We start from the raw sequence: 56,655 nt of genomic DNA on the forward strand, positions 1-56,655 counted from the left end.
CCGCCGTCTCCCCCCGCATCGCGCCGTCGGCCGCCCCCGGGTGCTTCCCGGGGCGCTCCCCCCGCGCCGCCTCCGGCCCCGGCCCCGGCAGGCCCGCGGGCCCGGCCGTGGCGGCGGCCAGGGGCAGCACGACGGCCAGCGCCACGGCGCTCGCCAGCGCGACCATGCGGAGGTTGGCGCCCCGCGACTCCCCGGCCCGGTCATCGCTCCGACCGGGCTCCGCGGGCACACTCGACCCGCCGGACATACCTGATGTACCGGACACTTCGGGCACACCGGATGCAGACGCACGCTCCATGGGGACCACCTGAGACTCGCCGCGCGGACGCTGAATGGATCGCGGGGACGGCTGGGACGGGCTCGGGACACCCCGGCCTCGGTTCGACCGGGCCCGGCCGGCATCGCCCGGCACAGGCCCTCACCCCTGAACATAGCGGTCGGGACAGGGCTCGCCCCGGGGCCGCGCGGTGGAATCCCGCAGAACTCGGACGGGCTTACACCCGTACGAGTGAGAGCGCGTGCGTCTCCCGTCCGTACGCGCTCTCCGTGTGCTCGTACCAGCGCTTCCCAAGGCCTCTCACGGGCCCTCAGGAGCGCCCCGCCGCATCCCTGCGGTCAGGGTCAGTAGGCGAGCCGGCTGCCGCCGCCCGGCGTACCGGTACCCGCGCTCTCCTCGACGAGGACGTCGACCAGAGCGGACACGTCCGGCAGCCACGGAACGGTGGACCGGGTCGTACGTTCCCTACGCTCCGCGCGCTCCGCTCGATCCGCTCGGAACGTACGGATCCCGCCACCCGAGGCACCGTTGACAGATCCGGCCGGGCCGTCCTGTCCGGCGGGCTGCGGCGCCCGCTCCCAGCGCACCCGGCCCGCCCCCGTGGGCGAGGGCGGCAGGGCCACGAAACCGCCCTCCCCGTGGAAGAGCAGCGAACCGGGCACCCAGTCCTGACGGTGGAGCAGTTCGCCGAGGACCTCGAGCGAGTAGGGGGCCACGAGCAGGGCCCAGCGAGTGGGGGTGGCGACCACGGGGCCCAGGCGGATGCCCGCGCGGTCGAAGGCCGTCAGGGCGCGCGCGCCGGCGACGGCGGGCAGGCTCACCGCGCAGGGCGCACGCCCGCCCGTGGCGAGCACGACGGGTGCGTCGGGACGGTTGGTCCACCACCAGCGGACCATCCGGGCGTCCGTGGTGGCCGCCAGCAGCCCCGGGTCGAAGGGGTGGGCGCCGGGGGCCGCGCAGTCGGGCTGCGGGCAGCTGCACCGGCGCACGCGCCCGCCGTCGGGCCGCAGGCCCACGCCGGGCAGCACGGGCCACTGCCATTCGGTGGCATAGGCCAGGGCCGCGGTGAGGACCGCGGACCGGTCGCCTCGCCTGAGCGAGAGCTTGCGTCGCCTTCCGAGGATCTCGCGCATGAGCGCTCGTTCCTTTCCGTAAACGCCGAAGTCGGGACCCCTGCCGGTGGCAGGGGCCGGATCACGCTGATGAACTGCACGCATTACATGCACTGCTGAACCGCCTTGCGGCGGGCTTGCGGCCGCTCTGTGACCGCCTTACGGCTGTCTTGCGACTGCCCTACGGCTGCCCTGCGGCTTCTTGCGGATGCCTTGCGGCTGTCTTGCGGCTACTTGCGGCTGTCTTGCGGTTTTACGCGGCCGTACGGGTGGTACGGATGGAACTCGCTGCACTGCTGCGCCGAACGGCCCCACCGGCACGCCGGAGCAACGGGCCGGCGCACCGGCCGTGCCGCGAAGACCTCCGGGGCACTGCAAGGCTCTGCACGACCTTGCGCGGTCCTGCTGATCATTGCGCGGCACTGCGGACTGCGGCACTGCGGGACTGCCTACTGGAACTGCACCTGAACTGCACTCGGGCCGCGTCCGAACTCCATGGCACTACGGCCCGACATGGCGCGCCGCTCAACACGCCGGGGCTCTTTCCAAGCCGGCACACCACGTGGATCACTAGCCACTGCTTGTACAACGCAGCGCATCACGCCACGGGCCGAGCGTGAAACATGGCGGGGGGTGGCGCGCGTATGGCGCTTCGTGCTGAGCCTGTCGCCCCTCGCCTGCGGCATGGGTCTCCCCATCGCCCTCGGGTGCGGGCGCGGCCGTCGCCGGTTAAGACGCTCGGGCCCGCCGCCGGGTTCCGGGGCGGCCCCAACTGCCCCTGCCCTTCTTCGTGTACGTACCCACCGGTGTGGATATGACGCGCTGTCGAGCAACGTCAGTCGACCGCAAATCCATGGCCTCCGGACCATTTTCCGGCCAACTTTGAAACCCCATAGACACCACCAATCCCACCGGTTCAATGCTGGACATCTCCTTGCCCGGGCGTGTACATGTGGAGCACCGATAGCGCGCAACGCGACAGGGGGTTTGCGATGCTATTCATGAGAAAACACAGGTCAAGACGGTGGTCAAGAGGGAGCGGCAAAGTGCCGCGAGCCCTGGTGCCCACGAGTGCCCGGCCCCCCGCGCCGCGGCCCGGTCCGGGTAGCCGGCCATGACCACGCCCCACCTGCCGAAAGTGGCCGGAATCAATCCTCCGCTCTCCGCTCCCGCGCAGACTCCCGCCCCCGCATCCGCCGCCTCCTCAGCAGATTCCCTCTCCCCCGCTGCTTCCGAAGCCCTCGCAGCAGACGCCTCAGCAGGCGCAGGCGACTCCACGGACCCGTCCGCCGCTTCCGACTCCCCCGGTCCGTCCGGCTCCTCCGGCCCGGCGCTTCTCCCCGGCCCCTCCCTCCCCGCCCCCAACGCGCTCGTCCAGGACCGCCTCGCAGGCTGGATCTCCGACCTCACCACGCTCCAGGAGCTGACCGAGCGGCTCACCCGCACCACCACCCTCGACGCCGCCCTGCACGAGGCCCTGCGGGCGGGTGCGACGCTCGTGGGCGCCCGCCGCGGCCTGGTCACGCTGCACCCCGCCACGGGCCCCGGCCGCGACCACCCCGTCACCGTCGGCTTCGGCCTGGACCACGCGGACCTCGGCCACATCGAGACCATCCCGGCCTCGCCGGCTCCCGCCGTCCCGGCTGCCCCGGCCGCCCCGGCCGCCCCGACCACCGCGGTCACTCCGGCCGACCCGGCCGACCCGGCCGACCCGGCCGACCCGGTCACCCCAGCGGCCTCAGCTGCCCCGAAGACGGGCGGGAAGACCAGCGTCGAGGAGAGCGCCGAGAGGAGTGCCGAGGAGGCCGGGGAGAGAGGGGCGGCCGGCCCGGGCCCGTACGGCCGCCTGTTCGACGATCTTCCGCCGGCGGGCTCGCGCACGGGCACCGCCCACCCCGACGTCGCCTCCGACGAGGGGCTCGGCCCCCGTCACCGCGAGGTCGCCGCCCGCCTCGGCTACGGCGCGAGCTACGCCGTCCCCCTGGAGACCGAGCACGCGGGCCGGATCGGCGCGGCCGTCTGGCTGTACGACGAGCCGGCCGAGCCCACCGAGCGCCAGCGCCGCCTCGTCGGCCTCTACCGCGACCACGCCACCGAACACCTCGCCCGCCAGCTCGAACTGGCCGAGGCCCGGGAGGCCGTGGCGACGCTCCGCGAGGAGCTGCTGCCCAGCAGGCTGCCCCGGACGCCGGGCGTCCGGCTGGCCGTCCGGCACCGCACCGGTCCGCTCGGCGGCGGCGACTGGTACGACGCGCTGCCGCTGCCCGAGGGCGCGCTGGGCCTGGCCGTCGGCGGAGTCAGCGGCTCCGGTCCGGGTGCGGTGGCGGCCATGGGCCGGCTCCGGGCCTCCCTGCGGGCCTACGCCGTCATGGAAGGGGAGGATCCGGTCGCGGTCCTCTCCGACCTCGAACTCCTGCTGCGGCTCACCGAGCCGTCCCGCGCCGCGACGGCGCTCTTCGCGTACTGCGAGCCGTCCGAACGCAAGGTCCTCCTGGCGGGGGCGGGCCACTGCCCACCGCTGATCGTCGGCGACCACCGCGTCGAGTTCGTCGAGACGTCGCTGTCCGCACCGCTCGGGATGCTCGCCTGCTGGGAGGCGCCCAGCGTCGAGATCGAGCCCGCCCCCGGAGAAACGCTCCTCTTCTACAGCGACGGGCTGCTGCACCGCACCGGCCGGCCGATGGACCGGGCCTTCGCGCGCCTGCGCACCGCGGCGGCGGGCGCGCCCAAGGCGGCGCGCCGGGACCCGGAGGCCCTGGTGGAGCACGTGCTGCGCACGATGCTGCCGCAGGAGAACGGCGACGGCGCCCCGGCGCCGGGCACGTCCGGCGCCTCCAGGGCCTCCAGCGCCTCCAGCGCCTGGGACGGGAGCGAGGACGTCGTGCTGCTGGCCGCCCACTTCGAGTGACGGGGGCCCGCCTCGAGTGACGGGACCCCGCCCTTCCGGACCACGCCCCTCCGGTCCTGCCGCCTTCCCCTCCTGCCCCCTTTCCCGGTTTCCTCGGTTTTCCCTCGTAGTTTCCTCGTATTTCGGTCGCACATACGATGGAAAGCGCCCCGTCCGAGGAGGAGAGCAGTGACCGAGCAGCAGCCCGCGCCCGAGAACCCCGAAGGCGACGAGCCGATCAAGCAGCGGAAGAACGGCCTCTACCCCGCCGTCTCCGACGAGCTGGCCGCAAACATGAAGACCGGCTGGGCCGACACCGAGCTGCGCGATCTGCAGCCCGTCGAGCAGGCGCCGCACACGGCCCGCCGCCGCGCCGAGCTTTCCGCGCGCTTCCCCGGGGAGCGCCTGGTGATCCCGGCCGGGAACCTGAAGACCCGCTCGAACGACACGGAGTACAGCTTCCGCGCCTCGACGGAGTACGTGTACCTCACCGGTGACCAGACCCAGGACGGCGTGCTCGTCCTGGAGCCGACCGGCGCCGAGGGCCACCGGGCGACGATCTACCTGCTGCCCCGCTCCAACCGCGAGAACGGCGAGTTCTGGCTCGACGGCCAGGGCGAGCTGTGGGTCGGCCGCCGCCACAGCCTCTCCGAGGCGGAGCGGCTGCTGGGCCTGCCGGCCGCGGACGTCCGCGAGCTCGCCGACGCGCTGCGCGCGGCCACCGGCCCGGTCCGCGCCGTCCGCGGCCACGACGCCGGCATCGAGGAGGCCCTGAGCGACAAGGTCACCGCCGAGCGCGACGAGGAGCTGCGCGTCTTCATCAGCGAGCAGCGGCTCGTGAAGGACGCCTTCGAGGTCGGCGAGCTGCAGAAGGCCGTCGACTCCACCGTGCGCGGCTTCGAGGACGTCGTGAAGGTGCTCGACAAGGCCGAGGCCACCTCGGAGCGCTACATCGAGGGCACGTTCTTCCTGCGCGCCCGCGTCGAGGGCAACGACATCGGTTACGGCTCCATCTGCGCCGCCGGCCCGCACGCCACCACCCTGCACTGGGTGCGCAACGACGGCCCGGTCCGCTCCGGCGAGCTGCTCCTGCTGGACGCGGGCGTGGAGACGCACAGCCTCTACACCGCCGACGTCACCCGCACGCTGCCGATCAACGGCACGTACGACGACCTCCAGCGCAAGATCTACGACGCGGTGTACGAGGCGCAGGAGGCCGGCATCGCGGCGGTCAGGCCGGGCGCGAAGTACCGCGACTTCCACGACGCGGCGCAGCGCGTGCTGGCCGAGAAGCTGGTGGAGTGGGGTCTGGTCGAGGGCCCGGTGGAGCGCGTCCTGGAGCTCGGCCTGCAGCGCCGCTGGACCCTGCACGGCACCGGCCACATGCTCGGCCTGGACGTGCACGACTGCGCGGTCGCCCGTACCGAGACGTACGTGGACGGCGTCCTGGAGCCCGGCATGGTCCTGACCGTCGAGCCCGGCCTCTACTTCCAGGCGGACGACATCACGGTGCCCGAGGAGTACCGCGGCATCGGCGTCCGGATCGAGGACGACATCCTCGTGACCGAGGACGGCAACCGGAACCTGTCGGCGGCGCTGCCCCGGACGTCCGCGGACGTCGAGGCGTGGATGGCGTCCCTGAAGGGCTGATCGCTCCCGCTCCCGCTTCCGTGCGGTGCGGTGTGGCCTTTCCGCGGTCCCCCTGCAGTGGTCTGCAGGGGGACCGCGGCGCATCATGGCTCCATAGGGCGCACCCCAGGGAGGTGTGGGAGCCATGAGCAAGTTCATGGACGTCCATCACGGCATGAAGGGCATCACTGCCGATCAGCTTCAGGAAGCGCACCGCAGGGATCTGGCCATCGAGGCGGAGGAGGGCGTGCACTTCGAGCGGGCTTGGGCGGACCCGCAGTCGGGCACCGTCTACTGCCTGTCCGAGGCGCCCTCGGCGGACGCGGTCAAGCGCGTCCACGCCCAGGCCGGGCATCCGGTCACCGAGGTCCACCCGGTGCCGCTGACCGTCGAGTGACGGCCGCCGTCACGACGACCACTGGTACGGCTGCGGTAACGACCACCGTCACGATGCGCGCAGCAGGGCCGGGGCCCCGTCCTCTCTCCACTTGAGGATCTTGTCGAAGGTGACCACGGCCCCCTGGCGGCCCGGGCGGTTGCGCACGCGGACGTGGTCGGTGAGCGACTCGATAAGGAAGAGGCCCCTGCCGTGCTCGTCCTCGGCGGGGGCCAGGGGCCGCGGCGGCTGCGGGCGCTGCCGGCGGCGTTCGTGCGGGCGGGGCTGCTCCGGGAAGCCCGGGCCGGAATCGGTGACCTCGATCCGGCAGGTGTCGCCGTCGATGAAGGCCGTCACGAGATAGCCCGTGGAGGAGTCGCCTCCGTGCTCGACGGCGTTCGCACACGCCTCGCTCAGGGCGAGCGAAAGATCATAGGAGATATCGGGGTCGACGCCGGCCGTCTCCATCGCGCCGACCAGCAACCGCCGCGCGAGCGGAACGCTCGCGGCCTCCCGCCGCAGATGGAGTGACCACCAAATGCTCATGCTCAGCCTCCTGGCCGCGGCTCGACATACCGATACGTATAGCCAGCGCTGACACCCCGTAAGCCTCCGGAGCGTGTGAGACCGCTCATTCGGACGACGCGCCCGGTCGATGCATCGGTGTATGGCGGTGGACGGGAGTGCGCCGGTGCGCCCCCGCCGGGTGGAGAACGAGCGCCCCCTGCCGTAGGGGAGGAGTAAGCCCGGTGGGATGATGGCGCAGCCATGCCTCACCCCGTCGCGCGTGTCGGCGCCGATCTGCGACTGATCCGGGCCGCGGTGTTCACCGCGGTCTGTGTTCTGCTGTCCGCGGGCGGGCACGTGCTGGCGTCGTGCGCGAAGGTGCCGCTGTGGACCCTCGCGGCCGGCTTCCTGGCGGTGCTCGCCGTGACCGTTCCGCTGGCGGGACGGGAGCGTTCGCTGCCGTCGATCGCCGCGGGACTGGCGGCCGGGCAGCTCGCTCTGCACACGCTCTTCGGCATCGGCCAGCAGGGCGCCGGAGCGGCGCCGCGGCAGACGGTCACCGAAGGCCGGCTGATCAGCTTCGCCTCGAAGCTGGTCTGCAACCAGCCGCACCTCATGTCCCCGTCCGACGCCCGCCGCGTGATCACCGATGCGGGCCTCGATCCGGCCGTGCACCCGCTGCAGCAGTCGGAGGCGGCGGCGCTCGCCGGCGCGGGCTCCGGAACGCACTCGGGAATGTCCTCCGGGATGCCCTCCGGCTCGCTGCTCGACGCACTCCCCCTCTCGCTTCCGATGCTGCTCGGCCACCTGCTCGCGGCGCTCGCAGCGGGCTGGCTGCTGCGGCGCGGCGAGGTGGCGCTGTGGCGGGCGGTCGCGCTCTCGGAGCGGTCCGCGCGCGAGGTCGCGGAGACCTCTCTCGTACGGGCCCTGCGCACCGCCTTCGCGCTCGTGGGCACCCTGAGGGAGCCGGCTGCCGGCAATCCGGCGGTCGCCGGTTCGCGTCCGTCCGGGGACGAGGAGCGGCCCGCGACGGAACCGGCGCTCCAGCACTTCGTGATCAGGCGGGGCCCGCCGGCCCTCGCCCTCGCGGCCTGACGACGCGGCACTCTCTCCCCTCACCCCTTCGAGCAGCCGGGCACTTCCCGCTCCGCGCGCGCTCGCGCCCACCCGTACGCGGGGGCGCATCCCGGGCAGGAGGACGGGTCGCACGGTCGTCGCCCCCGCACGCGTGCCACCCCTCTTCACCGATCCCTCCTGCCTCTGGAGTGTCCCCATGAACGCCACGACCGCTCGCCCGAACGCCACGACCGCTCGCCGGCGCCTCCCCGTCATCGGCGCCGTCGCCGCCGGCGCCGTCCTGCTCCTCGCCGGTCCCGCCTCCGCGCACGTCAGCGTGCAGCCCGGCACCGCCGAGAAGGGCGGCTACAGCACCATCGCCTTCAAGGTGCCGAACGAGAAGGACAACGCCTCGACCGTGAAGCTCGAGGTCACCCTCGACGCCAAGCACCCGCTCTCCTCGGTGATGCCCCAGCCGGTCCCCGGCTGGGAGGTGAAGGTCGAGAAGAGCAAGCTGGACAAGCCGCTGCAGACGCACGGCAAGACGATCGAGGAAGCCGTCACCAAGATCACCTGGTCCGGCGGCAAGATCGAGCCGGGCCAGTTCCAGCAGTTCCCGCTGTCCGTCGGCAAGCTGCCCGAGGACGTCGACGAGCTGGTCTTCAAGGCGCTGCAGACGTACTCCGACGACGACGTCGTCCGCTGGATCGACCCGTCCAAGCCGGGCGGCGCCGAGGCCGAGCACCCCGCGCCCACCCTGAAGCTCGTCGCCAAGGCCGCCGCCGACGGCAAGAAGACGGATGCCAAGGACGGCGCCAAGGGCGACGGCAAGGGCGATGACAAGGCCGAGAACGCGTCCGCCAAGTCGGACGAGGGCAACGGCGGCTCCGACACCACCGCCCGCACGCTCGGCGTCGTCGGCATCGTGGTGGGCGCGGCGGGCGTCGCCTTCGGCGTGCTCGCCGGACGCCGCCGCTCGGCTGCCTGACGCACGGAAAGGGCGGGCGCCGGGCCCCTGACCGAGACCGGCGCCCCGCCCCGCACCACCCACCCCTCTTTTGGAGAAGAGCTCCATGCGCACCCGCATTCTGGGCGCGGCCCTGGCCACGGCCGCCGCGCTCACGCTGACCGCCTGCGGCGGCGGCTCGGACGACGGCGGCGACAAGCCCCTGGCCGACGTCTCCGCGGCGCCGAAGAAGGCCGCGATCACCCTCGACACCCCGAAGACCAAGCCGGACCTGGTCCTCACCGACACGAACGACAAGAAGTACGAGCTGGTCAACGCGACCAAGGGGCGCCCGCTCCTGCTCTACTTCGGCTACACCTACTGCCCCGACGTGTGCTCCACGGTCGTCGCCGACATCGCGGCGGCCGAGAAGACGCTGTCGGCGGAGGACCGGGAGAAGCTCCAGGTCGTCTTCGTCACCACCGACCCGGAGCGCGACACGCCCAAGCGCATGCGCGAGTGGCTGGACGCCCAGGGCGGCCAGGACGTCGTCGGCCTCACCGGTGACTTCGCCACCATCCAGGCGGCCGCGAAGGGCATCGGCATCTTCGTGGAGAAGCCGAAGAAGGAGAAGGACGGCTCCATCACCGTCAGCCACGGAGCCGAGGTGGTCGGCTTCTCGCCGAAGGACGACGGCGGCCACTGGATATACACCACCGAAACCACCAAGGACCAGTACTCCAAGGATCTCCCGAAGATCATCAAGGGGGAGAACCCGTAATGCGCAAGACCACCGCCGCCACCGCCGCCGCCCTGCCGCTCGTCCTCGCCGGAGGACTCCTGGCGCTCACGGGCTGCCAGTCCGAGAAGGACGCCCTGGCGTCCGGCAAGCCGCAGCTCTCGGTCAGCGGCGCCTACCTGCCGCAGCCCGCGATGACCGACATGGCCGCCGCCTACCTCACCGTCAGCAACGACGGCGACAAGGCCGACCGGCTCACCAAGGTCACCAGCCCGCTCTCCGGTGACATCACCATGCACACCACCGAGGGCTCGCAGATGAAGCACGCGGCCGCGCTCGGCGTGCCGGCCAAGGGCGAGCTGAAGCTCGCGCGCGGCGGCTCGCACCTGATGCTCGGCAAGCTCGACCACAAGCCGAAGGTCGGCGAGAAGATCGAGTTCACGCTGCACTTCGCCACCGCCGGACCGGTCAAGGTCAAGGTCCCGGTGGAGTCCACGACGTTCCGTCCCAAGGACTGACGTGCGATGAAGACCCTGACCGCCGGGCGGCTGCTGCCGGTCCTCGGCACGCTGTTCGCCGCGCTGCTCTGCGCGCTCGGGCCCGGGGCGGCCGGCGCCTCGGCGCACGCCGCGCTGACCTCGACCGACCCGGCCTCCGGATCGGTGGTGCCCGTCGCGCCGAAGCGCGTCGCGCTCACCTTCTCCGAGGGCGTCCTGCTGAGCGCAGACTCGGTGCGGATCCTCGACCCGCAGGGCAAGCGGGTCGACGAGGGCAAGCCGGCGCACGTGGACGGCAAGTCGAACACCGCGTCGGTCGGACTCGCGGGCGGAATCGCCGACGGCACCTACACGGTGGCCTGGCAGGCCGTCTCCGCGGACAGCCACCCGGTGGCCGGGGCCTTCACCTTCTCCATAGGCGCGCCGTCGAAGACGGCGGCGAAAGTGACGACGGCCCGGGCCGGCCCGGTCGTCGACACTCTCTACACCACGGGGCGCTACGCGGCCTATGCCGGTTACCTCCTCCTCGTCGGCGGCTGTGTGTTCGCGGGCGTGTGCCGCTCCTCGCGGCCGGTGCAGCGCATCGCGGTCGGCGGCTGGATCACCCTCTTCGCGGCGACCTCGGCGCTCCTGCTGCTGCGCGGCCCGTACACGAGCAGCAAGGGCCTCGGCGCCGCCTTCGACCTTTCCCTCCTCGGTGACGTCCTGGCGACCAAGCCCGGCGCGGCGCTGCTCTCCCGCCTGCTGCTGCTGAGCGCCGCCGCGGTCTTCCTCGCCGTGCTGTTCGGCTCGTACGCCCGCGAGGACGGCGACCGCACGGACATGGAGCGCCGTGACGTCGCCTACGGGCTCGCGATCGGCGGCGCCGTCGTCGCCGTCGGGCTCGCGGCGACCTGGGCGATGGCCGAGCACGCTTCCGCGGGCCTGCAGCCGTGGCTCGCGATGCCGGTGGACGTCCTGCACCTCCTGGGGGTCGGGGTGTGGCTGGGCGGCCTGGCCTCGCTGCTGGCCGTGCTGTGGGCGGGAGAGCCGATCCGGCGGGCGGACGTGCAGCGCTTCTCCCGGCTCGCCTTCGCCTCGGTGTGCGTGCTGGTGGCGACCGGCCTCTACCAGTCCTGGCGGCAGGTCGGCTCCTGGGGCGCGCTCACCGGCACCGAGTACGGCCGCTGGCTCCTCCTCAAGGTCGCGCTCGTGGTGGGCATGGTCGGCCTCGCCTCCTTCTCGCGGCGCTGGACGGGCCGCCTCACCGACCACCGCCCGGCGGCGAAGAAGCAGGCCCCGTCCGCCAAGCCGGTCCAGGCCAAGGCGGTTCAGGCCAAGGCAGCCGGGCAGAGTCGTGCCGCCAAGGCGGCGGGCTCCTCCCGGATCGACAAGGACACCTCCCCCGAGCGGGCCGCCCAGCTCGCACGCCAGCGGGAGGCCCTGGAAAAGGCCGCCGGGCAGCGGAAGCGCGACGCGGACGAAGGCCGCAGCGGGCTGCGGCGCGCCGTCCTGGCCGAGGCCGGGGTCGCCGTCGTCCTGCTCGCCGTCACCACCCTCCTCACCGGCACCCAGCCCGGGCGGGCCGAGACCGAACAGCGGCAGGCGGCCTCCTCCGGCGGCCCCCGGACCACCGCTCCAAACGCCTCGGGCCCGGCCGAGGTGAAGATCCCGTACGACACCGGGGGCACGAACGGGCGAGGCACGGCCGTCGTACGTATCGACCCGGCGCGCTCGGGCAACAACTCCCTCGACGTCTCCGTGACCGACCCGGCCGGCAAGGCCGTCGACGTACCGGAGCTGGAGGTGTCCTTCACCGAGACGCGGAAGAACATCGGCCCGCTGCGCACGTCTCTCCGGCGCGGCCCGGCCGGCCGCTGGCAGGCCTCCGGCTTCCAGCTGCCCATGGCCGGCGAGTGGCAGCTCACCCTGACCGTACGGACCTCCGACATCGACCAGATCACGGAGATCAGGAACGTGAAGATCAACTGATGACTGAACGATCCCAGGACGAAGAGAAGACCTCCGAGGGCCCGCAGGCCGGGAAAGCCAGGGAAGCCGCGCAGGCCCCGCAGGCCGGGAAGCCCGCCAAGGCAGTGAGAAGCGCAAAGGCAGTGAAGAGCGCGAAGGCCACGAAGGCCGCGAAAGCCGGCAAGGCCGTGAAGGAAGCCGAGGCCTCCACCGCGGCGGCCGCCACCCCGGCGGGAGGCACGGGTGCCGCGAAGGCCGGCCCCGGCCGGGGCGAGCAGCACGGCCGGCCGGCGCCGGCCCGCGGCGCGCACGGCGTCAGCCGCCGCCGGCTGCTCGGCACGGCCGGCGCCGCGGGCGCGGCCGGGCTCGTCGCCGGCGGGGCGGCCGGGGCGTTCGCCACCGAGACCGTACGCAAGGACCCGGCCCCGCTGAACGGCGTCGGCTCCGCGTCCAGACCCTTCCACGGCGCGCACCAGGCCGGGATCGCCGATCCCGCGCAGACGTGCGGCCATCTGGCCGCCTTCGACCTCGCGCCGGGCGCCGACCGCAAGGCCGCGGCCGCGCTGCTGCGGCGGTGGTCGGCGACCGCTGCCGACCTCATGGCCGGCAGGACGCCGAACGGCGACGACTCCGGTGTCGCGCTCGACGCGGGCCCCTGCTCGCTGACCGTCACCTTCGGCTTCGGCCGTACGTTCTTCGACCGGACCGGCCTCGCCGCGAAGCGGCCCGCCGCCCTGGAGCCGCTGCCCGCCTTCACCGCCGACGCGCTCGACCCCAAGCGCAGCGAGGGCGACCTGTGGGTGCAGATCGGCGCCGACGACGCGCTCGTCGCCTTCCACGCGCTGCGCCTGCTCCAGCAGCAGGCCGGGAGCGCGGCACGGCTGCGCTGGCAGATGAACGGCTTCAACCGGACGCCGGGGGCCACCGCACAGCCCATGACCGCCCGGAACCTGATGGGCCAGGTCGACGGCACCAACAACCCCAAGCCCTCGGACCCCGGCTTCGCGGACAAGGTCTACGTGCCGGCGGACCGCAGCGGCGCGGACGCCTGGATGGCGGGTGGTTCGTACGCGGTGGTCAGGCGCATTCGCATGCTGCTCGACAGCTGGGACCACCTCTCCTTGGAGCGCCAGGAGAAGGTGATCGGGCGCCGCAAGTCGGACGGGGCGCCGCTGTCCGGCGGCACGGAGACGACGCCGGTCGACCTCAACAAGTTCAGCGAGGACGGGTCGCTGGCGATCGCGGGCGATGCGCACATCCGCGTCGCGTCGCCGGCGTCCAACCGGGGCGCGACGATGCTGCGCCGGGCGTTCTCCTACCATGACGGCTTCCTCGATGACGGGGCTCCGGACGCGGGCCTGCTGTTCGTCGCCTGGCAGGCGGACCCGCTGAAGGGTTTCGTGCCGGTGCAGCGGAAGCTGGACCGCGGTGACGGTCTCTCCCGCTTCCTGCGGCACGAGTCGAGCGGCCTCTACGCGGTGCCGGGCGGCTGTGCGCCGGGCGAGTACGTGGGGCAGCGGCTGCTGGAGGGCTGAGGGCCGGCCGGGGCCCGGCCGTGCTCTCGCCACCGGGGACGCACCGGGCCCGCGCTCAGCGGGCCGGGCCCGCCACCGGGGCGCCCGGTATCGGGGCGCTCGGTATCGTGGCGAGTCCCCGGACGATCGAGGAGCCAGCGTGATGTCGGCCAGCCGCTATACCTATCTCGGCCCCGAGGGCACGTTCACCGAGGCGGCCCTGCGGACGCTGCCGGAGGCGGCGACGCGGGAGCTGGTGCCGATGGTGTCCGTGCCGGCGGCGCTGGACGCCGTGCGGAACGGCGAGGCGGCGGCCGCCCTCGTGCCCATCGAGAACTCGGTGGAGGGCGGCGTCACCGCGACGCTCGACCAGCTCGCCACCGGCACTCCGCTGATGATCTACCGCGAAGTCCTGCTGCAGATCACCTTCGCGCTGCTCGTGCGCCCGGGGACCGGGCTGTCGGACATCAAGACGGTGACCGGCCACCCGGTGGCCCAGCCGCAGGTGCGCAAGTGGCTCGCCGCGCATCTGCCGGACGCGCTCTGGGAGTCGGCGGCCTCGAACGCGGACGGCGCGCGCCTGGTGCAGGAGGGGCGCTTCGACGCCGCGTTCGCCGGGGAGTTCGCGGCGGCCACGTACGGGCTGGAGCCGCTGGTCACCGACATCCACGACGCGCAGAACGCGCAGACCCGGTTCGTGCTGGTGGGCCGTCCGGCGCGGCCCGCGGCGCGGACGGGCGCGGACAAGACGTCCGTCGTGGTGTGGCTGCGCGACGACCACCCCGGCGCCCTGCTGGAGCTGCTGCAGGAGTTCGCGACGCGCGGGGTGAACCTGATGCTCATCCAGTCCCGCCCGACGGGCGAGGGCATCGGCAACTACTGCTTCGCGATCGACGCGGAGGGCCACATCACCGACCGGCGCGTCGGCGAGGCGCTGATGGGGCTCAAGCGGATCTGCCCGCAGGTGCGCTTCCTCGGCTCGTATCCCCGGGCGGGTGTGGATCCGGCGGAGGTGGGCCCGGCGCGCTACGGCACGTCGGACGAGGAGTTCGTGACGGCGGCGGACTGGCTGGTGCGCTGCCAGGACGGCCGGGCCTGAGCGGGCCGCACCCGGTCCGGCCGCGCGTAAGCGGGAGCCGCCCCCGCAGTCCTGGGCGGCGTGGGAGTCGTTGATGTCCACGCCTCGACGGTAGCCGTCGGCGCGGACATCCCCAGAGTTATCCACAGGGGCTTCTCGACCTGGGGATAAGTCGACAGAGTGAGGGACCCGCTCCGCTCTGCGAATCGGTCAAGGTCGACAAATCGCTCTAGCCATAGGGCCGTCATCCACAGCACCTAGGTTCCCTCGATCGAGCTGCCCGCAGCTCCGACGTCAGCGGAATGTCTGCGAATAACCCTTTGGAGCGAGTCGATACCACCCGAATGAGTGGCTGGGCGAGGTTTGACCAAGGAATACACGGCGAAGGACAGAAGCGGACGGAACGTTCGATTCCGGCGTCCACAGATTTCACGCACAGCCTGTGGACAAAGAAAGTGGAGGAACCCCCTCCTGTGGACAAGGAGCGGGCCAACTCCCGCCACCCACAAGCGGATCAGGCACCCCGGCCACCGCTATGCCCTCTTTTCGGCAAAAGCGCAGCGATTCCCCGCGCGTCCGCTCCGACGGCTTTTCAGCACCTTCCCGATCACCCGCGGCTCTGATTATTCACAGCGCTTTCCCGATACCCAAAATGGGGCAAACCCACACCAAGAGGAATATGCCGTCGAGTGATCGCGTCCGCAACGGTAGCCTGGAGGGGTGATTGACCTTCGCCTGCTTCGTGAGGACCCCGACCGTGTGCGCGCCTCCCAGCGCGCCCGTGGAGAGGATGTCGACGTCGTCGACGCACTGCTCTCCGCCGACGAACGGCGCAGGTCGTCCAGCGTCCGCTTCGACGAACTCCGCTCCGAGCAGAAGGCGCTCGGCAAGCTCATCCCCAAGGCCGCCGGCGACGAGAAGGCCGCGCTGCTGAAGAAGGCCGGCGAGCTGTCCGCCGCCGTGAAGGCCGCCGACGCCGAGCAGGACGAGGCCGCCGCCGAGGCGCAGCGCCTGCTGCTGCAGATCGGCAACCTGGTCCATCCCGACGTGCCGCGCGGCGGCGAGGACGACTTCGTCGTCCTGGACACCGTCGGCACCCCTCGCGACTTCGCCGCCGAGGGTTTCGAGCCCAAGGACCACCTGGAGCTCGGCCAGTTGCTCGGCGCGATCGACGTCGAGCGCGGCGCCAAGGTCTCCGGCTCGCGCTTCTACTACCTGACGGGCGTCGGCGCCCTGCTGGAGCTCGCGCTCGTCAACGCCGCCATCGCCCAGGCCACGGCCGCGGGCTTCACCCCGATGCTGACGCCCGCGCTGGTCAAGCCCCGCGCCATGGAGGGCACGGGCTTCCTCGGCCAGGCCGCCCAGGACGTCTACCACCTGGAGAAGGACGACTTCTACCTCGTGGGCACGTCCGAGGTGCCGCTCGCGGCGTACCACATGGACGAGATCCTCGAAGCCTCGCAGCTCCCGCTGCGCTACGCCGGCTTCTCGCCGTGCTTCCGCCGCGAGGCCGGCACGTACGGCAAGGACACCCGCGGCATCTTCCGCGTCCACCAGTTCGACAAGGTCGAGATGTTCTCGTACGTCGCGCCGGAGGACGCCGAGGCCGAGCACGCGCGCCTGCTGGAGTGGGAGAAGCAGTGGCTGAACAGCCTCGAGCTGCCCTACCAGGTGATCGACGTCGCCACGGGTGACCTGGGCGCCTCCGCCTCGCGCAAGTTCGACTGCGAGGCGTGGATCCCCACCCAGGGCAAGTACCGCGAGCTCACCTCGACCTCCAACTGCGACGAGTTCCAGTCGCGCCGGCTGTCCGTCCGGCTGCGCGACGGCAAGACCGTCAAGCCGCTGGCCACCCTCAACGGCACGCTGTGCGCGGTGCCGCGCACGATCGTGGCGCTGCTGGAGAACCACCAGCAGGCCGACGGCTCGGTGCGCGTGCCCGAGGTGCTCCGTCCGTACCTGGGCGGGCGCGAGGTGCTGGAGCCCGTCGCCAAGTGACTGACGGCCTGCCCTACCGCCTCGTCGCGACCGACCTCGACGGCACCCTGCTGCGCTCCGACGAGTCCGTCTCGGAGCGCACCCGCTCCGCCCTGAAGCTGGCCACGGAGGCGGGTGCCGCGCACATCGTCGTGACCGGGCGGGCGGTCCCGTGGACGCGCCACATCCTGCAGGAGCTGGACTACCAGGGCCTGGCGGTGTGTGCGCAGGGCGCGCAGGTCTACCACGCGGGCGAGCACCGGCTGCTGACGTCGGTGACGCTGGACCGGCGGCTCGCCGGGCTGGCCATCGCCAAGATCGAGGCCGAGACCGGCCCGCTGCACCTCGCCGCGGGCCGTGACGGCCTCGACGGCGAGGTGCTCGTCACCCCCGGCTACCGCATCCAGGAAGGCCCCCTGCCGGCCGTTCCGGCCCACGACCGGGACGAGCTCCTGGCCGAGCCGCTGAACAAGCTCTACCTGCAGCACCCGGAGCTGGGCGACGACGCCCTGGCCGAGGCGGCACGGGTGGCCGCGGGCGATCTGGTCGGTGTGACGATGGCGGGCGAGGGCATCGTCGAGCTGCTGCCGCTGGGGCTGAGCAAGGCCACCGGCCTGTCCCTGGCCGCACGCCGGCTCGGGATGAAGCCCGCCGACACGATCGCCTTCGGCGACATGCCCAACGACATACCGATGTTCGGCTGGGCGGCCCACGGCGTGGCCATGGCCAACGCCCATCCGGAGCTGCGGGCCGTGGCCGACGAGGTCACCGGGTCGAACGAGGACGACGGGATCGCTACGGTCCTGGAGCGTCTCTTCGGCTGACCGGGCCCGAAGAAGGGGCGCCGGCCGCCCGCCGCAGGGCTTCGGGCACGCGCCCGAAGTCCCACACCGGGCGGCCGTGCGTGAACTGCTGGAAGCCCAGGCCGATGGCCGCGGCTATCGCGTGCCCCACGTCGGTGAAGGTGCCGCCCATGGCCAGGGGCAGCCCGAAGAAGAGCACCACTGCGGCGAGGTAGCACCACCGCCAGGGCCGCGGGATCCGGTAGGTGAGGATTCCGGCGGCGGCCGCGAGGCCGTACGAGACGCCTATGTCGACGACTCTCTTCATCGACCGCGGCAGCGAGTGGTCCTCGATGGACATCAGCACGATCTCCTGGCTGATGAGCGTCGCCGCCACGTGTGCGAAACCGACGGTGAAGAGCCACCGGGCGGTGCCGATCCAGCGTTCCACGTTCGCGTGCAGCCCTTCGAAGAGCGCGGCGTACAGCAGGAACGAGGCGGGGTTCTCGATCCAGAACCCGCTGATCAGGAGCGACTGCAGCGGGTGCTTGGTGAGCTGGTGGATGTTGCTGCTGGTGCGGTGCAGCAGGAACGTCTCCAGGTCCTGGCTGGCCGCCGCGATGACCAGGCTGGTGATGCCGATGACGAGCAGCCATATGTGCGTGCCCGGCGAGGAGCGGATCCAGGACCGGAGCCCGGAACGGGCCAGGGAAGCGGAGCGGGCGGCGACGGCCGGCCACCGGCCGGACGTGCCGGAGCAGCGGCGCCCTTCCCGTCCCCGCACCCTTCGACGGTAGCCGTGCGGCCCTCTGGCCGCCCTGTCGAAGCAGTTGTAGGATGACTGGGCAATCGGGTGAATCATGGGCGGCCGAGGCCGGGACCGGAGGACGAATGGCACTGCGGGCAGCGGGACGGCAGTCCCTCGTGGACACCGTCGTGGAGCAGTTGCGCGCCCAGGTCGCGGCCGGCGAATGGAAGGTCGGCAGCCGCATCCCGACCGAGCACGCGCTCGCCGAGCAGCTCCAGGTCGGCCGCAACACGGTCCGCGAGGCCGTCCGCGTCCTCGTGCACGCCGGGATGCTGCGTTCGCGGCAGGGCGAGGGGACGTTCGTGGTCTCCATGGCCGACCCGGCCGAGATCATGCGCGGCGTGCAGCGCGCGGGAGTGCGCGACGTGCTGGAGCTGCGCATCGCGCTGGAGGCCGAGGCCGCGCGCCTCGCGGCCCTGCGCCACGAGCCGGCCGACCTCGCCCGGATGAAGGCCGCCCTGGACGCCCAGACGGCGTTCGAGGACCCCGAGGGCCAGCCCGACTCCGGAAACCTGGAGCTCTACGCCGACCACGACGTGGAGTTCCACCGCGCGGTCGTGGAGGCCGCGCACAACAGCGCGCTGACCGCGACCTACGCCTGGTTCAGCAGCTCCGTCCGCGAGGCGCTGGTCACCGCGCTCGGCGACCGCGACATGCCGCGCATCATCCACGGCGACCACCACGCCCTGATGGACGCCATCGCCTCCGGCGATCCGGAGGCCGCCGCACGGGCCGCCCGTGCCCTCCTGGAGCGCCCGAAACAGGCCGTGGAGAACCTCCTCGCCGAGAGCTGACCGGCGCCCACCCCTCACCGCACGTCCCTGGAAAGGCACCCCCATGTCGGAAACGAGGCCGGACACACTCGACCCCCTGATAGACGCGGAAGAGGACCTGGCGCCCACGCCCCCGGTGGCCGCCGCGCGCCGCACCCTGCGCGCCCACCCCGCGCTCGTCATGACCGGCATCGTCCTCGCCTCGCTCAACATGCGGGCCGCCCTCGCCGGTGTCTCGCCCCTCATCGGCGAGATCGGCGACCACTTCCACCTGGCGGCCGCGGCGAGCAGCCTCGTCACCACCATCCCGCTGGTGTTCATGGGCCTGGGCTCGATCGTCGCTCCCAAGCTCGCCCGCCGCTGGGGCACGGAGGCCGTCCTGTGCGGCGCCCTCCTGCTGCTGTGCGGCGGCATCCTGCTGCGCATCGCACCGCCGGTCGTCGCGCTCTTCGCCGGCTGTGCGCTCGTCGGCACGGCGATCGCCCTGCTCAACGTGCTGATGCCCGGCCTGGTGAAGCGGGACTTCCCGGACCGCGCCGCGAGCATGACCGCGCTGTACTCGACCACTCTGATCCTCGGCGCCACCGGTTCGGCCGCCCTGTCCGTGCCCCTGGAGAACGCCCTGGGCGGCTGGCAGGGCTCCCTGGCATCCTGGGCGCTGCTCGCCGCCGTGGCGGCCGTCGTGTGGCTCCCGCAGGCCGTCATCGCCCGGCGCGGCACCCCGCACGGCCGGGCGGCCGCCGCCCCCGTGCAGACGGCGCAGAGCGGGCCGAAGCTGACGCGGTCGCCCCTCGCCTGGCAGGTCACTCTGATGATGGGCACCCAGTCGCTGATCGCCTACGTGTGCATCGCCTGGATGCCGACGGTGTTCACCGACGACGGCATGAGCAAGAGCGAGGCCGGCATGGTCTACGCCTTCTACACGCTGGTGCAGATGGTCGGTTCGTTCGTCGTGCCCATGGTCGCCGGCCGGATGCGCGACCAGCGCCTGCTCGGCGCCGGTGTCGTCGTCCTCATGGCCGCCGGGGTCACCGGCCTGCTGACCGCTCCCGTGGAGGGCGCGTGGGTCTGGGCGACGCTGATGGGCGTCGCGCAGGGCGGTCTGCTCGGCCTCGCCCTGACGCTGATGGTCCTGCGCACGCGCGACGCCCACACCGCGTCCCGCCTGTCGGGCATGGCGCAGACGTGGGGCTACCTGCTCGCTTCCGTCGGTCCGTTCGCGATCGGTGCGGTCCACCAGGCGACCGACAGCTGGACGATTCCGGTCGCCCTGTTGCTCGTCGCCTGTGCTGCACTGATGCTTCTCGCCATGGGCGCCGGGCGCAATCGCAAGATCTGAGACGTTGGGTGGACAGGAGGCCCTCCGGGGCCTCCCCACCCGTCGTGAGGAGACCGTTGCCCATGCACGCCGCTCACCGCATCATCGTCCCGGCGGAACTCGCCGGCTTCCACGAGGATTTCGACGGGGAGGCGGGCCGCTCCTGGATCGCGGCGCTGCCGGAGCTCGCCGCGCGCTTCCTCGACCACTGGGGCCTGCGGATCGACGGGCCGGCCTCGCACGGCATGGTCGCCCTCGTCCTGCCCGTGCTGCGGCCGGACGGCACTCCGGCGGCGCTCAAGCTCCAGCCGGTCACCGACGAGAGCACCGGGGAGCCGACCGCGCTGCGCGCCTGGAACGGTGATGGGGCGGTCAAGCTCCTCGACCACGACGCCGCGACCGGCACGATGCTGCTGGAGCGGCTGGACGCACATCGTTCACTCTTGTCCATACCGGATGCCGAAGCCTCGCTGCAGACGCTCACCGAGCTGCTGGCAAGGCTCCTGACGGCCCCTGTTCCCGCCGGGCTGCGCTCCCTCGGGGACGTCGCCGGGGCGATGCTGAAGGACGTCCCCACGGCGCTGCCGGAGCTGCGCGACCCCTCGGAGCGCCGGCTGGTCGAGTCGTGCGCCGCGGCCGTCCGGGAGGTCGTCGGCGAGCCCGGCGGTCTGCTGCTGCACTGGGACCTCCACTACGCCAACGTCCTCGCCCCCGTCGCGGGCTCCGCGCGCGAGCCGTGGCTCGCCATCGACCCCAAACCGCTCGTGGGCGACCCCGGCTTCGAACTGCTGCCCGCCCTGCACGACCGGTGGGACGACATCACCGCGACCGGTGACGTACGGCGGGCAGTGCTGCGCCGCTTCGACCTGATGACCGACATCCTGGGTCTGGACAGACGGCGGGCGGCCCGCTGGACGCTGGGCAGGGTGCTGCAGAACGCCCTGTGGGACGTCGAGGACGGCGAGGACGCACTCGCGCCCGAGCAGGTGGAGATCGCCCGGGCGCTGCGGTGTTACGTCGTACGGGATTGAGCCTCACAGGGGCTCAGGGGATTGCGGGGAAGCTGCTCACTCCTCCCCGGCGAGCGTCAGGGAGCGCAGCTTCTGCCCCGCGAACCACGTCGCTGCCACCGTCACGCCGGCGAGCAGGACCAGGGCCACCGGCAGGCCCACGTCCGAGGAGACGGCGCCTTCCGCGCCGATGCGCTGGGCGAGGGCGAGCGACCACTGCTGGACGCTCAGGGTGCGCGCGCCGGGGACGAGGCTGCCGAAGAGCGACTCCCACACCAGGGCGTAGACCAGGCCGGCCACGACCGCGTGCCGGGTGAGGGTGCCCAGCAGCAGGAACATCGCGCTGTAGGTGACGGAGGCGACGACCGCGGCGACGGCGTAGGCGACCGCGATCTGCTGGCTGTTGCCGTTGAGCACGAAGCCGGCGATGAGCGTGGGGACGGCCGAGAAGACGACCGTGACGGCGATGGCGACGAGCAGCTTGGTGAAGATGATCGTGGGCCGTTTGACCGGCTTGGACAGCAGGTAGACCACGGAGCCGTCGTCGATCTCCGGGCCGATCGCGCCCGTGCCGGCGACGACGCCGATCAGCGGGACCATGGTGGCCAGCGCGAGGCCGCCCAGTACGCTGCCCGCCGTGCCGTCGTCGGCGCCGACGAGGATCCGGATCACGACGGAGACGGTGATCAGCAGGACGGGCAGGCCGAAGAGGATGAAGGCACGGCGGCGGCCCAGGAGGCCCCGGTAGGTGAGCCGTGCGACGGTGGCGTTGTACATGGCGCTGGGCTCCTTTCAGGCCGCGACGAGGTACGAGAAGACCGATTCCAGGGACTCGTCCGAGGGCGAGACCGTCAGGAGCCGGATGCCGTGCTCCCGGGCGACCCGGGGCAGCAGGGCGGTGAAGCGCCCGAAGTCGACGGCCTGGATGCGCAGGGCGCCCTCCTGGACGTCCACTTCGATGCCCGCGGTCGACGGGTCGGCGATCAGGGCGGCGGCGAGCGCGCGGTCGTCGCTGGAGCGCACGAGGTAGCGGTGCGGGCGGTCGGTCATCAGCCGGCGGATCTTGCGGAAGTCGCCGGAGGCGGCGTGCCGGCCCGCGACGACGACCTCGATGTGGGTGGCCAGCTGCTCGACCTCCTCCAGGATGTGCGAGGAGAAGAGCACGGTGCGGCCCTCCGCGCCCATCCTGCGCAGGAGCTCCATCAGCTGCATGCGCTGGCGCGGGTCCATGCCGTTGAACGGCTCGTCCAGCAGCAGCACGGAGGGCTCGTGGACGAGCGCGGAAGCCATCTTCACGCGCTGCCGCATGCCCTTGCTGTACGTGCTGATCGCGCGGTCCTGCGCGTACTCCATCTCGACGGTGGCCAGCGCCCGCCGGGCCTCCGCGGCGCCCAGGCCGTGCAGCTCGGCGTTGGCGAGGACGAACTCCTGGCCGGTGAGGAAGTCGTACATCGCCTCGCGCTCGGGGACGATGCCGATGTGGCGGTAGATCTGCTCGTTGCGCCAGATGGGGGCGCCGTCGAGGGTGACGGTGCCGGTGGAAGGGGCGAGGAAGCCGCCCATCATGTTGATGAGGGTGGACTTGCCGGCGCCGTTGGGGCCGAGGAGGCCGGTGACGCCGGGTCCGACGGTCATGGAGACGTCGTTGACGGCGACGACGTTGCCGAACCAGCGGGAGACGTTGTCGATGCGGATCGAAGTCACAGCCCGACCTTTCGGTAGCGGCGCATGAGCACCCCGTAGGAGCCGGCGATCAGGGCGGCGACCACGAGCAGGTAGACGAGGCCCGCCGCGGTGCTCGGCCCGTGACCGTCGGGGAAGGCGGAGGTGGCGGAGAGGAACGCCGTCTGGACGCCGTCGATGAGGGTGATGGGCGAGAAGAGGCCCATCCAGCCGATCGCGTCGGTGCTGTCGCGCTGCAGGGCGATGTTCTGGATCGTGCTCACCACGCCGTAGGAGATGGTCAGGACGGCGATGACGGCGGCCACGCCGAAGCCCCGGCGCGGGGTGAGCGCGGCGACCACCAGGCCGATGCCGGCGAAGAGCAGGGAGAGCAGTGCCACGGAGACCAGTCCTTGTGCGAACCCCGTCGTCTGCTCCGCGAAGTCGAGCTTGGCGAGCAGTGCGCCGACGTAGAGGATCAGCAGGGGCGTTGCGGTGAGGATGAACAGGGCGGAGAACATCGCGGCGAACTTCGCGGTCACGTAGTCGACGCGTTCGATGGGGCGCGAGAAGTACAGGGGCACGGTCCGGAAGCGCAGGTCGCGCGAGACGGACTGCGGGGCCTGTGCCGCGACGTAGAGGCCGATGACGACCTGCATGATGATCGCGTAGCGCGTGTACTCCACCGGCAGCTTGTTGAGCTTGGTGGCGACCGCGACGGCCACCATGATGGCGGCGGGCAGGCACATCACGCCGAACAGGATCATCGGCAGCACCTTGGACTTCGCCGACCGGCCGAGGCCGTACGCGCCGCGCAGGCTCTGCGAGAAGAGCGAGCGGCGGGCGTAGGAGCGGCCGAGGCGGGCGCCGGAGTAGTTGCGGTAGCCGATGTTGTGGATGACGTCCTGCGCGGGCGCGGAGGCGGTCTCAGGCGGCATCGGTGCTGCCCCTTTCGTGTGCGCTCTGGAAGACCTCCGCGATGCGGTGGCGGCGCTGCTCCATGCGGATGAGGCCGAGGCCGAGGCCGGCGACCGCGTCGCGCACGGTGTCGTAGGTGTCGTCGCCGGTGACGTCCACGAGGAGGACGTGACCGGATCCGGCGGCCGCGAACTCCGCGCTCTGGCCGACGGGCTGGACGGCGAGGCCGGCGGCGGCGAGCGCGGCGGCCAGGGCCGCGGTGCCGTCCGGGTGGGCGTCGGAGTCCGTGACCTCGACCGCGAGGGAGGCCGTGGCCTGGGTGAAGTCGCTGGTCGAGGAGGAGCGCAGCAGTTTGCCGCCGTCGATGACGACGACGTGGTCGCAGGTGCGCTCCAGCTCGCCGAGCAGGTGTGAGGTGACCAGCACCGAGATGCCGAAGTCGGTGTGGATGCGGCGGATCAGGCCGAGCATCTCATCGCGGCCCACGGGGTCCAGGCCGTTGGTGGGCTCGTCCAGGAGGACCAGCCGGGGGTCGTGAACGAGGGCCTGGGCCAGCTTGACCCGCTGTTTCATGCCCGTCGAGTATCCGCCCATGGGGCGGTAGCGCTCCTCGTAGAGGCCCACGTGGCGCAGCGTGTCGGCGGTGCGCTCGCGGGCCGCGGTGACCGGCAGGCCGGACATCCGCGCCATGTGGACGACGAACTCGGTGGCCGACACGTCGGGCGGCAGGCAGTCGTGTTCGGGCATGTACCCGACCCGCTCGCGGATGGCGGTGCCCTCGGTCGCGACGTCGAGGCCGAGCACGGTGGCGCGGCCCTCGGTGGCGGGGGACAGCCCGAGCAGGATCTTGATCAGCGTGGACTTGCCGGCTCCGTTGGCGCCCACCAGGCCGGTCACGCCCGGCGTGATGTCGACGGACAGCCGGTCAAGAGCGGTCACCCGGGGGAACCGCTTGCTGAGGCTTTCGGTAGCGATCACAGTCACGCCTTCGACGGTAGTGGCGCGGGCCACACCGGGCGTCAGACCAGATGGCTGGTTCCGTGTCGTCCTCGGGTCTGACGTGCCCGTAGGGGAACGGTACGGAGGGAGGGGGTGGGGCGGCAGGGGCCCGGAGGAAGGCGCGGGGCGGCGGGAGGTTTTCCACAGGTGGTGCACGACCCTTGACGCAGCCGCCGGTCATTGTCACATTCGTCAATGTCACGTTACGGACGCGTACCGGAGTCGGCTCACGGGACGGACGAATGGCCATGACCTCAGCAGTGCCTCGGGAACTCACCGGCGAGTTGCGGGGCTTCAGGGAAGTCCAGCGGCTTGCGTACGACTGCGCGGAGGCGGTGGCCGCGCAGCTCCGGCCGGGCGTCACCGAGCGCGAGGCGGCCCGGATGCAGCGGGAGTGGCTGCGGCGGCGCGGCGTGCGGGACTGGTTCCACCTTCCCTTCGCCTGGTTCGGGGACCGCACGGCGTTCGTGGGCTTCCGGGTGCCCCTGCAGTTCTTCCCGACCGACCGGCGGCTGGAGGCGGGGATGCCCTTCATCCTCGACATGGCCCCGGTCCACCGCGGCTTCACGGCCGACATCGGCTACTCCGGCTGCCTCGGCCCGAATCCGCTGCACGACCGTCTGATGGCCGATCTCGCGGCGCACCGGGAGCTGATCCTGCGCGAGGTGCGCGAGCACCGCCCCCTGCGCGAGATATACGAGGACGTGGAGCGGCTCATGGTGCGCCAGGGCCACGGCAACCGTCACCGCGCCTATCCGTTCGGGGTGATCGCGCACAAGGTGGGCCGGGCCAGGGAGCGCCGCTGGTCGCCGCACGTGTTCGGGTTCGGCACGCAGGCTCTCAAGGGGCTCGCCTCCGACGCCCTGCGCGGGCACCGGGAGGGCTGGTCCCCGCTGTGGAGCCCGTACCGGTTCTCCGATCACCCGCCCCGGCCGGGCCTGTGGGCGGTCGAGCCCCACCTCGGCTTCCGGGGGACGGGGGCGAAGTTCGAGGAGCTCCTGGTGGTCACCGACTCCCGGGATCCCGAAGAGAGCGCGTTCTGGCTGGACGACGATCTGCCGCATGTGCGGCGCACGCAGGAGGAGAGGGCCGCATGAGCGAGAACGCCGGCAACAGCGCGGGGCTCGAGGGCGCGCGCGAGCGCCGGGTCCGGACGGGCGGAGTCGAGCTGTGCGTGGTGGAGCTGGGCGATGCCGCGCTGCCCACGGTGGTGCTCGTGCACGGCTATCCGGACAGCAAGGAGGTCTGGTCCGAGGTCGCCGAGCGGCTGCGCGACCGCTTCCACGTCGTGCTGTACGACGTGCGCGGCTGCGGCCGCTCCACGGCGCCGAAGCCGCTGCGCGGCGGCTTCACCCTGGAAAAGCTCACGGACGACTTCCTGGCCGTCGCGGATGCGGTGAGCCCGGACGCCCCGGTGCACCTGGTCGGGCACGACTGGGGATCGGTGCAGGCGTGGGAGTTCGCCACCGTCGCCCGCACCGAGGGACGCATCGCCTCCTTCACCTCCATCTCCGGCCCCTCCCTCGACCACATGGCGATGTGGTTCCGCAAGCGCACGGCCCGGCCCACCCCGCGCCGGGTGGCCCAGGTGCTCGGCCAGAGCGCCCGGTCCTGGTACGTGTACGCGCTGCACGCTCCCGGGCTGCCGGAGGCCGCCTGGCGCGGACCGCTGGGCAAGCAGTGGCCCAAGATGATGGCGCGCATGGAGAAGCTTCCGCCGTCCGGCTATCCGACGCCGTCCCTGCCGTCGGACGCCGCCCACGGCGCCTGGCTGTACCGCGACAACATCCGCGCCCGGCTGCGCCGCCCCCGCACCGACGCCTATGCCCACGCACCCGTGCAGCTGATCACCCCCACCGGTGACGCCTATCTCTCCGAGCGGCTCTACGACGACCTGGAGCAGTGGGCCCCCGGCCTGGTGCGGCGCAATCTGGCCGCCAAGCACTGGGTTCCGCGCACCCGTCCCGATCAAGTGGCGGCGTGGATCGCCGAGTTCGCGCTGGCCCACCACGAGGGCGGGCGGCGCGCGGAGCCCGCGCCCTCCGGCCCGTACGCACGCTGGTTCGCCGGACGCCTGGTGCTGGTGACGGGAGCGGCGAGCGGCATCGGCCGGGCCACCGCCTTCGCGTTCGCCGAGGCCGGCGCCCGGGTCGTCGCCGTGGACCGGGACCCGGAGGGCGCGGCCCGGACGGCCGACATGGCCCGGCTGATCGGCTCCCCCGGCGCCTGGGGCGAATGTGTCGACGTCTCGGACGAGGCGGCGATGGAGAAGCTGGCCGCGAAGGTCGCCGCCGAGTACGGCGTGGTGGACGTGCTCGTCAACAACGCCGGGATCGCGGTCGCCGGCTCCTTCATGGACACTCCGGCCGAGGACTGGCGCAAGGTGCTCGACGTCAATCTGTGGGGCGTCATCCACGGCTGCCGTCTCTTCGGCAAGCAGATGGCCGAGCGCGGCCAGGGCGGCCACATCGTCAATACGGCCTCCGCCGCGGCCTTCCAGCCCCTCAGGACCCTCCCCGCGTACAGCACGTCCAAGGCGGCGGTGCTGATGCTCAGCGAATGCCTGCGTGCCGAGCTGGCCGGGCAGGGCATCGGGGTCTCCGCCATCTGCCCGGGCATCGTCAACACCTCGATCACCGGAGCGGCCCGCTTCGCCGGGGTCTCCGAGGAGGAACAGCGGCGCCTGCGCACCAAGGCCGGCCGCGCCTACGGCCGGCGCAACTACCCGCCGGAGAAGGTGGCCGCGGCCGTCCTGCGCGCGGTGGTCCGCAATCAGGCCGTCGTGCCGGTCACCCCCGAGGCCCACGGCCTCCACTTCATGTCCCGCTTCGCACCGTGGGCGCAGCGGGCCCTCGCCCGGATCGAGCCGCCGCTGTAGCGGACGGCGGAGGAGCGGAAAATGACCGACGCCCACGCGGGCGGGCACGTGATAGCCCCCCGCCGCGTCTCCTTCGAGTGGGACGCGACCCCCCTGCACTGGATACCCGACGAGCCCACCGCCACCCACGTCATCAACGTCCTGCACCTGCTGCTGCCCGCCGGGGAGCGCTGGTTCGTCAAGGTGTTCAAGGAGGCCCTGCCGCTGGTCACGGACCCGGTCCTGCTCAAGGACGTGAAGGGGTTCATGGGCCAGGAGGCCACGCACAGCGTGCAGCACGCGTACGTGCTGGGTCACCTCGCCGCCCAGGGCCTGGACACCACCGCCTACACCCGCCACGTCGACTACCTCTTCGACGTCCTGCTCGGCGATCGGCCTCCCTTCGGCCTGCCGGTGACGGAGCGGGAATGGCTGCGCTTCCGGCTCTCGGTGATCGCTGCCGTCGAGCAGTTCACGGCCGTGCTGGGCAACTGGGTCCTGGAGGCGGAGGGCCTGGACCGCGCCGCGCCCGACCCGGTGATGCTGGACCTGCTGCGCTGGCACGGCGCCGAGGAGGTCGAGCACCGCTCGGTCGCCTTCGACATGTACGAACACTGCGGCGGGGAGGATCCAGGTCGCTACGCCCGCCGGGTCCTGGGCATGGCGGTGACGGCCCCCGTGCTGTTCTACCTGTGGGGCTTCGGGGCCCGGTTCCTGATACGCAACGACCCCCGGCTCGTGAGACGGATGCGCTACTCACTGCGCGCGCACAACCGGGCCGTGGAGAAGGGCCTGCTGCCGAGCTGGCGAGAGCTCGGCTCGGCGGTACCCCGCTATCTCCGGCGGTCGTACCATCCCTCGAAGGAGGGGTCGCTGCGCAGGGCCGTTGACTATCTGGCGACCTCACCCGCGGCACGGACCGCGGCGGGCGCGATAGGCCGCGCGGCCCTCTCGTAAGGAGCGACCCACTTGTCCGAGCAGCCCGGGCGACCCGAGCAGCCCCACGAATACCGCATCGAGGACCTCGCTCACCGCAGCGGCGCCACGGTCCGCACGATCCGGGCCTACCAGGACCGCGGGCTGCTGCCCAAGCCGGAGCGGCGCGGGCGCGCCAACGTCTACCGGGACACGCACCTGGCGCGGCTGGGCCAGATCGCGGGGCTCCTCGACCGGGGCTACACCCTGGCCAGCATCAAGGAGCTGCTGGACGCCTGGGACACCGGCCGCGGCCTGGGCGGGGTCCTCGGGCTGGTCGCCGAGGTGGACGGGCCCTGGACGGACGAGGAGACGGGCCGGATCACCCGCGCGGAGCTCGACGCCCGCTTCGGCGGCGTCCCCGACGACGACGCCGTGGAGGAGGCGGTGCAGCTCGGCGTCCTCGTGCGCGTGCCGGGCTCGCCCGGGGAGTTCCTCGTGCCGAGCCCGCAGGAGCTCGCCGTCGCCGCGGAGCTCCACGCCGCGGGGGTACCCCTGTCCGCCATCACCGGCCACCTGCGCGAACTGCGCGCGAAGGTCGAGCACATAGCCGGCCGGTTCCTGGACTTCACCACCGAATACGTCTTCCGGCAGTACCTCGACCACTCGCCCACCGAGGAGGAGGCCTCCGAGGCCGCTGCCCTGGTGCGCCGGCTGCGCCCCCTCGCCCAGCAGACGGTCGACGCCGAACTCGCCCGCGCCATGCGCACCATGGCCACGCGCTACCTCCGCGACCACCTGGACGGCGAGACCGCCGCGGGCACGTCCGCCGGGGACACGACGGCCGGATCGCCGGCGGCGCCTCAGGGAGCGGTCCGGCTTCCCGAGGAGACCGTCCGGGCCGTCACGGCTCTCGTCGGGCCGGAGAACGTCGCCGCCTTCGTCACCGCTGCAGCGGAGCGCGAGGTCCGGGCGCGCACCATGGACGCGCTGGTCACCCGCCCGGAGGCGGAATAGCCGCCGGTGATCCGGTTCAGCGGTCCGCGAGCCAGTTGCCGTGGAAGCCGTAGGGCACCCGCTGCGGAAGGTGAACCGTGGCCACGGGGCGGGCGGCCAGGTCACCGGCGTCGAGGATGACGAGGTCGCTCCGGTCCGTCGCCGCGTCGTGGACGTACGTCAGCAGCCAGCCGGGGCCGCCCGGGCGGTTGTCCGCGGGGGCGAACGCCGCCTCGGCGGGCGTCCGTCCGGGCCCGAAGTCGTGGCGGGCGACGGAACCCGTCTGCAGGTCGTAGCGGAGGAGGGCGGCTCGCTCCTGCGGTCTGCCGGGCAGGGCAGCGCTGGTGACGTGCCCGTAGCGGGAGGCGAGGCCCGCCAGCCGGTCGTCGATCCTCGGGAACTCACACGGCTCGTCGTCCAGTTGCTCCTCGGCCACCGTTCCTGTCGTCAGGTCAAGGGTCCAACGCCACAGGGTGGCGTGGGCGCGCTCCCCTGCTTCGCTCCCGTAGTGCGGATAGCGGGCGACGTAGAGGACTATCCGCTCCCCGTCGGCGTGTTGTTCCTCATGGGCGTTGAGGGAGTGGAAGACGTAGCAGGGGTCGATGGCGAACCACCGCACCTCGCCGTAGGGGTCGTCGCGGCGCAGCACGCCCAGCCGGGCACCGTAGCCGGGATCCCACGCGTACGGCATGCCGCCGCCGGGCCGCATGGCACGGTCGAGGTCGAAGACCACGGGCAGGTCCATGAAGATCACGTAGGAGCGGGTGAGGTGGAAGTCGTGCATCATCGTGTGCGCGGGCACGTCGATCGGTCTGCTGACCGCCAACTCGCCGTCGGCGTCGGCCCGGTGATAGGTCAGGTAGGGCGCGGACAGGCCACCGTAGCCGAAGAAGTGCAGCTCTCCCGTTACCGGACAGGTCTTGGGGTGGGCGGTCATCGGCGTCCTCAGCCGGCCGCCGAAGTCGTAGGGACCGACGGTCTCCAGCTCGTGCCCGTGCCGGCCGTCGAGCTCGTACGGGTAGGAGGACTCGACCAGGGCGAGGGTGCGGCCGGCGTGCCGCACCACGTGGGTGTTGGCGGCACCCGCGGCCAGATTGCGGTTGCCGCGCTCGTCGTACACACGGGCGCCGTCGGTGAACGTGGAGGTGCGGACCCAGCGGTTGCGGTAGGCGGTGGCCCGGCCGCCCTCCAGGCGCACGCCGTGAATCATGCCGTCGCCGAAGAACCAGTGACCGGACGCGGCATCGCGGGGGTTGGGCCCGTTGCGCAGGTACCAGCCGGTGAGCTCGGGCGGGATCGTGCCGGTGACCGGGAGCTCGTGGGAGGTGAGCTCCTCCGTCACGGGGGCGAAGTTGCCGGCGAGGTGGGCGGGCGCGGACGTCGTCATGGCGCGGATCTCCTGTGCGGGGAAGGTCTTACCGGGCTGCCGGGGCGTAGCGGGCGCGGACGCGCTCGGGATAGCGGGCGGTGAAGAGGGCGGGCAGGGCGAAGCCCGCTATCTGGACCGGGACGGACACCGAACTGCCGAGGCCGGCGGCGCTCACGGCGGCCAGCGCCGCGGCGGTCAGGGTGAAGGCGAGGGCCCAGGCGGAGGTGATCACGACGTTGATGCGGCGGAAGACGGGGGTGTCCCACACCTCGCGCGGCGCCTGCGTCTTGGCGATGCCCGTCGTGAACGGGCGGCCGACGGCCAGCGTGGCCCAGGCGGTGAGCGCGAGCCACCCCAGGGACAGGGCGCCGCCGAAGTGCTGCAGCCCACTGTGCGGGGCGGCGAAGGCCCAGGCGGTGAGCGCGGCGAAGAAGCAGACCGTGCTGGCCTCGAGGATCAGCGAATCCACCGCGGCACCGGCCTTGCGCTCCTTGACCAGCAGGCCTGCGCCGGCGACGAGCCCGGCCACCGCGCCCCACTGCCAGCCGGCCGAGGAAACCACCGCGAACGCGATCCACGGAATGAAGCCACGCACATAGTTCATCGAATTTCTCCCCCGGGAGCCGGCCGGTCTCTCCCGCCGACATTCCAACTCTGACATGTCAAAAGTAGAAGGTCCTCCCTCGACATGTCAACTGTGGAAGGTAAAGTGGGGTTCATGAGCCTGAGACACGCGATGCTGGGCCTGCTCGCCGGCAGCCCGGCCAGCGGATACGACCTGATGAAGAGGTTCGAGACGTCGCTGAGCAACGTCTGGCCGGCCACCCAGAGTCAGGTCTACGGCGAGCTGGGCAAGCTCGCGAAGGCCGGCCTGCTGGAGGTCGCGGCCGAGGGCGCGCGCGGCCGCAAGGAGTACGCGATCACGGAAGAGGGTCGCGCCGAGCTGCGCCGCTGGCTCACGGAGTCCCAGCCCGCCACCGTGCGGCGCAGCGACGCCCTGTTGCGGGTCTTCTTCCTCGACCACCTCACGCCCCTGGAGGCCACCGCCTACCTCATGGGCGAGGCCGAGCGCGCCGCGGGCCACCACAAGGCGCTGGAGGAAGTGGAGCGCAATGTCGACTGGGGTGACGACGCCCTGTCCGTGAACGGCCGGCTGGCACTGGAGTACGGCCTGCGCTTCACCGCCATGCGCGAGGAGTGGGCCCGCTGGGCCGCCGAAGAGCTCAAGAGGACGCGGGAGCGGTGATGGACGCCCAGCGTGCGACGCGCATCTCGAAATTCGTCGCCAAGCACCTGCGGCACGAGCCCGACCGGATCGGCATCGTCCTGGACGCCCAGGGGTGGACGCCCGTGGACGCCCTGCTGGCGGCGAGTGCTGCGCACGGCTTCCCCTTCAGCCGGGTCGAGTTGGAAGAGGTCGTCGCTGCCTGCGACAAGCAGCGCTACGCGCTCGACGGCGACCGCGTCCGGGCCAACCAGGGGCACTCCGTGCCCGTCGACCTCGGCCTGCCGGTCACCGAACCGCCCGCGGTGCTCTTCCACGGCACGGTGGCGCGCTCGGTCGCCGCGATCCGGGCCGAAGGCTTGCGTCCCATGGCCCGGCACGCCGTGCACTTGTCCCCCGACCGCGAGACCGCCACGCGCGTGGGCGCACGCCTGGGCAAGGCGGTCGTGCTGACCGTGGACGCCCTGGGCATGCACCGCGCGGGCCACGTCTTCCGCGTCAGCGAGAACGGCGTGTGGCTGGTCGAACGCGTGCCGGCCGAGTTCCTGCGCTTCCCGGGCTGACCCGTGGTGCGCCCGGCCCGCCCTGCTCACAGGCCGGGCGCGCCCCAGACGGGGAACCAGCGGGCCAGGTCTTCCTCGACCCGCAGATCGTCCGCGAGCAGCGCCCGCACCTGCAGTTCCAGGCCGTTGTCCCGCTTGTCCTTCGCGCCGGCCACCGGCGCGAAGGGGTAGAACGTGCCGCGCTTGTAGAGGTAGACCAGAGCGAGCGAACGCCCGTCACCACTGCGGAAGCCCATCAGCGAGCAGAGCAGTTGCGGCCCGAATCCGCCGTCCTGGAGCAGCGTGTTCACCGCGTGCAGGTCGTTGACCAGGGCGGCCGTGTCCTCCGGTGGCTGCCGCGCGAGCAGCCAGGTGTAGCCGTAGGCGTCCCGGCTGAACTCCACGGGCACCCCGCCGCGCTCCGTGTCGGCGTCCAGCAGGCCCCGGACGTCCTGCTGGAGCTGCGCGAAGGCCCCGCCCTCCACGCTCGCGAAGCAGACCGAGCCCAGCCCGGTCGGAGTGAACCCCGCGCCGGCCTGCAGGGTGATCGCGGCGGAGGGCAGGGCGAAGAGCTGGTCCAGGTCGGGGCGGACCGGTTTGCTGCGGCCGAGGATGACGTCCAGGAAGCCCACGGGCGCACACTCCTTCCGGGCGTGGGGGGATGGCGTTCGCGTGCCGGCCGGGCCTCAGGCACGGCCGAGCCGGGCCGAGATCTGCCCGAGCTGCTCCAGCCGCTGTTCCAGCGTCGGGTGGGAGGAGAGCAGGCGGCCGAAGCTCTCCTTGGAGAAGGCGGGCGCGAAGTAGAAGGCGTTGAAGGGTTCGGCCTGCCGCAGATCGCGGGTGGGTATCCGCGCCATCTCCCCGGTGATCTTGGTCAGGGCCGCCGCCAGGGCGGAGGGCCGGCCGGTCAGCAGGGCGCCGGCACGGTCGGCCGACAGCTCCCGGTAGCGCGAGAGCAGGCGGGTGAGCAAGAAGCTGATCGCGTAGACGACGGCGCTGATCAGCGGGATGAGCACGACGAGGACGGCCGCGTTGCTGTCGCGGTCGCCGACGCGGCGGAAGCCGCCCCACAGGCCGACGCGGGTGATGATCCCGGCCAGGACGCCCAGGAAGGAGGCGACCGTCATGACGGCGACGTCGCGGTGGGCCACGTGGGAGAGCTCGTGGGCGAGCACGCCCTCCAGCTCCTCCGGCTCCAGCCTGCGCAGCAGCCCGGTGGTCGCACAGACCAGCGCGTTCTTGCGGTTGCGCCCGGTGGCGAAGGCGTTGGGCACATCGCTGTCGGCGATCGCCACGCGCGGCTTCGGCATGTCCGCGAGCGCGCAGAGGCGGTCGACGGCGCCGTGCAGCTCGGGCGCCTGCTCTGGGGTCACCTCGCGCGCCCCCATGCTGAAGGCGGCGATCCGGTCGCTGAACCAGAACTGGGCGACGAACAGGCCGCCGGCGAGGAGCAGGATGACCGGCCAGGCGCCCCGCAGCAACGCCAGCAGCACGCCCACGAAGACCACGTAGAGCAGCCCGATGAAGAACATCGTGCTCACCATGCGGGCGGTGAGCCCCCGGTCGGGAGCGAATCGGGTGCTCGGGGAGGAGTGCATGGAGGACCTCCAAGGCTGGCTCTCTGTGGAACGCGCCCCCGTAGGTGCCTATGCCCCGATTCTCCCTCTCCACCGCCCGCGCGGGGACCCGGGGACCCGGGTCAGCGCGAGAGCTGCGCGAGCCCGTCCGTGGCGATCTTCTCGAAGACGGCGACGTCCGCCTCGAAGATCGAATCCGCGATGGGCCAGTGCACCACGATCTCGTCGATACCGAGCTCCGCGTGCGAGCCGGCGAAGTCGACGAAGGCGTCCACGGAGTCCAGCGGCCGGTCCGGGCTGAAGCCCGTCAGCATCGTCTTGCCCAGCTCCGAGACGTCCCGGCCCAGCTCGGCACAGGCCGCGCCGAGCCGCTCGATCTGGCCGGCGACCGCCGCCCGGGACTGCTCGGGCGTACCCGTCTCGAAGAGCTTCGGATCGCCCGTGGTCACCCAGGCCTGGCCGTGGCGCGCGGCGAGCCGCAGGCCGCGCGGGCCCGTGGCCGCGACCGCGAAGGGCAGCCGGGGGCGCTGGACGCAGCCGGGGATGTTGCGCACCTCGAAGGCGGAGTAGTGCTCGCCCTCGTGCGTGACGACGCCCTCCGTGAGCAGGCGGTCCAGCAGCGGCACGAACTCGCCGAAGTGGTCGGCCCGCTCCCGCGGCGTCCACGGCTCCTGGCCGGCCTTCAGCAGCGCCGTCGCGTCGAAGCCGGAGCCGCCGGCTCCGATACCGAGGGTGATGCGGCCGCCCGAGATGTCGTCCAGGGAGATGAGCTCCTTGGCCAGCGTGACCGGGTGCCGGAAGTTCGGGGAGGTGACGAGCGTGCCCAGGCGTATCCGGGAGGTGGCCGTCGCCGCGGCCGTCAGCGTGGGGATCGCGCCGAACCAGGGCCCGTCACGGAAGGTCCGCCACGACAGGTGGTCGTAGGTGTAGGCGGTGTGGAAACCCAGCTCCTCGGCACGCTGCCAGGCGGCCCGGCCGCCCTCGGACCAGCGGCGGTCGGGAAGGATCACGGTGCTCAGTCGCATGCCACCGAGCCTAAGCGGTGGGACCGGCATGCCCGGGGTGACTACGGGCACATGCCCGGGGTGATGACGGGCACACCGGCTTGAACGCATACGCGGCCTTACGTACACCTGTGCGTCGCATATGCCCGTGGCCCAGAATGGAACCCGTGACTTCAGCTACCGAGCAGCCCGAGACCCCGGCCGTGCAGCGGCCCGCCGCCATGCCCCGGCTGATCGCCACCGATCTGGACGGCACGCTCCTGCGGGACGACAAGACGGTCTCCGAGCGCACCGTGGCGGCGCTCGCGGCGGCCGAGGCGGCCGGCATCGAGGTCTTCTTCGTCACCGGCCGCCCGGCTCGCTGGATGGACGTGGTCAGCGATCACGTGCAGGGTCATGGCCTGGCGATATGCGCCAACGGCGCCGCCGTCGTCGACCTGCGCGACGGCGCCCGCTTCGTCGACGTGCGCCCGCTGGAGCGTGCCGACGCCCTCGCCGTCGTGCACGCCGTCCGCGCCGCGGCGCCGGGTTCCTCGTTCGCCGTAGAGCGCACCTCCGGCATCCACTACGAGCCCGAGTACCCGCCGTTCTTCCTCGACCCCGGAGCGGTCGTCGCCCCGGCGGAGAAGCTGCTGGCGGAGGACAGCGGATACACCGAGCCGATCCTCAAGCTGCTGGCCAGCCACCCCGAGCTGGGCCCGGACGAGTTCCTCGCCATCGCCCGCGCGGCGGCCGGCGCGCACGGCTCCTTCACCCGGTCCAGCCCCACCGCCCTGCTGGAGATCAGCGGGCCGGGCGTCAGCAAGGCCAGCACCCTGGCCCGGTGCTGCGCGGAGCGCGGCATCTCCCCCGAGGAGGTCGTGGCGTTCGGCGACATGCCCAACGACCTCGAGATGCTCGGCTGGGCCGGCACTGCGTACGCGATGGCCAACGCGCACCCCGAGGTGCTGGCGGTCACGACGCGCCACACCACTGCCAACGACGAGGACGGCGTCGCGGCCGTCATCGAGCGGATCCTGCGTACCGGCTCCGCCGGGGATGCGCCCGGGCAGCTGCCCGCCTAGGCGCCTACAGCCGGACTCCATGGGCGTTCAGCCAGGGCACCGGGTCGACCGCCGACCCGAACTCGGGCGAGGTGCGGATCTCGAAGTGCAGGTGCGGCCCGGTGGAGTTGCCGGTGGTCCCGGACAGGCCGATCCACTGTCCGGCCCGCACCTGCTGCCCGGGCGCCACGAACGTCGCCGCGAGGTGCGCGTACTGCGAGTACCAGCCGTCGTCGTGCTGCACGACGAGGCTGATGCCGAACGCTCCTCCGCACCCGGTCGCGACCACCGTCCCCGCGCCGATCGACCGCACCGGCGTGCCGGAGGGCACGGCGAAGTCCTGACCGCTGTGGGTGCTCGCCCAGTTGGCGCCCACTCCCCCGAAGCCCGCGGTCAGCTGGTACGAGGTGACCGGGCGGGTCCAGTGCCCGTGCGCCTGCGTCACGGCCTGTTCCGCGCCCGTTCCCCCGCCGGCGATCGCCCGTCGGTGCGGGCCGCAGCGGCCGCCCTCGATCGCCGCCTGCGCCATGGCGTTGAGATCCTCCCGGGCCGCCACCAGGCGGGCCTCGACGGTGCGCATCCGTTCCCGCAGCCGGTCGCTGTCCTTGTCGAGCTCGGGCCGGGAGAGAGCGAGCTCCTCCCCTTCGGCGATCAGCCTCCGGCTCTTGCGGTCGTCCTCGTCGAGCATCCGCGCGAGGCGCGCGCGGCGGCGGGCGTCGGGCACTTGCAGGGCCATCAGCTCCAGGGGGTCCTCGGCGGCCGCTTCGTCGGCGGGGACGGCGGTGAAGCCTCCGGTGCGGTATTGCGCGCGAGCAGCCGAGCCCACGTCGTCGCGCAGGGTGTCCGAGACGACCCTCCGGCCCTGCAGCAGTCGCTCTATCTCCTGCGAGCGCGCCTTCTTCTCCCTGGCCGCACGCTGCGCCTGCTCGTACTGCTGCCGGGTCTCCTTCGCCTCCTGTGCCAGCCGGAGCACCTCGGAGGTGATCCGCGTGGCACGGTCCGGTGCGCGGACCACCTTGGGAGGTGGAGCGGAGGGGAGTGACGGAAAGCCCAGTGCGCACACGGCGCACAGCACGCACAGGACGGAGACGACCGCAGCACCGGCCCTCGGCAGCAGCCGCGGTCCGTGGATCGGGCGGTACAGGCGTCGCATGGACGCGATCTTGTCGCGTGTCCCGCCGGGGCGCGCCCGCTGAGGTCCGTTCGGAGGAACGGCTGCGGCCGGCCGGGCGACCCGCGGCCCCTCCGGGCGCCTGAGGACCGCCTAGAGAGGCGCCTCCCACACCACCTTGGTGCCGCCCCCGTCCTCCCCGAGCCCCGGCCCGTAGGCGCTGGAGCCCCCCAGCGACTCGGCCCGCTTGGCGAGGTTCCTCAGTCCGCTGCGGCGCCCGCCCTCCGGGATGCCGACCCCGTCGTCGGCGACGGTCAGCCGCACCCCGGGCCTGCCGTCCGGAAGGAGGACCGTGGCGTCGACGACGACCTCCATGCGCGACGCCCGGGCGTGCCGGAAGGCGTTCGAGAGGGCCTCCCGCAGCGCCGCGATGAGGTTCTTGCCGGTGAGCTCCCCGACCTTCGCGTCCACAGGACCGACGAAGTTCGCGGAGGGCTGGAAGCCCAGCGGCACGGCGGCCGTGCCCAGCTCGCGCAGGACGCGCGTGCGCAACCCCGCGGGCGCTTCGGCGGGTCCCTGCTGCAGCGCGAAGATGGCCGTACGGATCTCCTGGATCGTCACGTCCAGCTCGTCGACGGCCTGGCCGACCTTGAGCTTCACATCCGGCACGACGGCGTTGCGCTGCGCACTCTCCAGCATCAGCCCGGTGGCGAACAGCCGCTGGATGACCAGGTCGTGCAGATCGCGGGCGATCCGGTCGCGGTCCTCGAAGACGGCCAGCCGCTCGCGGTCGCGCTGCGCCTCGGCCATCACGAGCGCGAGCGCGGCCTGCGCGGCGAACTGGGCGGCGAGCGTGCGCTCGGCCGGCGTGAACCCGCGGGCGCCGCGCGCCCGCGGCGTGGCGAGCGTCCCCAGCACCCGGTCGCCGCTCTTGAGCGGCAGCAGCATGCTCGGGCCGAAGCGCGGAGCCACGCCCGTGATCATGCGCGGGTCGGTGGCGGAGTCGTCGACGAAGACCGGCTCCCCGGCGAGCAGGTCGGCGACAACGGGGCTGTGCGGGGGCATCACCGTCCCCAGCAGGCCGGCCGGGTCGTCGGCCGAGACGGCCACCATCTCCAGCCCCCCGTCGCCGTCCGGCAGCAGCACGATGCCGGCGGCCGAGTCCGCGAGCCGGCGCGCCTGTTCGGCGACGACGGACAGGGCGTCCTCGGCGTCACCGCGCGAGAGCAGAGCCGTCGTCACGGCCACGGAACCGTCGATCCAGCGCATCCTCTGGCGCTCTTCTTCGTGCACGCGCGCGTTGCCGATCGCAATGCCGGCCTCGGTGGCGAGGATCTTCACCATGTTCAGGTCGGCCAGGCTGAACTCGCCGCCGCCGCGCTTCTCGGTCAGGTAGAGGTTGCCGAAGATCTCCGTCCCGACGCGGATGGGCACGCCCAGGAACGTCCGCATCGGCGGGTGCCCCGGCGGGAAACCGGCCGAGCGCGGGTCGGAGGACAGGTCGGTGAGCATCACGGGCGCCGGCTGGTGGATGAGCGCGCCGAGCAGCCCGCGGCGGCCGTCGGGCAGGGCCCCGATGCGCTCGTGCTGCTCCTTGGTCACCCCGTACGTGATGAAGTCGGCCAGCCCCTCGCCCGTGGAGTCGATGACGCCGATGGCGGCGTAGCGGGCGTCGGCGAGCTCCGCGGCGGTCCGGGCGATGCGGTCGAGGGTGGTGTGCAGCTCCAGACCGGTGCCGACCGAGCGCATGGCCTCCAGCAGCTGCGGCACGCGCGCGGTGAGCTCCGTGGACATGCCCCGCAGGCTGCGGGTGGCCTCCGTGGCGATGGCCAGGGGGTCCATCGGGCCCGGCCCGCTCCTGGGCGTCCCGGCGCCCCCGGGACCGGCGGTGTCCCGCGAGCCGGAGTCGTCTGCCGTGGCTGCCATACCCAAGAGCCTAGTAAGCACCATTTGTCAGGGAAAGGGATTGAAGGCCGGTGTCCGCCGCCTCTTCGCGCTCCAGCATCCGCCGGAAGGGCCCCTCGGCGGCCGCCAGCGCCGCGTAGGAGCCCCTCTGCACCGTCCGCCCGCCGTCCAGCACGATCACCTCGTCGACGGCCTCCAGGCCCGTCAGCCGGTGCGTGATCAGCACGGTCGTACGGCCCTCGGTGGCCGCCAGCAGATCGGCGGTCAGAGCGTCCGCGGTCGGCAGGTCGAGGTGCTCGGCCGGCTCGTCCAGCACGAGCACGGGGAAGTCGGCGAGCAGCGCACGGGCGAGCGCGAGCCGCTGCCGCTGCCCGCCGGACAGCTGCGCCCCGTGCTCCCCCACCAGGGTGTCGAGCCCCTGGGGGAGCCCGTCGACCCACTCCAGCAGCCGCGCCGAGCGCAAGGCTTCGCGCAGGGCGTCCTCACTCGCGTCCGGCCGGGCCAGGCGCAGGTTCTCGCGCAGCGAGCTGTCGAAGATGTGCGCGTCCTGCGCGCACAGCCCGACCAGCCCGCGCACCGCCTCGCCCGTCATCGGCACGGTGTGACGGCCGGCGAGCGTGTACGTGCCGGACTCCGCGTCCAGGAAGCGCAGGAGCACCTGGGCGAGCGTCGTCTTGCCCGCGCCGGACCGGCCGACCACGGCCACCCTGCGGCCCGCCGTCAGCTCCAGCCCGAAGTCCTCCAGGGCGGGGCCGGGCTGTCCCGGGTAGCGCGCCGTCAGGCCCGTCAGCCGCAGCGGGAAGGGCGTTCCGGGCGCACCGGCCGTCCCTTCCTGCACGGGCAGGGGCGCGTCCAGCACCTCGTACACGCGCTCCGCGGACTTCCGTACGCGCTGCCGGTACTGCACCGCGAGCGGGAGCCCCGAGACGGCTTCGAAGGCCGCCAGAGGCGTCAGGACGACGACCGCCAGCCACAGCCCGTCCAGCCGGCCGTCGTGCACGGCCGTCACTCCCGTCCAGGCGGCAGCGGCCACCGTCAGGCCGCACGCGAGGGCGGACAGGCCGGATCCGAGCGCCGTGGCCGCCGCGGCGCGCCGGGCGATCCGGGTGAGCCTGCCGTCCGCCTCGCGCAGCTCCGTCAGCCGCGCCGGCAGCGCGCCCGCGACGGTCAGCTCCTCGGTGCCTGCGAGGACGTCGACCACCTGGACGGACAGCGCGCCCCTGGCGGGGGCGGACCGGCGCTCCGCCTGCCGGGCGACCGCGCCCGACAGCAGCGGCACCGCCACCCCGGCCACCAGCAGCCCCGCGGCGAGCACCAGGCCGGCCTCCGGCAGCAGCCATGCCGTGAAGCCGACGGTGGCGCCGCCGACGAGGACGGCCGAGCCGAGCGGGAGCAGCCAGCGCAGGAAGTAGTCCTGCAGTGCGTCCACGTCCGCCACCAGGCGGGACAGCAGGTCGCCCCGGTGGGTGTCGCGCAACCCGGCGGGCGCAAGGCGCTCCAGCCTGCGGTACACGCCCGTCCGCAGGTCCGCGAGGGTCCGCAGGGCGGCGTCGTGGGAGACCAGGCGCTCGGCGTAGCGGAAGACGGCGCGCCCGATGCCGAACGCGCGGGTCGCGGTGACGGCGACCATCAGATAGAGCACCGGCGGCTGCTGCGAGGCCCGCGAGATCAGCCAGCCGGACACGGCCATCAGTCCGACGGCGCTGCCGAGGGCCAGGGCGCCCAGCAGCAGCGCCAGGGCGAACCGGCCGCGCAGGGGACGGCCCGCTGCCCGCACGCGCGCGAGGACGCCGACGGGACGGTCGTGGGGGCCGCCCGAGGCTTCGGGGAGACCGGAGGGCGGGAGGCCACCGGCGACGGGCGGTTCGCCCTGGCGCCGCGGCTCCGCCGACTGGGCTGCCCCGCCCCGCTGAACGGGCACCGCCCCGGCTCCGGAGGCCGGGCCGGCGAGCCGCACCGTCCGGTCGGCCACGGCCAGCAGCGCGGGCCGGTGCACGACCATGATCACGGTGCGCCCGGCGGCCAGGCGGCGGATCGCCTCGACGATCGACGCCTCGGTCTCGCCGTCCAGGTTCGCTGTCGGCTCGTCCAGGAGGAGAACCGGCCGGTCGGCGAGGAACGCCCGGGCCAGCGCGAGGCGTTGGCGCTGTCCGGCGGAGAGGCCCGCTCCGTTCTCGCCGAGGCGAGTGTCAGTGCCGTAAGGCAGCATGGAAACGAAGTCGAGCGCACCGGCCGCGCGCAGTGCTTCGCGCACTTGTGCGTCCGTGGCGCCGGGCCGCGCCAGTCGTACGTTCTCGGCGACCGTCGCGGCGAAGAGACGGGGTCGTTGCGGGACCCAGGCCACCTGGGCCCGCCAGCTTTCGGGGGAGAGCGATGCCAGGTCCGCACCGTCCACGAGCACCCGGCCCGCGGCCGGGCGGGCGAAGCCGAGAAGCACGTTCAGCAGGGTCGTCTTGCCGGAGCCGCTCGGGCCCACGAGCGCGACCGTCTCGCCGGGCCGCACCTCGAACGAGGTTTCGGGCAGGGAGGGTTCGGTGCGGCCCGCGTGCCGGACCACCAGCCGGTCGACGGTCAGGGTCGCCTGCCGCACGTCGGGGGCGGGCGCGGTCCCGGCCGGCGCGGGCTCGGTCTCCAGCACGGCGAAGACCTCGTCGGCCGCCGCCAGTCCCTCGGCCGCCGCGTGGTACTGCGCGCCCACCTGCCGCAGCGGCAGATAGGCCTCGGGCGCGAGCACCAGCACCATCAGCCCTGTGGCCAGGTCGAGTTCGCCGTGGACGAGCCGCATGCCGATGCCGACGGCGACCAGCGCCACCGACACGGTCGCGAGCAGTTCGAGGGCGAAGGAGGAGAGGAAGGCGAGGCGCAGGGTGCGCAGGGTGGCCCGCCGGTAGTCGGCGGTGATCACACGGATCGACTCGGCCTGGGCCTTGGCCCGCCCGAAGACCTTGAGCGTGGGCAGCCCCGCGACGACGTCGAGGAAGTGCCCGGAAAGCCGTGCCAGCAGCCGCCATTGGCGGTCCATCCGCGACTGGGTGGCCCAGCCGATGAGCACCATGAAGAGGGGGATGAGCGGCAGCGTGAGGACGATGATCAGCGCGGAGACCCAGTCCGCGGAGACGATACGGGCGAGGACGGCGACGGGGACGACGACCGCGAGGCCCAGCTGGGGAAGGTAGCGGGCGAAGTAGTCGTCCAGCGCGTCGATGCCGCGCGTGGCGAGGGTGGTGAGCTCACCCGTCCTGCGCGCGGCCGGCAGGCCGGGGCCGAGCCGGGTGGCGTGGGTCAGCAGACGGTTCCGCAGCTCGGACTTGACCGCCGCGCTCGCGCGGTGGGCCGCGAGTTCGGTGAGCCAGGAGACGGCGGCGCGGCCGGCGGCGACGGCCGCGAGCAGTGCCAGGGACGTGCCCAGGGCGCCCGCCGACCGCCCGTGCTGGAAGGCGCCGGTGACGATCTCCGCGATGAGCATCGCCTGGGCGATGACGAGGCCCGCCCCCGCCAGCCCCAGGACGACGGAGGCGGCGAGGAAGAAGCGGGTCGCGGTGGCGTACCGGAGCAGCCGGGGGTCGACGGGCTTCATGGCGATCCGTCCTCTCCGTCGGTCGTCCTGAGGGCCGGCGGTGTCCGTCCTCAGGGGCGGGCCTGGTGCGCGGCTGGTGCCTAGTGCGCGGCGGGTGCGGGGATGTGCTGGGTGCCGATCCGCTTGCGGAAGACCCAGTAGGTCCACGCCTGGTAGGCGATGATCAGCGGCGTCATCGGCACCGCCACCCACGTCATGATCTTCAGCGTGTAGGGGCTGGAGGCGGCGTCCGCGGCGGTCAGGCTCCAGGACGGGTTGGCCGAAGAGGGCATGACGTCCGGGAAGAGCGCGAGGAAGAGCAGCGCGAACGCCGCCGCGACCGCCACGCCGGAGCAGGCGAAGGCCCAGCCCTCGCGCCCGAAGTGGTTCATCACCAGCGCCGCGGCCAGGGCCGCCACGGCGACGACCAGGGCGGGCATGCTGCGGCCGTTGCCCGACTCGGCCTGTGTCCAGCCGAGGAAGGCCACGGCGAGCACGCCCGAGGTCATCCCCAGCACGGTGGCGCGGGAGCGGGCGCGGGCACGGATGTCGCCCACCGTCTTCAGCGCCGCGAAGACCGCGCCGTGGAAGGTGAACAGCACGAGCGTCAGGAGGCCGCCGAGGAGCGCGTACGGGCCGAAGAGGTCGGCGGGGGTGCCGGTGTAGTTCTTGTCCGGGCCGATCGGGACACCACGGACGATGTCCGCGAAGATCACGCCCCACAGGAAGGCGGGCAGCAGGGAGCACCAGAAGATCGCGTGTTCCCAGTTGCGCTGCCAGCGCTCGCCGCTGCGCTTGTGGCGGTACTCGAAGGCGACGCCGCGCACGATCAGGCACACCAGCACGGCCAGGAGGGGCAGGTAGAAGCCGCTGAAGAGGGTCGCGTACCAGTCGGGGAAGGCCGCGAAGGTGGCACCGGCCGCGGTGATCAGCCAGACCTCGTTGCCGTCCCAGACGGGCCCGATCGTGTTGATCAGCACCCGGCGCTCGGTGCGGTCCCTGGCCAGCAGCTTGGTCAGCACGCCTATGCCGAAGTCGAACCCTTCGAGGAAGAAGTAGCCGGTCCACAGGACCGCGATCAGCAGGAACCAGAAGTCGTGGAGGTGCATGGGTCGGTTCTCCGTTCCGCCGCTTGCGCGGGTGGGCGCGTCAGTAGGCGAAGGTCAGCGGCTTGTCGGCGTCCTCGGGGCTCTCGCCCGCGCCGCCGGAGGGCAGCCGCAGCCGGGGGTCCTTCGCGGGCGGCTTCTCGTCGGTGTCCGGTCCGGCCTTGGCGTACTTCACGAGCAGCTTGACCTCGACGACGGCGAGCACTCCGTACAGCAGGGTGAAGACGCCCATGGAGGTGAGCACCTCGCCCTGGCCGACGCCGGGCGACACCGCGTCGGCGGTCTTCATCAGGCCGTAGACGCCCCAGGGCTGGCGGCCCATCTCGGTGAAGATCCAGCCGAAGGAGTTGGCGATCAGCGGGAAGCCCATGGTGAGGACGCCGATCCGCCAGGACCAGGCGGTGAAGAACGGGTTCATCTCGCGGGTCCGGGTCAGCATCAGCCGCGGGACCTCGTTCTCACCGGTGCGGAACTCGGGCGCGAGCCAGAACTTCTTGCGGGTGGTCCACAGCCCGATCAGCGCGGCGACGAAGGAGGTCATCCCGAAGCCAATCATGAGCCGGAAGCCCCAGAAGGTCATGAAGATGCTGGGGATGTAGTCCTCGGGATCGCCGCCGTAGCGCGCGGCCTCCCGGGCGGCGATGTCGTTGATGCCGGGGACGGCCTCGCTGAAGTTGTTGTGGGCGAGGAAGGAGAGCAGGCCCGGGATCTCTATCTCGACGCTGTTGTGGCCCTTGGAGACGTCGCCGACGGCGAAGACCGAGAACGGCGCCGGCGCCTTGGTCTCCCACAGCGCCTCGGCCGCGGCCATCTTCATCGGCTGCTGCTCGAACATCACCTTGCCGAGCTCGTCACCGCTGACCGCGGTGCCCAGGCCGGCGATCACCGCGACGGTCAGGCCGACGCGCAGCGAGGCGCGCATCGCGCCGACCTGGCTGCGCTGCTTCTCCCCGAGCTCCTCGCCGCGCAGCTGCTTGCGCTTGGCGCGCCAGAGGTGGAACGAAGCGATGCCGACGATGAAGGCGCCGCCGGTCAGGAAGGCCGCGGTGAGGGTGTGGAAGACGACGACGAGCGTGGTGTTCTGGGTCATCACCGCCCAGATGTCGGTCAGTTGCGCCTTGCCGGTCGCCTTGTCGACGGCGTAGCCGACGGGGTGCTGCATCCAGGAGTTCGCGGCGAGGATGAAGTACGAGGACAGCAGCGTGCCGACGGCGACGATCCAGATGCACGCACAGTGGATCTTCTTCGGCAGCTTGTCCCAGCCGAAGATCCACAGCCCGATGAAGGTCGACTCGAAGAAGAAGGCCAGCAGGGCCTCCATCGCGAGCGGGGCCCCGAAGACGTCCCCGACGAAGCGGGAGTAGTCCGACCAGTTCATGCCGAACTGGAACTCCTGCACGATGCCGGTGACCACGCCCATCGCGATGTTGATGAGGAAGAGCTTTCCCCAGAACTTCGTGGCGTGGAAGTACTTCTCCTTGCCCGTGCGGACCCAGGCGGTCTCCAGTCCGGCGGTGATCGCGGCGAGGCTGATCGTGAGCGGGACGAAGAGAAAGTGGTAGACGGTCGTGATGCCGAACTGCCAGCGGGCCAGCGTCTCAGGAGCCAAAGCCAGATTCACTCGGTCTCTCCTTGCCTCTCGCGTCGCCGGCAACACGGGTCGTCGGCGTTATGCACCTGTATGCCCCAGGTAAAACGGGACATAAAGAGCGCGCTTGTGAACGCGTTCACATTCACAAGCATTATGACGCACCGGCTTTTCGGACAAGTGAGGGGGGTACCCCCTTCGGCCCTAGCGCCCGGGGCCTGCCGGGGTACCCCTTCGCCGGCGAGACCCCCGGCGCGTCCCCGAGACGCCGGACGCCGCGCACCCCACCCGGGGTGCGCGGCGCCGCAAGCCGCTCCGGCCGGAAGGCCGGCCCGCTCAGAGCTCCTTGCGGAACTCCTCCGCCACGCGCACGAAGATGTCGTTCGCCTCGGTCTCCCCGATCGTCACCCGCACGCCCTCGCCGGCGAAGGGCCGCACGATCACCCCGGCCCGCTCGCACGCCTCCGCGAAGTCGAGCGTGCAGTCCCCGAGCCGCAGCCAGACGAAGTTCGCCTGCGTCCGCGCCACCGTCCAGCCCTGACCGGCCAGCGCCTCGACGACCCGCGCCCGCTCGGCGACCAGCGCGTCCACCCGCTCGCGCAGCGCGTCCTCGCTGCGCAGCGAGGCGACGGCCGCCTCCTGGGCGATCTGGCTCACGCCGAACGGCACGGCCGTCTTGCGCAGCGCCGCCGCCACCGGCTCGTGCGCCACCGCGAAGCCCACCCGCAGGCCCGCCAGGCCGTAGGCCTTGGAGAACGTGCGCAGCACGCAGACGTTCGGCCGGTCCCGGTAGAGCTCGAGCCCGTTCGGGAACTCCGGGTCGCGGACGAACTCGATGTACGCCTCGTCCAGCACCACCAGGATGTCGGAGGGCACCCGGTCGAGGAAGGACTCCAGCTCGGCCCGGTGCACCACGGTGCCCGTGGGGTTGTTGGGGTTGCAGACGAAGATCAGCCGGGTCCGGTCGGTGATCGCCGCCAGCATCGCCTCCAGGTCGTGGACGTCGTCACCGGTCAGCGGGACCTGCACCGGCGTGGCGCCGGAGACCCGGGTGATGATCGGGTACGCCTCGAAGGAACGCCAGGCGTAGATCACCTCGTCGCCGGGGCCGGCCGTGGCCTGCACCAGCTGCTGGGCCACGCCCACGGAACCGGTGCCGGTGGCCAGGTGGGAGACCGGCACCGAGAAGCGCTCGGCGAGCTCTGCCATCAGGCCGGCGCAGGCCATGTCGGGGTAGCGGTTGAAGGAGCCGGTCGCGGCGAGCGCCTTCTCCAGCACGCCCGGCAGCGGCGGATACGGGTTCTCGTTGGAGGAGAGCTTGTACGCGACCGGGCCGCCGGCAGCGGCGGGCTTGCCCGGCTTGTAGGTCGGCACGCCGTCCAGCGCGGCGCGCAGCTTGGGGGTCTTCTCGGTCACCGCAGGTCCTCCTCGACATCCCGTGCGCTCGCAGCCGCACGGGACGAGCCGCACACGAATAGCGGACATGAATACTGCACACCTTAAGAGGATTCACCGGGTCGGCGTCCAGAGCAGGGGGAGCGCTTCCGCAAATGGCGTGCGCCGGTGGCGGGCGCCGTGGCGCGCATCCCCCATGAAGGTGAGTTGAGACCTCTTCGAGACCTGGACCATTCACCAGGTGCGGATATGCCACAGGCCTCCGGGGCCCTACCGAAGGGCACAACTGGCTGCGTTTCCATGGTCATTGAAGGGAATTCCTCTTGCAGAAACGTGCCTGTCAACAGTCAAATATGCCGCCCTGCCAACGGACCACCCGAGCCCTACTATCGGCTCGCCATGACAGCAGCAGGGAAGCATCAGGTGAGCCGGGCGGAACCATCCCGCAGGGGCAGCCGGCATGGACGTGCGGGCATCCGCGACGTGGCCGCCGCCGCCGGGGTTTCGATCACGACCGTCTCCGACGCGCTCAACGGCAAGGGCCGGCTACCGGACGCGACCCGCCGCCATGTCCGCGAGGTCGCCGACCGGCTGGGCTATCGCCCGTCGGCCGCGGCCCGCACCCTCCGTACCGGCAAGTCCGGCCTCATCGGCCTGACGGTGACCACGTACGGGGATGAACCTTTCACCTTCACCGAATTCGCCTACTTCGCCGAAATGGCCCGGGCAGCCACCTCCGCCGCACTGGCCCGCGGCTACGCCCTGGTCATCCTCCCCGCCACCTCCCGGCACGACGTGTGGTCCAACGTCGCCCTCGACGGCACCGTCGTCATCGACCCCTCCGACCACGACCCCGTGGTCTCCGACCTCGTCCGTCAGGGCATCCCCGTCGTCTCCGACGGGCGCCCCGCGGGGACCCTCCCCGTGACCGCGTGGGTGGACAACGACCACGAGGCCGCCGTCCTCGGCATCCTCGACCACCTCGCCGCCGCCGGAGCCCGCCGCATCGGCCTGCTGACGGGCACCAGCACCGACACGTACACCCGGCTCTCCACCCACGCCTACCTGCACTGGTGCGAGCGGGTCGGCCAGGACCCGGTCTACGAGAAGTACCCCGCCCACGACCCCTGTGCCGGCGCCGTCGCGGCCGACCGGCTGCTCGCCCGCCCGGACCGGCCGGACGCGGTCTACGGCCTGTTCGACCCCAACGGCACCGACCTGCTGGCCGCCGCCCGCCGCTACGGGCTGCGCGTCCCGGACGACCTGCTGCTCGTCTGCTGCAGCGAGTCCACGGTCTACGCCACCACCGAGCCGCCCATCACCACGCTCTCCCTCAAGCCGCGGCGCATCGGCACCGCGGTGGTCCAGCTCCTCATCGACGCCATCGAGGGGCTGGACAGCGGCCGGCCGGTCGAGCAGGTGATACCGACCGAGCTGATCGTCCGCACCTCCTCGCAGCGCCGCCCGCCCCGCACCACGGTCAGCGCGCCGCGCGGCCCCGCCGGCTGATCCGGAAGCTCCGCACCCGCCGGCGCCGTCCGATCCGGCGCCGGCGGGTGCCGGGCGGCGGCGCCCGGCACTCCCGGCCCGGCCGCCCGCCTCCCGGTCAACGCGCCGTTCCCCGTCTCCACCGCCTTCACCTGCCCGCCGGGAGGGCGCTCGGGGGGCGCACAGCCCTTGGGCGAATGGCTCAATTGGGGAGAAAAACCCGTCGTGCGCACTCTCCTGCCCCGATTCGCGGCCCCTGGTGCGTCACAAGCCGCGACGGTCATTCCTATGATGGGCGCACGACACCACGGACCGCCGTCGACCAGGCAAGGTCCACAAGGTGCACGGCGGCGCGATGGTGGAGGGGTCGATGACTCAGGGGGCCGGTCAAGGACCCGCGGCACGGCACACGGCGGGGATCCCGCCCTTCCCCGGCTACGCCGCGCCTCCTGCGCCTCCCGTGGCCGCGGGCCCCATGGCGCCGTACGCCCAGTCCGCGCCCCCCGTGCAGCCGCCCATGGACGCCCCCGACGGCTACACCCCGACCGCCCGGGACCTCCCGGTGATCGGTCGTGGCGCCCCCCAGCGGGCTCCTCAGGACGTCCCGACGGTCGAGCTGACCCCGCTCACCGATCCGCACCCCCCGGCCCCGCAGCGCCCCGGCCTGGGCCCGCTCTACGTCGTGGGCGACGTCCACGGCTATCTGGACGAGCTCTACGAGGCGCTGGCCGCGGAGGGCCTGATCGACGCGGCGGGCCACTGGGCCGCGGGCAACGCCCGGCTGTGGTTCCTCGGCGACTTCACCGACCGGGGCCCGGACGGCGTCGGCGTGATCGACCTCGTGATGCGGCTGTCGGCCGAGGCCGCGGCCGCCGGCGGCTACTGCAAGGCCCTCATGGGCAACCACGAGCTGCTGATCATCGGTGCGAAGCGGTTCGCCGACACGCCGGTCAACTCGGGCGCGGGCACGGCCTCCTTCCAGGCGGCCTGGCTGCTCAACGGCGGCCAGCGCTCGGACATGGAGCGCCTGGAGGACCACCACCTGCAGTGGATGTCCCGGCTCGACGCCATGGCCGAGGAGGACGGGCACCTGCTGGTGCACTCCGACACCACCGCCTACCTGGAGTTCGGCGACTCCATCGAGGACGTCAACGACGCGATCACCGAGGCCCTGCAGCGCAACGACCCGGACGAGGTCTGGGACCTCTTCCGGAAGTTCACCAAGCGCTTCGCCTTCCGCGACGAGGAGGCCGGCCCGATGGCCGTGCGCGAGCTGCTGGGCACCTACGGCGGTGGCCGGATCGTGCACGGTCACAGCCCGATCCCGTACCTCCTGGGAGAGGTCGGCGGAGAGGAGCCGGACGCCGAGGACGACGGTGAGCCGCTGGTGGACGGCCCGCACCTGTACGCCGACGGGCTCGCGCTCGCCATGGACGGCGGCGTCACGATGGCCGGAAAACTGCTGGTCGTGCAACTTCCCCTGGCTGACTGAGGGTTCAGCGGGCAGGCGGACGGGCAGGTAGGGAGTTCCACCGCCGCGGGGGGAATTCGGGAAACACGCTGTCACCCCGCGCCGGTACGGCTCTACCATCGGCTTATCCGTAGCAGGCTCTCCTCCGTTTCCGCCCACTGCCCGGTGTAAGCCGGCACCACGGCCCTACGGAGCATCGGGGGATGCACATGAACAGCGCTCCGCATCTGCTGGCCGAGGACCACCCGGAATTCGAGCGGGTTCTCGACCAGGCGCTGCGTACCGCGAACCATGACCCGGAACTTGCCGCAGCGATAGGACAGCGGCTCAATACAGAACAGCTGCGCGAGATGGCACTCGACGCCATGCCCGCCATCTCGGCTTGCGCAACGGTCGAATACCAGAACTACGTAAGGGCGCGCGATGCACTGCGCGCGCTCTCCGCGACGGCACGCTCCCGAACCGCGGGCGCCGAGGGCGCATCCGATTCCGAAAGCGCTCCTTCCGGCGCGGCCGCCCCCGCTGCCGCGGACGGAGAGCAGGAGGAGTCCTCGGGTGCGGGGGCCGGAGCGGTGCTCGCCGTGCTGGCCCCGGTCCTCGCGGGGATCGCCGCCCTGATCTTCCTGGCCATCGGCTACGTCCTGCGGTCCGTCGGCTCCAACACGGCCGTCGCGGACCCGATGGTCAACGTCGGCTGGTGGTTCGCCGGCCTCACGGCCGCCGGTGTGTTCATCGCCATGGTCGGCATCGTGCTCACGGCCCTGCGCAACGGCTCCTCCGGAGGGAGTGATGCGCGAGGGGTGCGCATGAAGGAGGACGCCGAGCGGGCCGGAGAGGCGTGGCGGCAGGCCTTGATCCACCGCGGCCTGCTGCCCTTCCTCCGCGAGGCCCTGGCCAACGCCCCCGCCGGCCCCGGCGGGGGCGCGGGACGGTCCGCTCCGGCCGTTCCCCGGCGCCGTGAGGGCCGCACGCCCCACCTCGGGTATTCCCGGCCCGGCTTCACCAGCCCCGACAGCGACTCCGGCTCCGGCACCCGCGCCGGTTACACGAGCCCCGATTTCACCAGCCCCGACTACGGCGGCCCGGACCACCGCCCGGAGTGACTCCGGGCGGCCCTCCGGACACGGCGGCCGGGACAGGATCCCGGCCCGCCGCCCAGTGGTCGGTGTTGATGGCTGGTGACCGGTAGCCGGTGGCCGGCCGGACGTTGCCCGGCCCTGCTCAGTCGGCGATCGGCAGATAGACGCGGTTGCCCGCCGCCGCGAACTCCTTGGACTTCTCCGCCATCCCGGCCTCGGGGTCGACGGCGAGATCGCCGCCGTGCTCGCGCCGGATGTCCTGCGAGATCTTCATGCTGCAGAACTTCGGCCCGCACATCGAACAGAAATGCGCGGTCTTCGCCGGCTCGGCGGGCAGCGTCTCGTCGTGGAAGGCCCGTGCCGTCTCCGGGTCGAGGGCCAGGTTGAACTGGTCCTCCCAGCGGAATTCGAACCGGGCGTCCGAGAGCGCGTCGTCCCACTCCTGCGCGCCCGGGTGGCCCTTGGCCAGGTCCGCGGCATGGGCAGCGATCTTGTACGTGATCACGCCGGTCTTGACGTCGTCGCGGTCCGGCAGGCCCAGGTGCTCCTTCGGCGTGACGTAGCAGAGCATCGCCGTGCCCCACCACGCGATCATCGCGGCGCCGATGCCCGAAGTGATGTGGTCGTACGCGGGGGCGACGTCCGTCGTCAGCGGGCCGAGCGTGTAGAACGGGGCCTCCTCGCAGATCTCCTGCTGGAGGTCGATGTTCTCCTTGATCTTGTGCATCGGGACGTGGCCCGGGCCCTCGATCATCGTCTGGACGTTGTGGCGCTTGGCGATGGTGTTGAGCTCGCCGAGGGTCTTCAGCTCGGCGAACTGCGCCTCGTCGTTGGCGTCCGCGATGGAGCCGGGGCGCAGCCCGTCGCCGAGCGAGTACGTCACGTCGTAGGCCGCGAGGATCTCGCAGAGCTCCTCGAAGTTCTCGTAGAGGAACGATTCCTTGTGGTGCGCCAGGCACCACGCGGCCATGATCGAACCGCCGCGGGAGACGATGCCGGTCTTGCGGCGGGCGGTCAGCGGGACGTAGCGCAGCAGCACGCCCGCGTGGACGGTCATGTAGTCGACGCCCTGTTCGGCCTGCTCGATGACCGTGTCCTTGTAGATCTCCCAGGTGAGCTCCTCGGCCTTGCCGTCGACCTTCTCCAGGGCCTGGTAGAGCGGCACGGTGCCGATCGGCACGGGGGAGTTGCGCAGCACCCACTCGCGCGTGGTGTGGATGTTGCGGCCGGTGGAGAGGTCCATGACCGTGTCGGCGCCCCAGCGGGTGGCCCAGGTCATCTTCTCGACCTCCTCCTCGATGGAGGAGGTGACCGCGGAGTTGCCGATGTTGGCGTTGACCTTCACCAGGAACTTCTTGCCGATGATCATCGGCTCGATCTCGGGGTGGTTCACATTGGCCGGGAGGACCGCCCGGCCCGCCGCGATCTCCTCGCGGACGGTCTCGGGAGAGACGTTCTCCCGGAGGGCCACGTACTCCATCTCCTCGGTGATCTCACCGCGGCGGGCGTACGCGAGCTGGGTGACGGCCTGGCCGCCGCGCCCCCGGCGGGGCTGGCGCGGGCGGCCGGGGAAGACCGCGTCGAGGTTCTTCAGCCCCCCGCGCGGCGAGGTGTGCTTGATGCCGTCGTCCTCCGGGCGCATCGGGCGCCCGGCGTACTCCTCGGTGTCACCACGGCCGATGATCCAGTTCTCCCGGAGCGGCTGGAGGCCGCGCCGGACGTCCGTCTCGATCGCCGGGTCGGTGTACGGGCCGGACGTGTCGTACAGCCGGACGTCCTGCCCGTTGGTGAGGTGGACCCGCCGAACCGGCACCCGAAGGTCCGGACGCGAGCCGGTCACGTAGTCCTTGTGCCAGCCGATCTCCCGGCCGGTTTCGGACGTGCGTGCATCCTGCGAGGTCATGAGACCAGAACTCCCTACGCCGGCATTACCCGGTAACAGGTTCGGCGGTCGACGCAGCGGTCATCCGTACGAATCTCCGTACGGAGGTCAGCGCCCTCTCAGCCCGGTGCTCCGAGCTCCCGCGATTGCAAAGGTGCCACCACGCTAGCGCCTCTCCGGTCCGAAGGGCCAGGGGGGCTTGCGATGATGCGGTCGTGACCCCCACGGACCATGAATTCCCAGCCCACCCCCACGACGACGGGCGTCCCGGCGCCCACGACCACCCCGCGCCCGCCCGGAGCCCAAGCCCTGCATCCGCTCATGGCCGCAGCCACGGACAGGGGCACGGCCACGGGCAGGGGCACGGCCAGGGACACGGCCACGGCCATAGCCATGGGCACAGCCACTCGCACGGCCCCGCCTCCCCCGTCTCCGCGCACCTGCGCAAGGTGATCGCCGTCGTCCTCATCCCCTTCGCGGCCGCCGTGCTCACCGGCCTGGTCGTGCTGTGGCCCGGTGGCGCTCCCCCGCACGAGCACTCCGGGCTCGGTCTCGACCAGAAGACGGAGTCGGGCCGGGTCGTGAAGATCGAGGAGGTCGACTGCGCGAAGGGCGGTGCCCAGCCGCAGCAGCCTCCCGGCCCCGAGGCCGGGGGTCCGGGCGGCGCCGGCGGGCCCGCCAAGCCGAAGGGCCCCTGCGAGAAGTCGGAGATCGAGGTGACCTCGGGCCCGGACAAGGGCCGGACGTTCACCGAGCTCGTCCAGCCGAGCGCCTCCCGCCGCTACACGGTCGGCCAGGAGGTCGTCCTCGCGTACGCGCCCAAGGCCCCGAAGAACCTGCAGTACTCGGTCAGCGACGTGGACCGGACGATGCCCATGGCGATACTGGCGGGCCTCTTCGCGCTGGCCGTCGTGGTCGTCGGCCGGCTGCGCGGGGTCTTCGCGCTGGTCGCGCTGGTGATCAGTTTCGGGGTGCTGACGCTCTTCATCCTCCCCGCGATCCTCCAGGGTTCCGATCCGCTGGTGGTGGCCGTCATCGGCGGCAGCGCGATCATGTTGATCGCGCTCTACATGTGCCACGGCCTGACCGCCCGCACATCCGTGGCGGTCATCGGAACGCTCACCTCACTGCTGCTCATCGGCCTGCTCGGCACGCTCTTCACCAGCTGGGGCCATCTGACGGGCAACACCGACGACCAGACCGGCCTCGTGCACAGCCTCTACCCGGAGATCGAGATCCGCGGCCTGCTGCTCGCGGGGATCATCATCGGCTCGCTCGGCGTGCTCGACGACGTCACGGTGACGCAGACGTCGGCGGTGTGGGAGCTGAAGGACGCCGATCCGAACGCGAGTTGGCGCAAGCTCTACGGGGCGGCGATGCGCATCGGGCGGGATCACATCGCGTCCGTGGTGAACACCCTGGTGCTGGCCTACGCAGGTGCCTCGCTGCCGTTGCTGCTGCTGTTCTCCATCGCCGACAGCGGCGTCGGAACGGTCGCGACCAGCGAGATCGTGGCGGAGGAGATCGTACGGACGCTCGTCGGCAGCATCGGGTTGGTGGCGTCCGTGCCCGTGACGACCGCGCTGGCGGCCCTCGTTGTCAGTGCCGACCGGCACAATGCGAGTACGGGGTCGGGAGCCGGTCGGGGGATCGGTTCGCGGGCCGGGGGGCGCGCCAGGGGAAAGGGTGGCCGTCGCCGCCGGGCCAAGTGACCGCTCGAGGGGGGAGCTGCCGGTGGTCGGGGAGCAGGGCAGGGTGACGGGCGCGGTCGGCCCGGGTCTGGTCGGCGAGGTGATGGTGCGGGTCCGGGGCGGGGCCGAGGCCTTCCTGGCCTACGCGATGGAGCCGGGCGAGCGGATCGAGCGCGGCACGGTGGTGGTGGTCGTGGAGTACCAGCCGCCGCGCACGGTGTACGTGACCGCGGCCTACGGATGACCTGGCGGTGCGGTGTGCGGCTGCCCCGGCCGCTTACCGGTGATACGGCCGGGGCAGAAGGGCTCTGAGGGTTTTCAGGCTCGGGCCCCGTCGTGGGGCCCATAAGGGGGGGGCTGGACGCATGCTCATCGGCGTCGTGGCGGGGATCGTCCTCGTCGCAGTGGCCATCGTGGTCGGGCTGTTCAAACTGATGTGGCGGGTGGCGGAGCCCAATGAGGCGCTCGTCATCTCCGGTTCGAAGCACCGGACCGAAGGCCTGGAGGAGGGGATGGGGTTCCGGATCGTCACGGGGCGGGGGACCCTCGTGCTGCCCGGGGTCCAGGTGGTCCGGAAGTTGTCGCTCGACCTCAATGAGGCCGATCTCCACGTGGACTGCGTGACCAAGCAGGGCATCCCGCTCAAGGTGCACGGCGTGGTCATATTCAAGGTCGGCGACGACTTCGTCTCGATCGCCAACGCAGCGCGCCGCTTCCTGGACCAGCAGAAGTTCATGGGCGACCGGGTGCACAACGTCTTCGCGGGCCACCTGCGGTCGATCGTCGGCGGGCTCACCGTGGAGGACATGATCCGTGACCGCGAGCGGCTGACGGGCGAGACCCGGGCCGCCTCGGGCACCGAGATGGAGAAACTGGGTCTGATCATCGACTCGCTGCAGATCCACGAGATCCAGGACCCCACGGGCTACATCAAGAACCTGTCCGCGCCCCACGCCGCCGCGGTGCAGCGGGACGCCCGGATCGCCCAGGCCGAGGCCGACCGGCTGGCGACCGAGGCGGAGCAGCAGGCCGCGGCCCGGATGTCGCAGGCGCAGCGCGACTCGGAGATCCTGCAGGCCGGCTATCAGGCGGAGCGGGACAGCGCGGCGGCGAAGGCCCGGCAGGCCGGTCCGCTGGCGGAGGCGGCGGCCCAGCAGGAAGTCGTGGTCCAGGAGACGCGGGTGGCGGAGCTGGCGGCGCACCGGCGCGAACAGCAGCTCCAGGCGGACGTGCGCAAGCCCGCGGACGCGGCGGCCTATGAGAAGCGCACGCTGGCCGAGGCGGAGCGCGATGCGCGGATCTCCGCGGCCCAGGCGAGGGCCCGGGAGACGGAGCTGGCGGCAGCGGCCGAGGCGACGCGGGTGAAGGCGGCCGCCGGCGCCGAGGCGGAGGCCACCAAGGCGCGCGGCGCCGCGGCGGCCGAGGCGACCCGGGCGACCGGTGAGGCGGAGGCGTCGGCCGCGCGGGCGAAGGGGCTGGCGACGGCCGAGGCCGCCAGGGCGCGAGGTCTGGCGGAGGCGGAGGCGATCAAGGCCCGTGCGGCGGCCCTGGCGGAGAACCAGGAAGCGGTGGTCGCGCAACAACTGGCCGAAAAGTGGCCCGAGATCGTGCGTGCTGGGGCTGAAGCCTTCGGAAACGTTGACCACATGGTGCTGCTCAACGGGGCGGACGGGATGTCCGAGATGTTTGCGAAGGCCCTGACGATGGGTGGCACGGGTCTGGGCCTGGCGCGGCAGCTGCTCTCCGCCATGGGCACGGCGGGCACGGCGGGCACGGCGGGCACGGCGGACGGGCCGGGCGGGAACGGGGTCGGCTTCCCGGGCGCTGCGGGGCCCGGCGGAAAACCGGAGTCCGGAGAAAGCGGCAGCTCAGGGGCGCTGGGGGCCGGGACGGCGCCGAAGGGCGCGCCCCCGCGCACTGAGCGGGTGCCGGTCCGGGACGAGGGTGTGGCCGGCGGAGACACCCCGGGCCGCTAACCGGCGTTCTGCCCCTCGGTGTTGCCGGCGAGGATGTTGTCGAGCGCGGCGGCGAGGTCGTAGT

General features: G+C 72.3%; 48 protein-coding genes (1 of these 48 only partly in view). 28 read left to right on the forward strand and 20 right to left on the reverse strand.

From position 1 onward, the window contains the following. Nucleotides 1–621: 621 nt before the first annotated feature. Nucleotides 622–1,410 (reverse strand): bifunctional DNA primase/polymerase, encoded by a 789-nt coding sequence (locus ACSNOG_RS05295; RefSeq protein WP_436751345.1) that lies wholly within the window; start codon nt 1,408–1,410, stop codon nt 622–624. Nucleotides 1,411–2,503: 1,093 nt separating this feature from the next. On the opposite strand from ACSNOG_RS05295, the gene ACSNOG_RS05300 reads away from it, so the two are divergent. The 3 genes from ACSNOG_RS05300 to ACSNOG_RS05310 all read left to right on the forward strand — a co-directional run bounded on the left by ACSNOG_RS05300 (nt 2,504) and on the right by ACSNOG_RS05310 (nt 6,302). Continuing rightward, nucleotides 2,504–4,297 carry a PP2C family protein-serine/threonine phosphatase gene (locus tag ACSNOG_RS05300; protein WP_436751346.1) on the forward strand — a complete coding sequence of 598 codons (1,794 nt, stop codon included), beginning with the start codon at nt 2,504–2,506 and terminating at the stop codon, nt 4,295–4,297. 168 nt (nt 4,298–4,465) lie between these two features. Next, a complete protein-coding gene (locus ACSNOG_RS05305) occupies nt 4,466–5,926 on the forward strand; it encodes an aminopeptidase P family protein (protein ID WP_436751347.1) in 1,461 nt (486 codons plus the stop codon). Between the two features lie 124 nt (nt 5,927–6,050). Further along, nucleotides 6,051–6,302: an SCO4226 family nickel-binding protein gene (locus ACSNOG_RS05310; RefSeq protein WP_436751348.1), complete on the forward strand. Its 252-nt coding sequence runs from the start codon at nt 6,051–6,053 to the stop codon at nt 6,300–6,302. A 48-nt stretch (nt 6,303–6,350) separates the two neighbouring features. Here ACSNOG_RS05310 and ACSNOG_RS05315 read toward each other — a convergent pair whose 3' ends face one another. Further along, nucleotides 6,351–6,827: an ATP-binding protein gene (locus tag ACSNOG_RS05315; protein ID WP_436751349.1), complete on the reverse strand. Its 477-nt coding sequence runs from the start codon at nt 6,825–6,827 to the stop codon at nt 6,351–6,353. Between the two features lie 222 nt (nt 6,828–7,049). Here ACSNOG_RS05315 and ACSNOG_RS05320 point away from each other — a divergent pair, with 222 nt between their 5' ends. The 9 genes from ACSNOG_RS05320 (at nt 7,050) to ACSNOG_RS05360 (ending at nt 17,369) form a co-directional block, all read left to right on the forward strand. Continuing rightward, nucleotides 7,050–7,883 (forward strand): hypothetical protein, encoded by an 834-nt coding sequence (locus tag ACSNOG_RS05320; protein ID WP_436751350.1) that lies wholly within the window; start codon nt 7,050–7,052, stop codon nt 7,881–7,883. Nucleotides 7,884–8,061: 178 nt separating this feature from the next. Beyond that, nucleotides 8,062–8,832: a YcnI family copper-binding membrane protein gene (locus ACSNOG_RS05325; RefSeq protein WP_436751351.1), complete on the forward strand. Its 771-nt coding sequence runs from the start codon at nt 8,062–8,064 to the stop codon at nt 8,830–8,832. An 85-nt stretch (nt 8,833–8,917) separates the two neighbouring features. Then, nucleotides 8,918–9,571 (forward strand): SCO family protein, encoded by a 654-nt coding sequence (locus tag ACSNOG_RS05330; protein WP_436751352.1) that lies wholly within the window; start codon nt 8,918–8,920, stop codon nt 9,569–9,571. After that, nucleotides 9,571–10,047, forward strand: a complete 477-nt coding sequence (locus tag ACSNOG_RS05335; RefSeq protein WP_436751353.1) for a copper chaperone PCu(A)C — start codon at nt 9,571–9,573, stop codon at nt 10,045–10,047. The genes ACSNOG_RS05330 and ACSNOG_RS05335 overlap by 1 nt, the downstream gene beginning before the upstream one ends. A gap of 6 nt (nt 10,048–10,053) precedes the next feature. Continuing rightward, complete coding sequence (locus ACSNOG_RS05340) at nt 10,054–11,997, forward strand: copper resistance CopC/CopD family protein (protein ID WP_436751354.1); 1,944 nt, start codon at nt 10,054–10,056, stop codon at nt 11,995–11,997. Next, nucleotides 11,997–13,511, forward strand: coding sequence for an iron uptake transporter deferrochelatase/peroxidase subunit (gene efeB / locus ACSNOG_RS05345; protein ID WP_436751355.1), 1,515 nt, complete (start codon nt 11,997–11,999; stop codon nt 13,509–13,511). Before ACSNOG_RS05340 ends, efeB begins: the two co-directional genes overlap by 1 nt. Before the next feature lie 142 nt (nt 13,512–13,653). Next, nucleotides 13,654–14,589 (forward strand): prephenate dehydratase, encoded by a 936-nt coding sequence (gene pheA / locus ACSNOG_RS05350; RefSeq protein WP_436751392.1) that lies wholly within the window; start codon nt 13,654–13,656, stop codon nt 14,587–14,589. A 699-nt stretch (nt 14,590–15,288) separates the two neighbouring features. Then, nucleotides 15,289–16,566 (forward strand): serine--tRNA ligase, encoded by a 1,278-nt coding sequence (serS, locus tag ACSNOG_RS05355; protein WP_436751356.1) that lies wholly within the window; start codon nt 15,289–15,291, stop codon nt 16,564–16,566. Further along, on the forward strand, nt 16,563–17,369 hold the full coding sequence (locus ACSNOG_RS05360; protein WP_436751357.1) for an HAD family hydrolase: 807 nt from the start codon (nt 16,563–16,565) through the stop codon (nt 17,367–17,369). Before serS ends, ACSNOG_RS05360 begins: the two co-directional genes overlap by 4 nt. Here ACSNOG_RS05360 and ACSNOG_RS05365 read toward each other — a convergent pair. Then, nucleotides 17,341–18,036 (reverse strand): rhomboid-like protein, encoded by a 696-nt coding sequence (locus ACSNOG_RS05365; RefSeq protein WP_436751393.1) that lies wholly within the window; start codon nt 18,034–18,036, stop codon nt 17,341–17,343. The genes ACSNOG_RS05360 and ACSNOG_RS05365 overlap by 29 nt on opposite strands. A 182-nt stretch (nt 18,037–18,218) precedes the next feature. Here ACSNOG_RS05365 and ACSNOG_RS05370 point away from each other — a divergent pair, with 182 nt between their 5' ends. From ACSNOG_RS05370 to ACSNOG_RS05380, 3 genes are all read left to right on the forward strand, one after another. Continuing rightward, nucleotides 18,219–18,929 (forward strand): FadR/GntR family transcriptional regulator, encoded by a 711-nt coding sequence (locus ACSNOG_RS05370; RefSeq protein WP_436751358.1) that lies wholly within the window; start codon nt 18,219–18,221, stop codon nt 18,927–18,929. Nucleotides 18,930–18,972: 43 nt separating this feature from the next. Beyond that, a complete protein-coding gene (locus ACSNOG_RS05375; RefSeq protein ID WP_436751359.1) occupies nt 18,973–20,247 on the forward strand; it encodes a CynX/NimT family MFS transporter in 1,275 nt (424 codons plus the stop codon). A gap of 62 nt (nt 20,248–20,309) precedes the next feature. Further along, nucleotides 20,310–21,257, forward strand: a complete 948-nt coding sequence (locus ACSNOG_RS05380; protein WP_436751360.1) for an aminoglycoside phosphotransferase family protein — start codon at nt 20,310–20,312, stop codon at nt 21,255–21,257. 36 nt (nt 21,258–21,293) lie between these two features. On the opposite strand, the gene ACSNOG_RS05385 is transcribed toward ACSNOG_RS05380, so the two are convergent. The 4 genes from ACSNOG_RS05385 to ACSNOG_RS05400 are packed head-to-tail and all read right to left on the reverse strand — an operon-like array spanning nt 21,294 to nt 24,827. Beyond that, nucleotides 21,294–22,013 carry an ABC transporter permease gene (locus ACSNOG_RS05385; RefSeq protein ID WP_436751361.1) on the reverse strand — a complete coding sequence of 240 codons (720 nt, stop codon included), beginning with the start codon at nt 22,011–22,013 and terminating at the stop codon, nt 21,294–21,296. Nucleotides 22,014–22,028: 15 nt separating this feature from the next. Beyond that, a complete protein-coding gene (locus tag ACSNOG_RS05390) occupies nt 22,029–22,940 on the reverse strand; it encodes an ABC transporter ATP-binding protein (RefSeq protein ID WP_436751362.1) in 912 nt (303 codons plus the stop codon). After that, on the reverse strand, nt 22,937–23,836 hold the full coding sequence (locus tag ACSNOG_RS05395; protein ID WP_436751363.1) for an ABC transporter permease: 900 nt from the start codon (nt 23,834–23,836) through the stop codon (nt 22,937–22,939). Before ACSNOG_RS05395 ends, ACSNOG_RS05390 begins: the two co-directional genes overlap by 4 nt. Further along, on the reverse strand, nt 23,826–24,827 hold the full coding sequence (locus tag ACSNOG_RS05400) for an ABC transporter ATP-binding protein (RefSeq protein WP_436751364.1): 1,002 nt from the start codon (nt 24,825–24,827) through the stop codon (nt 23,826–23,828). The genes ACSNOG_RS05395 and ACSNOG_RS05400 overlap by 11 nt, the downstream gene beginning before the upstream one ends. Before the next feature lie 236 nt (nt 24,828–25,063). Between ACSNOG_RS05400 and ACSNOG_RS05405 the strand changes: the two genes are divergently transcribed. The 4 genes from ACSNOG_RS05405 to ACSNOG_RS05420 are packed head-to-tail and all read left to right on the forward strand — an operon-like array spanning nt 25,064 to nt 29,604. Next, nucleotides 25,064–25,912, forward strand: a complete 849-nt coding sequence (locus ACSNOG_RS05405; RefSeq protein ID WP_436751365.1) for a M24 family metallopeptidase — start codon at nt 25,064–25,066, stop codon at nt 25,910–25,912. After that, a complete protein-coding gene (locus tag ACSNOG_RS05410) occupies nt 25,909–27,693 on the forward strand; it encodes an SDR family oxidoreductase (protein WP_436751366.1) in 1,785 nt (594 codons plus the stop codon). Before ACSNOG_RS05405 ends, ACSNOG_RS05410 begins: the two co-directional genes overlap by 4 nt. Nucleotides 27,694–27,714: 21 nt before the next feature. Next, the gene (locus ACSNOG_RS05415; protein ID WP_436751367.1) at nt 27,715–28,629 is read left to right on the forward strand and encodes a metal-dependent hydrolase; all 915 of its coding nucleotides are present in this window, start codon (nt 27,715–27,717) and stop codon (nt 28,627–28,629) included. A gap of 12 nt (nt 28,630–28,641) precedes the next feature. Then, nucleotides 28,642–29,604 (forward strand): MerR family transcriptional regulator, encoded by a 963-nt coding sequence (locus ACSNOG_RS05420; protein ID WP_436751368.1) that lies wholly within the window; start codon nt 28,642–28,644, stop codon nt 29,602–29,604. A 16-nt stretch (nt 29,605–29,620) separates the two neighbouring features. Here the strand turns inward: ACSNOG_RS05420 and ACSNOG_RS05425 are convergent, their stop codons facing one another. Further along, nucleotides 29,621–30,970: a carotenoid oxygenase family protein gene (locus ACSNOG_RS05425; RefSeq protein ID WP_436751369.1), complete on the reverse strand. Its 1,350-nt coding sequence runs from the start codon at nt 30,968–30,970 to the stop codon at nt 29,621–29,623. A 28-nt stretch (nt 30,971–30,998) separates the two neighbouring features. Next, on the reverse strand, nt 30,999–31,556 hold the full coding sequence (locus ACSNOG_RS05430) for a hypothetical protein (protein WP_436751370.1): 558 nt from the start codon (nt 31,554–31,556) through the stop codon (nt 30,999–31,001). A 114-nt stretch (nt 31,557–31,670) separates the two neighbouring features. Between ACSNOG_RS05430 and ACSNOG_RS05435 the strand changes: the two genes are divergently transcribed. Continuing rightward, nucleotides 31,671–32,198: a PadR family transcriptional regulator gene (locus ACSNOG_RS05435; protein WP_436751371.1), complete on the forward strand. Its 528-nt coding sequence runs from the start codon at nt 31,671–31,673 to the stop codon at nt 32,196–32,198. Next, complete coding sequence (locus ACSNOG_RS05440; protein WP_436751372.1) at nt 32,198–32,740, forward strand: RNA 2'-phosphotransferase; 543 nt, start codon at nt 32,198–32,200, stop codon at nt 32,738–32,740. The genes ACSNOG_RS05435 and ACSNOG_RS05440 overlap by 1 nt, the downstream gene beginning before the upstream one ends. Before the next feature lie 26 nt (nt 32,741–32,766). On the opposite strand, the gene pspAB is transcribed toward ACSNOG_RS05440, so the two are convergent. The 3 genes from pspAB to ACSNOG_RS05455 all read right to left on the reverse strand — a co-directional run bounded on the left by pspAB (nt 32,767) and on the right by ACSNOG_RS05455 (nt 35,321). Then, entirely contained in the window at nt 32,767–33,351 is a 585-nt protein-coding gene (gene pspAB / locus ACSNOG_RS05445; protein WP_436751373.1) for a PspA-associated protein PspAB, read from the reverse strand. Between the two features lie 54 nt (nt 33,352–33,405). After that, nucleotides 33,406–34,317 (reverse strand): zinc metalloprotease HtpX, encoded by a 912-nt coding sequence (gene htpX, locus ACSNOG_RS05450; RefSeq protein WP_436751374.1) that lies wholly within the window; start codon nt 34,315–34,317, stop codon nt 33,406–33,408. 101 nt (nt 34,318–34,418) lie between these two features. Further along, a complete protein-coding gene (locus ACSNOG_RS05455; RefSeq protein ID WP_436751375.1) occupies nt 34,419–35,321 on the reverse strand; it encodes an LLM class flavin-dependent oxidoreductase in 903 nt (300 codons plus the stop codon). 137 nt (nt 35,322–35,458) lie between these two features. Here ACSNOG_RS05455 and ACSNOG_RS05460 point away from each other — a divergent pair, with 137 nt between their 5' ends. Beyond that, nucleotides 35,459–36,364: an HAD family hydrolase gene (locus tag ACSNOG_RS05460; protein ID WP_436751376.1), complete on the forward strand. Its 906-nt coding sequence runs from the start codon at nt 35,459–35,461 to the stop codon at nt 36,362–36,364. 4 nt (nt 36,365–36,368) lie between these two features. Here ACSNOG_RS05460 and ACSNOG_RS05465 read toward each other — a convergent pair whose 3' ends face one another. From ACSNOG_RS05465 to hisC, 6 genes are all read right to left on the reverse strand, one after another. Beyond that, nucleotides 36,369–37,496, reverse strand: a complete 1,128-nt coding sequence (locus ACSNOG_RS05465; protein ID WP_436751377.1) for a peptidoglycan DD-metalloendopeptidase family protein — start codon at nt 37,494–37,496, stop codon at nt 36,369–36,371. Between the two features lie 111 nt (nt 37,497–37,607). After that, nucleotides 37,608–39,296, reverse strand: coding sequence for a GAF domain-containing sensor histidine kinase (locus tag ACSNOG_RS05470; protein ID WP_436751394.1), 1,689 nt, complete (start codon nt 39,294–39,296; stop codon nt 37,608–37,610). Nucleotides 39,297–39,390: 94 nt separating this feature from the next. Further along, a complete protein-coding gene (gene cydD / locus ACSNOG_RS05475) occupies nt 39,391–42,936 on the reverse strand; it encodes a thiol reductant ABC exporter subunit CydD (RefSeq protein ID WP_436751378.1) in 3,546 nt (1,181 codons plus the stop codon). A gap of 80 nt (nt 42,937–43,016) precedes the next feature. Further along, nucleotides 43,017–44,024 carry a cytochrome d ubiquinol oxidase subunit II gene (gene cydB / locus ACSNOG_RS05480; protein WP_436751379.1) on the reverse strand — a complete coding sequence of 336 codons (1,008 nt, stop codon included), beginning with the start codon at nt 44,022–44,024 and terminating at the stop codon, nt 43,017–43,019. 40 nt (nt 44,025–44,064) lie between these two features. Beyond that, on the reverse strand, nt 44,065–45,642 hold the full coding sequence (locus tag ACSNOG_RS05485) for a cytochrome ubiquinol oxidase subunit I (protein ID WP_436751380.1): 1,578 nt from the start codon (nt 45,640–45,642) through the stop codon (nt 44,065–44,067). Nucleotides 45,643–45,945: 303 nt separating this feature from the next. Beyond that, nucleotides 45,946–47,025: a histidinol-phosphate transaminase gene (gene hisC / locus ACSNOG_RS05490; protein ID WP_436751381.1), complete on the reverse strand. Its 1,080-nt coding sequence runs from the start codon at nt 47,023–47,025 to the stop codon at nt 45,946–45,948. Between the two features lie 378 nt (nt 47,026–47,403). Here hisC and ACSNOG_RS05495 point away from each other — a divergent pair, with 378 nt between their 5' ends. The 3 genes from ACSNOG_RS05495 (at nt 47,404) to ACSNOG_RS05505 (ending at nt 51,066) form a co-directional block, all read left to right on the forward strand. Continuing rightward, the gene (locus tag ACSNOG_RS05495; protein WP_436751382.1) at nt 47,404–48,513 is read left to right on the forward strand and encodes a LacI family DNA-binding transcriptional regulator; all 1,110 of its coding nucleotides are present in this window, start codon (nt 47,404–47,406) and stop codon (nt 48,511–48,513) included. A gap of 334 nt (nt 48,514–48,847) precedes the next feature. Continuing rightward, complete coding sequence (locus tag ACSNOG_RS05500) at nt 48,848–49,984, forward strand: metallophosphoesterase (protein WP_436751395.1); 1,137 nt, start codon at nt 48,848–48,850, stop codon at nt 49,982–49,984. 188 nt (nt 49,985–50,172) lie between these two features. Then, the gene (locus ACSNOG_RS05505) at nt 50,173–51,066 is read left to right on the forward strand and encodes a hypothetical protein (RefSeq protein ID WP_436751383.1); all 894 of its coding nucleotides are present in this window, start codon (nt 50,173–50,175) and stop codon (nt 51,064–51,066) included. Nucleotides 51,067–51,184: 118 nt separating this feature from the next. On the opposite strand, the gene thiC is transcribed toward ACSNOG_RS05505, so the two are convergent. Then, nucleotides 51,185–52,945 carry a phosphomethylpyrimidine synthase ThiC gene (gene thiC, locus ACSNOG_RS05510; RefSeq protein WP_436751384.1) on the reverse strand — a complete coding sequence of 587 codons (1,761 nt, stop codon included), beginning with the start codon at nt 52,943–52,945 and terminating at the stop codon, nt 51,185–51,187. A gap of 194 nt (nt 52,946–53,139) precedes the next feature. On the opposite strand from thiC, the gene ACSNOG_RS05515 reads away from it, so the two are divergent. From ACSNOG_RS05515 to ACSNOG_RS05525, 3 genes are all read left to right on the forward strand, one after another. Next, nucleotides 53,140–54,636 (forward strand): YibE/F family protein, encoded by a 1,497-nt coding sequence (locus ACSNOG_RS05515; protein WP_436751385.1) that lies wholly within the window; start codon nt 53,140–53,142, stop codon nt 54,634–54,636. 22 nt (nt 54,637–54,658) lie between these two features. After that, entirely contained in the window at nt 54,659–54,859 is a 201-nt protein-coding gene (locus ACSNOG_RS05520; RefSeq protein ID WP_436751386.1) for a hypothetical protein, read from the forward strand. A 121-nt stretch (nt 54,860–54,980) separates the two neighbouring features. Further along, nucleotides 54,981–56,591: an SPFH domain-containing protein gene (locus tag ACSNOG_RS05525; protein ID WP_436751387.1), complete on the forward strand. Its 1,611-nt coding sequence runs from the start codon at nt 54,981–54,983 to the stop codon at nt 56,589–56,591. Here ACSNOG_RS05525 and ACSNOG_RS05530 read toward each other — a convergent pair. After that, nucleotides 56,588–56,655, reverse strand: the final stretch of a protein-coding gene (locus ACSNOG_RS05530; RefSeq protein ID WP_030366799.1) for an SsgA family sporulation/cell division regulator. 379 nt of this gene lie beyond the right edge of the window; the window shows 68 of its 447 coding nt (coding positions 380–447); the start codon falls outside the window, past its right edge; the stop codon is at nt 56,588–56,590. The two genes, ACSNOG_RS05525 and ACSNOG_RS05530, sit on opposite strands and share 4 nt — an antisense overlap.

This window comes from Streptomyces sp. URMC 124 (genome assembly GCF_051386455.1).
Lineage (GTDB): Bacteria > Actinomycetota > Actinomycetes > Streptomycetales > Streptomycetaceae > Streptomyces.

Bases quoted from the DNA above. Each gene is read 5' to 3' on its own strand.
- ACSNOG_RS05295 (WP_436751345.1), bottom strand. From the start codon at position 1,410: ATGCGCGAGATCCTCGGAAGGCGACGCAAGCTCTCGCTCAGGCGAGGC.
- ACSNOG_RS05300 (WP_436751346.1), top strand. From the start codon at position 2,504: ATGACCACGCCCCACCTGCCGAAAGTGGCCGGAATCAATCCTCCGCTC.
- ACSNOG_RS05310 (WP_436751348.1), top strand. From the start codon at position 6,051: ATGAGCAAGTTCATGGACGTCCATCACGGCATGAAGGGCATCACTGCC.
- ACSNOG_RS05315 (WP_436751349.1), bottom strand. From the start codon at position 6,827: ATGAGCATTTGGTGGTCACTCCATCTGCGGCGGGAGGCCGCGAGCGTT.
- ACSNOG_RS05320 (WP_436751350.1), top strand. From the start codon at position 7,050: ATGCCTCACCCCGTCGCGCGTGTCGGCGCCGATCTGCGACTGATCCGG.
- ACSNOG_RS05325 (WP_436751351.1), top strand. From the start codon at position 8,062: ATGAACGCCACGACCGCTCGCCCGAACGCCACGACCGCTCGCCGGCGC.
- ACSNOG_RS05330 (WP_436751352.1), top strand. From the start codon at position 8,918: ATGCGCACCCGCATTCTGGGCGCGGCCCTGGCCACGGCCGCCGCGCTC.
- ACSNOG_RS05335 (WP_436751353.1), top strand. From the start codon at position 9,571: ATGCGCAAGACCACCGCCGCCACCGCCGCCGCCCTGCCGCTCGTCCTC.
- ACSNOG_RS05340 (WP_436751354.1), top strand. From the start codon at position 10,054: ATGAAGACCCTGACCGCCGGGCGGCTGCTGCCGGTCCTCGGCACGCTG.
- efeB (WP_436751355.1), top strand. From the start codon at position 11,997: ATGACTGAACGATCCCAGGACGAAGAGAAGACCTCCGAGGGCCCGCAG.
- pheA (WP_436751392.1), top strand. From the start codon at position 13,654: ATGTCGGCCAGCCGCTATACCTATCTCGGCCCCGAGGGCACGTTCACC.
- ACSNOG_RS05370 (WP_436751358.1), top strand. From the start codon at position 18,219: ATGGCACTGCGGGCAGCGGGACGGCAGTCCCTCGTGGACACCGTCGTG.
- ACSNOG_RS05375 (WP_436751359.1), top strand. From the start codon at position 18,973: ATGTCGGAAACGAGGCCGGACACACTCGACCCCCTGATAGACGCGGAA.
- ACSNOG_RS05380 (WP_436751360.1), top strand. From the start codon at position 20,310: ATGCACGCCGCTCACCGCATCATCGTCCCGGCGGAACTCGCCGGCTTC.
- ACSNOG_RS05385 (WP_436751361.1), bottom strand. From the start codon at position 22,013: ATGTACAACGCCACCGTCGCACGGCTCACCTACCGGGGCCTCCTGGGC.
- ACSNOG_RS05395 (WP_436751363.1), bottom strand. From the start codon at position 23,836: ATGCCGCCTGAGACCGCCTCCGCGCCCGCGCAGGACGTCATCCACAAC.
- ACSNOG_RS05405 (WP_436751365.1), top strand. From the start codon at position 25,064: ATGACCTCAGCAGTGCCTCGGGAACTCACCGGCGAGTTGCGGGGCTTC.
- ACSNOG_RS05410 (WP_436751366.1), top strand. From the start codon at position 25,909: ATGAGCGAGAACGCCGGCAACAGCGCGGGGCTCGAGGGCGCGCGCGAG.
- ACSNOG_RS05415 (WP_436751367.1), top strand. From the start codon at position 27,715: ATGACCGACGCCCACGCGGGCGGGCACGTGATAGCCCCCCGCCGCGTC.
- ACSNOG_RS05425 (WP_436751369.1), bottom strand. From the start codon at position 30,970: ATGACGACGTCCGCGCCCGCCCACCTCGCCGGCAACTTCGCCCCCGTG.
- ACSNOG_RS05430 (WP_436751370.1), bottom strand. From the start codon at position 31,556: ATGAACTATGTGCGTGGCTTCATTCCGTGGATCGCGTTCGCGGTGGTT.
- ACSNOG_RS05435 (WP_436751371.1), top strand. From the start codon at position 31,671: ATGAGCCTGAGACACGCGATGCTGGGCCTGCTCGCCGGCAGCCCGGCC.
- ACSNOG_RS05440 (WP_436751372.1), top strand. From the start codon at position 32,198: ATGGACGCCCAGCGTGCGACGCGCATCTCGAAATTCGTCGCCAAGCAC.
- htpX (WP_436751374.1), bottom strand. From the start codon at position 34,317: ATGCACTCCTCCCCGAGCACCCGATTCGCTCCCGACCGGGGGCTCACC.
- ACSNOG_RS05455 (WP_436751375.1), bottom strand. From the start codon at position 35,321: ATGCGACTGAGCACCGTGATCCTTCCCGACCGCCGCTGGTCCGAGGGC.
- ACSNOG_RS05460 (WP_436751376.1), top strand. From the start codon at position 35,459: ATGGAACCCGTGACTTCAGCTACCGAGCAGCCCGAGACCCCGGCCGTG.
- ACSNOG_RS05465 (WP_436751377.1), bottom strand. From the start codon at position 37,496: ATGCGACGCCTGTACCGCCCGATCCACGGACCGCGGCTGCTGCCGAGG.
- ACSNOG_RS05470 (WP_436751394.1), bottom strand. From the start codon at position 39,296: ATGGACCCCCTGGCCATCGCCACGGAGGCCACCCGCAGCCTGCGGGGC.
- cydD (WP_436751378.1), bottom strand. From the start codon at position 42,936: ATGAAGCCCGTCGACCCCCGGCTGCTCCGGTACGCCACCGCGACCCGC.
- cydB (WP_436751379.1), bottom strand. From the start codon at position 44,024: ATGCACCTCCACGACTTCTGGTTCCTGCTGATCGCGGTCCTGTGGACC.
- ACSNOG_RS05495 (WP_436751382.1), top strand. From the start codon at position 47,404: ATGACAGCAGCAGGGAAGCATCAGGTGAGCCGGGCGGAACCATCCCGC.
- ACSNOG_RS05500 (WP_436751395.1), top strand. From the start codon at position 48,848: ATGGTGGAGGGGTCGATGACTCAGGGGGCCGGTCAAGGACCCGCGGCA.
- ACSNOG_RS05505 (WP_436751383.1), top strand. From the start codon at position 50,173: ATGAACAGCGCTCCGCATCTGCTGGCCGAGGACCACCCGGAATTCGAG.
- thiC (WP_436751384.1), bottom strand. From the start codon at position 52,945: ATGACCTCGCAGGATGCACGCACGTCCGAAACCGGCCGGGAGATCGGC.
- ACSNOG_RS05525 (WP_436751387.1), top strand. From the start codon at position 54,981: ATGCTCATCGGCGTCGTGGCGGGGATCGTCCTCGTCGCAGTGGCCATC.